The sequence below is a fragment of the Nocardiopsis sp. NPDC101807 genome (genome assembly GCF_044766605.1).
Classification (GTDB): Bacteria; Actinomycetota; Actinomycetes; order Streptosporangiales; family Streptosporangiaceae; genus Nocardiopsis; species Nocardiopsis tropica.
Map to the genome: position 1 here is coordinate 631960 of NZ_JBIWMK010000004.1, position 55776 is coordinate 687735.

General features: G+C 74.0%; 52 protein-coding genes (2 of these 52 cut by a window edge). 16 read left to right on the forward strand and 36 right to left on the reverse strand.

Annotation, left to right across the window (positions count from 1 at the left end):
• Positions 1 to 445, reverse strand: partial view of a GNAT family N-acetyltransferase gene (locus ACIRPH_RS15630; protein ID WP_402914498.1) — the beginning only. It extends 506 nt beyond the left edge of the window; the window shows 445 of its 951 coding nt (coding positions 1-445); it begins with the start codon at positions 443 to 445; its stop codon lies off the left edge, out of view.
• Between the two features lie 216 nt (positions 446 to 661).
• On the reverse strand, positions 662 to 1885 hold the full coding sequence (locus ACIRPH_RS15635; RefSeq protein WP_402914501.1) for a benzoate/H(+) symporter BenE family transporter: 1224 nt from the start codon (positions 1883 to 1885) through the stop codon (positions 662 to 664).
• Between the two features lie 126 nt (positions 1886 to 2011).
• On the opposite strand from ACIRPH_RS15635, the gene ACIRPH_RS15640 reads away from it, so the two are divergent.
• Positions 2012 to 2776 (forward strand): class I SAM-dependent methyltransferase, encoded by a 765-nt coding sequence (locus ACIRPH_RS15640; RefSeq protein ID WP_402914504.1) that lies wholly within the window; start codon positions 2012 to 2014, stop codon positions 2774 to 2776.
• Positions 2777 to 2839: 63 nt separating this feature from the next.
• Here ACIRPH_RS15640 and ACIRPH_RS15645 read toward each other — a convergent pair whose 3' ends face one another.
• Positions 2840 to 3202, reverse strand: a complete 363-nt coding sequence (locus ACIRPH_RS15645) for an antibiotic biosynthesis monooxygenase family protein (protein WP_402914507.1) — start codon at positions 3200 to 3202, stop codon at positions 2840 to 2842.
• A gap of 139 nt (positions 3203 to 3341) precedes the next feature.
• Between ACIRPH_RS15645 and ACIRPH_RS15650 the strand changes: the two genes are divergently transcribed.
• Positions 3342 to 4460: a winged helix DNA-binding domain-containing protein gene (locus ACIRPH_RS15650; protein ID WP_402914510.1), complete on the forward strand. Its 1119-nt coding sequence runs from the start codon at positions 3342 to 3344 to the stop codon at positions 4458 to 4460.
• A 25-nt stretch (positions 4461 to 4485) separates the two neighbouring features.
• Here the strand turns inward: ACIRPH_RS15650 and ACIRPH_RS15655 are convergent, their stop codons facing one another.
• The 5 genes from ACIRPH_RS15655 to ACIRPH_RS15675 all read right to left on the reverse strand — a co-directional run bounded on the left by ACIRPH_RS15655 (position 4486) and on the right by ACIRPH_RS15675 (position 10418).
• A complete protein-coding gene (locus ACIRPH_RS15655; protein WP_402914513.1) occupies positions 4486 to 4917 on the reverse strand; it encodes a VOC family protein in 432 nt (143 codons plus the stop codon).
• Positions 4918 to 5023: 106 nt separating this feature from the next.
• Entirely contained in the window at positions 5024 to 5830 is an 807-nt protein-coding gene (locus ACIRPH_RS15660; RefSeq protein ID WP_402914516.1) for an SDR family oxidoreductase, read from the reverse strand.
• A 102-nt stretch (positions 5831 to 5932) separates the two neighbouring features.
• Positions 5933 to 7105, reverse strand: a complete 1173-nt coding sequence (solA, locus tag ACIRPH_RS15665; protein ID WP_402914519.1) for an N-methyl-L-tryptophan oxidase — start codon at positions 7103 to 7105, stop codon at positions 5933 to 5935.
• Between the two features lie 147 nt (positions 7106 to 7252).
• Positions 7253 to 8638, reverse strand: a complete 1386-nt coding sequence (locus ACIRPH_RS15670) for a glycoside hydrolase family 6 protein (protein WP_402914835.1) — start codon at positions 8636 to 8638, stop codon at positions 7253 to 7255.
• A gap of 430 nt (positions 8639 to 9068) precedes the next feature.
• Positions 9069 to 10418: an MFS transporter gene (locus tag ACIRPH_RS15675; RefSeq protein ID WP_402914522.1), complete on the reverse strand. Its 1350-nt coding sequence runs from the start codon at positions 10416 to 10418 to the stop codon at positions 9069 to 9071.
• A 355-nt stretch (positions 10419 to 10773) separates the two neighbouring features.
• Between ACIRPH_RS15675 and ACIRPH_RS15680 the strand changes: the two genes are divergently transcribed.
• Positions 10774 to 11448 carry a lytic polysaccharide monooxygenase gene (locus tag ACIRPH_RS15680; protein ID WP_402914525.1) on the forward strand — a complete coding sequence of 225 codons (675 nt, stop codon included), beginning with the start codon at positions 10774 to 10776 and terminating at the stop codon, positions 11446 to 11448.
• 284 nt (positions 11449 to 11732) lie between these two features.
• On the opposite strand, the gene ACIRPH_RS15685 is transcribed toward ACIRPH_RS15680, so the two are convergent.
• Positions 11733 to 12377: a response regulator gene (locus tag ACIRPH_RS15685; protein ID WP_402914528.1), complete on the reverse strand. Its 645-nt coding sequence runs from the start codon at positions 12375 to 12377 to the stop codon at positions 11733 to 11735.
• Positions 12368 to 13540: a sensor histidine kinase gene (locus ACIRPH_RS15690; RefSeq protein WP_402914531.1), complete on the reverse strand. Its 1173-nt coding sequence runs from the start codon at positions 13538 to 13540 to the stop codon at positions 12368 to 12370. The genes ACIRPH_RS15685 and ACIRPH_RS15690 overlap by 10 nt, the downstream gene beginning before the upstream one ends.
• A 312-nt stretch (positions 13541 to 13852) precedes the next feature.
• Here ACIRPH_RS15690 and ACIRPH_RS15695 point away from each other — a divergent pair, with 312 nt between their 5' ends.
• A complete protein-coding gene (locus tag ACIRPH_RS15695; protein ID WP_402914533.1) occupies positions 13853 to 15433 on the forward strand; it encodes a nitrilase-related carbon-nitrogen hydrolase in 1581 nt (526 codons plus the stop codon).
• A gap of 192 nt (positions 15434 to 15625) precedes the next feature.
• Here ACIRPH_RS15695 and ACIRPH_RS15700 read toward each other — a convergent pair whose 3' ends face one another.
• A complete protein-coding gene (locus ACIRPH_RS15700) occupies positions 15626 to 16024 on the reverse strand; it encodes a hypothetical protein (RefSeq protein ID WP_402914536.1) in 399 nt (132 codons plus the stop codon).
• Positions 16025 to 16888: 864 nt separating this feature from the next.
• Here ACIRPH_RS15700 and ACIRPH_RS15705 point away from each other — a divergent pair.
• Positions 16889 to 17869 carry an ABC transporter ATP-binding protein gene (locus tag ACIRPH_RS15705; RefSeq protein ID WP_402914539.1) on the forward strand — a complete coding sequence of 327 codons (981 nt, stop codon included), beginning with the start codon at positions 16889 to 16891 and terminating at the stop codon, positions 17867 to 17869.
• Positions 17863 to 19518, forward strand: a complete 1656-nt coding sequence (locus ACIRPH_RS15710) for a hypothetical protein (protein WP_402914541.1) — start codon at positions 17863 to 17865, stop codon at positions 19516 to 19518. Before ACIRPH_RS15705 ends, ACIRPH_RS15710 begins: the two co-directional genes overlap by 7 nt.
• Positions 19519 to 19603: 85 nt before the next feature.
• Here the strand turns inward: ACIRPH_RS15710 and ACIRPH_RS15715 are convergent, their stop codons facing one another.
• The 5 genes from ACIRPH_RS15715 to ACIRPH_RS15735 form a co-directional block, all read right to left on the reverse strand.
• Entirely contained in the window at positions 19604 to 20152 is a 549-nt protein-coding gene (locus ACIRPH_RS15715; RefSeq protein ID WP_402914543.1) for a M23 family metallopeptidase, read from the reverse strand.
• A 180-nt stretch (positions 20153 to 20332) separates the two neighbouring features.
• Entirely contained in the window at positions 20333 to 21328 is a 996-nt protein-coding gene (locus ACIRPH_RS15720; protein WP_402914545.1) for an iron-siderophore ABC transporter substrate-binding protein, read from the reverse strand.
• Positions 21329 to 21453: 125 nt separating this feature from the next.
• Entirely contained in the window at positions 21454 to 22590 is a 1137-nt protein-coding gene (locus ACIRPH_RS15725; RefSeq protein ID WP_402914547.1) for a glycine amidinotransferase, read from the reverse strand.
• Between the two features lie 83 nt (positions 22591 to 22673).
• Entirely contained in the window at positions 22674 to 24008 is a 1335-nt protein-coding gene (locus ACIRPH_RS15730; RefSeq protein WP_402914549.1) for a peptide ligase PGM1-related protein, read from the reverse strand.
• Positions 24009 to 24082: 74 nt separating this feature from the next.
• The gene (locus ACIRPH_RS15735) at positions 24083 to 25360 is read right to left on the reverse strand and encodes an MFS transporter (protein ID WP_402914552.1); all 1278 of its coding nucleotides are present in this window, start codon (positions 25358 to 25360) and stop codon (positions 24083 to 24085) included.
• Positions 25361 to 25821: 461 nt separating this feature from the next.
• Between ACIRPH_RS15735 and ACIRPH_RS15740 the strand changes: the two genes are divergently transcribed.
• Positions 25822 to 26901, forward strand: a complete 1080-nt coding sequence (locus tag ACIRPH_RS15740; protein WP_402914555.1) for an RNA ligase (ATP) — start codon at positions 25822 to 25824, stop codon at positions 26899 to 26901.
• Between the two features lie 240 nt (positions 26902 to 27141).
• Here the strand turns inward: ACIRPH_RS15740 and ACIRPH_RS15745 are convergent, their stop codons facing one another.
• Positions 27142 to 27981 (reverse strand): DeoR/GlpR family DNA-binding transcription regulator, encoded by an 840-nt coding sequence (locus tag ACIRPH_RS15745; RefSeq protein ID WP_402914557.1) that lies wholly within the window; start codon positions 27979 to 27981, stop codon positions 27142 to 27144.
• Between the two features lie 166 nt (positions 27982 to 28147).
• Here ACIRPH_RS15745 and ACIRPH_RS15750 point away from each other — a divergent pair, with 166 nt between their 5' ends.
• The 6 genes from ACIRPH_RS15750 (at position 28148) to ACIRPH_RS15775 (ending at position 36212) form a co-directional block, all read left to right on the forward strand.
• Entirely contained in the window at positions 28148 to 29515 is a 1368-nt protein-coding gene (locus ACIRPH_RS15750) for a homoserine dehydrogenase (RefSeq protein WP_402914560.1), read from the forward strand.
• An 18-nt stretch (positions 29516 to 29533) separates the two neighbouring features.
• Positions 29534 to 30922: a GntP family permease gene (locus ACIRPH_RS15755; RefSeq protein ID WP_402914562.1), complete on the forward strand. Its 1389-nt coding sequence runs from the start codon at positions 29534 to 29536 to the stop codon at positions 30920 to 30922.
• A 100-nt stretch (positions 30923 to 31022) separates the two neighbouring features.
• A complete protein-coding gene (otnK, locus tag ACIRPH_RS15760; protein WP_402914564.1) occupies positions 31023 to 32261 on the forward strand; it encodes a 3-oxo-tetronate kinase in 1239 nt (412 codons plus the stop codon).
• Positions 32258 to 32908, forward strand: a complete 651-nt coding sequence (locus ACIRPH_RS15765) for a class II aldolase/adducin family protein (protein ID WP_402914567.1) — start codon at positions 32258 to 32260, stop codon at positions 32906 to 32908. Before otnK ends, ACIRPH_RS15765 begins: the two co-directional genes overlap by 4 nt.
• Before the next feature lie 321 nt (positions 32909 to 33229).
• On the forward strand, positions 33230 to 33637 hold the full coding sequence (locus ACIRPH_RS15770; RefSeq protein WP_402914569.1) for a VOC family protein: 408 nt from the start codon (positions 33230 to 33232) through the stop codon (positions 33635 to 33637).
• A 181-nt stretch (positions 33638 to 33818) separates the two neighbouring features.
• Positions 33819 to 36212 (forward strand): ATP-binding cassette domain-containing protein, encoded by a 2394-nt coding sequence (locus ACIRPH_RS15775; protein WP_402914571.1) that lies wholly within the window; start codon positions 33819 to 33821, stop codon positions 36210 to 36212.
• Between the two features lie 75 nt (positions 36213 to 36287).
• Here the strand turns inward: ACIRPH_RS15775 and ACIRPH_RS15780 are convergent, their stop codons facing one another.
• Positions 36288 to 37172, reverse strand: a complete 885-nt coding sequence (locus ACIRPH_RS15780) for a CPBP family intramembrane glutamic endopeptidase (protein WP_402914572.1) — start codon at positions 37170 to 37172, stop codon at positions 36288 to 36290.
• 39 nt (positions 37173 to 37211) lie between these two features.
• Here ACIRPH_RS15780 and ACIRPH_RS15785 point away from each other — a divergent pair, with 39 nt between their 5' ends.
• A complete protein-coding gene (locus ACIRPH_RS15785; RefSeq protein WP_402914574.1) occupies positions 37212 to 37895 on the forward strand; it encodes a TetR/AcrR family transcriptional regulator C-terminal domain-containing protein in 684 nt (227 codons plus the stop codon).
• A gap of 316 nt (positions 37896 to 38211) precedes the next feature.
• On the opposite strand, the gene ACIRPH_RS15790 is transcribed toward ACIRPH_RS15785, so the two are convergent.
• The 5 genes from ACIRPH_RS15790 to ACIRPH_RS15810 all read right to left on the reverse strand — a co-directional run bounded on the left by ACIRPH_RS15790 (position 38212) and on the right by ACIRPH_RS15810 (position 44006).
• Positions 38212 to 38847: a histidine phosphatase family protein gene (locus tag ACIRPH_RS15790; RefSeq protein ID WP_402914576.1), complete on the reverse strand. Its 636-nt coding sequence runs from the start codon at positions 38845 to 38847 to the stop codon at positions 38212 to 38214.
• Complete coding sequence (locus ACIRPH_RS15795; RefSeq protein ID WP_402914579.1) at positions 38844 to 39998, reverse strand: ABC transporter ATP-binding protein; 1155 nt, start codon at positions 39996 to 39998, stop codon at positions 38844 to 38846. Before ACIRPH_RS15795 ends, ACIRPH_RS15790 begins: the two co-directional genes overlap by 4 nt.
• Positions 39995 to 41773 (reverse strand): ABC transporter permease, encoded by a 1779-nt coding sequence (locus ACIRPH_RS15800; protein WP_402914581.1) that lies wholly within the window; start codon positions 41771 to 41773, stop codon positions 39995 to 39997. Before ACIRPH_RS15800 ends, ACIRPH_RS15795 begins: the two co-directional genes overlap by 4 nt.
• Before the next feature lie 151 nt (positions 41774 to 41924).
• Positions 41925 to 43091 carry an extracellular solute-binding protein gene (locus ACIRPH_RS15805; RefSeq protein WP_402914583.1) on the reverse strand — a complete coding sequence of 389 codons (1167 nt, stop codon included), beginning with the start codon at positions 43089 to 43091 and terminating at the stop codon, positions 41925 to 41927.
• 78 nt (positions 43092 to 43169) lie between these two features.
• Positions 43170 to 44006: a MurR/RpiR family transcriptional regulator gene (locus ACIRPH_RS15810; RefSeq protein ID WP_402914585.1), complete on the reverse strand. Its 837-nt coding sequence runs from the start codon at positions 44004 to 44006 to the stop codon at positions 43170 to 43172.
• Positions 44007 to 44301: 295 nt separating this feature from the next.
• Here ACIRPH_RS15810 and ACIRPH_RS15815 point away from each other — a divergent pair, with 295 nt between their 5' ends.
• Positions 44302 to 45771, forward strand: a complete 1470-nt coding sequence (locus tag ACIRPH_RS15815) for a hypothetical protein (RefSeq protein WP_402914587.1) — start codon at positions 44302 to 44304, stop codon at positions 45769 to 45771.
• A gap of 99 nt (positions 45772 to 45870) precedes the next feature.
• Here ACIRPH_RS15815 and ACIRPH_RS15820 read toward each other — a convergent pair whose 3' ends face one another.
• The 13 genes from ACIRPH_RS15820 to ACIRPH_RS15880 all read right to left on the reverse strand — a co-directional run bounded on the left by ACIRPH_RS15820 (position 45871) and on the right by ACIRPH_RS15880 (position 54324).
• Positions 45871 to 46329, reverse strand: coding sequence for a gas vesicle protein K (locus ACIRPH_RS15820; RefSeq protein WP_402914589.1), 459 nt, complete (start codon positions 46327 to 46329; stop codon positions 45871 to 45873).
• Between the two features lie 27 nt (positions 46330 to 46356).
• Positions 46357 to 46662, reverse strand: a complete 306-nt coding sequence (locus ACIRPH_RS15825) for a gas vesicle protein (RefSeq protein ID WP_402914591.1) — start codon at positions 46660 to 46662, stop codon at positions 46357 to 46359.
• Positions 46659 to 47459: a GvpL/GvpF family gas vesicle protein gene (locus ACIRPH_RS15830; RefSeq protein WP_402914592.1), complete on the reverse strand. Its 801-nt coding sequence runs from the start codon at positions 47457 to 47459 to the stop codon at positions 46659 to 46661. Before ACIRPH_RS15830 ends, ACIRPH_RS15825 begins: the two co-directional genes overlap by 4 nt.
• Complete coding sequence (locus ACIRPH_RS15835) at positions 47446 to 47898, reverse strand: gas vesicle protein (RefSeq protein WP_402914594.1); 453 nt, start codon at positions 47896 to 47898, stop codon at positions 47446 to 47448. The genes ACIRPH_RS15830 and ACIRPH_RS15835 overlap by 14 nt, the downstream gene beginning before the upstream one ends.
• 106 nt (positions 47899 to 48004) lie before the next feature.
• Positions 48005 to 49279 carry an SRPBCC family protein gene (locus ACIRPH_RS15840; protein WP_402914596.1) on the reverse strand — a complete coding sequence of 425 codons (1275 nt, stop codon included), beginning with the start codon at positions 49277 to 49279 and terminating at the stop codon, positions 48005 to 48007.
• Complete coding sequence (locus tag ACIRPH_RS15845) at positions 49266 to 49880, reverse strand: hypothetical protein (protein WP_402914598.1); 615 nt, start codon at positions 49878 to 49880, stop codon at positions 49266 to 49268. Before ACIRPH_RS15845 ends, ACIRPH_RS15840 begins: the two co-directional genes overlap by 14 nt.
• A gap of 21 nt (positions 49881 to 49901) precedes the next feature.
• Positions 49902 to 50150, reverse strand: coding sequence for a gas vesicle protein GvpG (locus ACIRPH_RS15850; RefSeq protein ID WP_402914600.1), 249 nt, complete (start codon positions 50148 to 50150; stop codon positions 49902 to 49904).
• A 41-nt stretch (positions 50151 to 50191) separates the two neighbouring features.
• Positions 50192 to 50923: a GvpL/GvpF family gas vesicle protein gene (locus ACIRPH_RS15855; RefSeq protein ID WP_402914603.1), complete on the reverse strand. Its 732-nt coding sequence runs from the start codon at positions 50921 to 50923 to the stop codon at positions 50192 to 50194.
• Entirely contained in the window at positions 50920 to 51327 is a 408-nt protein-coding gene (locus ACIRPH_RS15860; RefSeq protein WP_402914838.1) for a gas vesicle structural protein GvpA, read from the reverse strand. The genes ACIRPH_RS15855 and ACIRPH_RS15860 overlap by 4 nt, the downstream gene beginning before the upstream one ends.
• A gap of 82 nt (positions 51328 to 51409) precedes the next feature.
• On the reverse strand, positions 51410 to 51718 hold the full coding sequence (locus ACIRPH_RS15865; RefSeq protein WP_402914606.1) for a gas vesicle protein: 309 nt from the start codon (positions 51716 to 51718) through the stop codon (positions 51410 to 51412).
• Positions 51719 to 51916: 198 nt separating this feature from the next.
• Positions 51917 to 52816: an aminoglycoside phosphotransferase family protein gene (locus ACIRPH_RS15870; protein WP_402914609.1), complete on the reverse strand. Its 900-nt coding sequence runs from the start codon at positions 52814 to 52816 to the stop codon at positions 51917 to 51919.
• A gap of 214 nt (positions 52817 to 53030) precedes the next feature.
• A complete protein-coding gene (locus tag ACIRPH_RS15875) occupies positions 53031 to 53240 on the reverse strand; it encodes a hypothetical protein (RefSeq protein WP_402914611.1) in 210 nt (69 codons plus the stop codon).
• A gap of 382 nt (positions 53241 to 53622) precedes the next feature.
• Complete coding sequence (locus ACIRPH_RS15880) at positions 53623 to 54324, reverse strand: AAA family ATPase (protein ID WP_402914614.1); 702 nt, start codon at positions 54322 to 54324, stop codon at positions 53623 to 53625.
• 553 nt (positions 54325 to 54877) lie between these two features.
• Here ACIRPH_RS15880 and ACIRPH_RS15885 point away from each other — a divergent pair.
• Positions 54878 to 55776: the 5' portion of a SpoIIE family protein phosphatase gene (locus ACIRPH_RS15885; protein WP_402914616.1), read on the forward strand. 829 nt of this gene lie beyond the right edge of the window; the window shows 899 of its 1728 coding nt (coding positions 1-899); its start codon is at positions 54878 to 54880; its stop codon lies off the right edge, out of view.

Here is a 55776-nt window from a genome sequence, read left to right on the forward strand (position 1 = left end):
GTTCGACGAGCAGGGATCCGCCCTCGCCTTCGACGGCGGCCATGCGCTCCTCCACGGCACGCCGTTCCGCGGGGTCCTCGCGCCAGGCGGCGGAGACGTAGCGCAGGTACTCCGGCGGGTTCGCCCCCTCCGCCAGGGTGGCCGCGGAGGCCGTGCGCAGCAGGAGTCCGGCGACGCCCACGCGGTCGACGTCCCCGGCGCCGTCGTCCACGTCCAGGATGTCGAGGAGGAGCGGCGCGTCGTCGCCGCCGCGGCACCACCAGGACAGGCGGGCCAGCAGGCGGTCGCCGTCCAGGGCGACCCACATCCACGAGGGCCGGCGCCGTCCGTGGGCGAGGTCGTCGGCGAGTTCGGTGTTCAGCGTGTAGGGGAGCCGGGAGAAGAGGTCCAGCTCACCGGGACCGGTGATCGGTCGGATGGTCAGATCGTTCGTACTGACGGTCAAGGCGACACCTTCGGTGTGTGCGCCCGTCCGCACGGGGTCAGCCGTGGCAGGCTCCCCGGGAGGGCACGGGCGCGGTGGTTGCGGTGAACAACGGCTGTGCCTCCTTCCTGGTCGCGGCCCCGGAGCCGTTCCGGCCGGGACGGGACAGTTGTAGCGGTGGCCGGCGCCGGTGCACAAGCGGTTTTCCGGTCGCCCTCCCCGGCCCCGGCCGCGGGCTCACGCCTCCGGCCCCCGGCCGGGGGAGGCCTCCCCGCCCCGCGCCCCGCGCCGGGGGACGGTCACCACCAGCGTCAGCACGCCCGCGACCAGGCCCCAGAACGCCGATCCCACCCCGAGCAGGGTGAACCCGGACGCCGTCGCCAGGAACGTCACCACCGCCGCCTCCCGGGACCGTTCGTCCGACAGCGCGGACGCCAGGGACCCCCCGATCGTCCCGAGCAGGCCGATGCCCGCGATCCCGAGGACCAGGGTGGCGGGCAGGGCGGCCAGCAGGGACGCCACCGTCGCACCGAACACGCCGACGCACAGGTAGAAGACCCCCGCCCACACCCCCGCGAGGTAGCGGCGGTCCGGGTCGGGGTGGGCCTGGGGACCGGTGCAGATGGCCGCGGTGATCGCCGCCAGGTTCATCCCGAAGCACCCGAACGGGGCCAGCACCATGTTGGTCGCCCCGGTCCACCCGATCACGGGGGAGACCGGCACCCGGTAGCCGTCGTTGCGCAGGACCGCCACCCCGGGCAGGTTCTGGGACGCCATGGTCACCACGAACAGCGGCACGCCCACGCTCACCAGCACCTGCCACGAGAACTCGGGCACCACGAACACCGGTGCGGCGAGCGCGGGCCGCACCCCGCCCAGGTCCAGGGTCCCCCGTGCGGCGGCGGCCGCCGCGCCCGCGGCCAGGGAGAGGATCACGGCGTAGCGGGGCAGCCACCGCCGGGACAGCAGGTACGCCGCGAACATCGCGGCCACCACCGCGAAGTCGTCCTCCATGCTCGTGAAGAGGCCGACCCCGAACTGGAGCAGGACCCCGGCCAGCAGGCCCGCCGCGAGCGGGACCGGGACCCGGTCCATCACCCTCTCGAACCAGCCGGTGACCCCGCTCAGGGTGATCAGGGCGGCCGAGAACAGGAACGCCCCGACGGCCTGCGCCATCGTCACCCCGTCCAGGCCCACCGCCAGCAGAGCCGCTCCCGGCGTGGACCACGCGGTGACCACGGGGGCCCGGTAGCGCAGCGACAGCCCCACACAGGTCACCGCCATGCCCACGCCCAGGGCGAGCATCCACGAGGCGATCTCCCCGGAGGACGCCCCGGCGGCCTCGGCGGCGGTGAACACGATCGCCGCCGAGCTGGTCACCCCGACCAGGACGGCGATCAGACCGGCGGCGACCGCGGGGACCGGGGCGACGCCTCCGATGCGGCGGGCGAGGGTTCTCATGGTCGACCATCCTGCCCGGCGGCCGTCCCGGGGCCGCCGCCGGGGCGGGAGAACGGCGGGTCCGCCGCCGGGCGGGGCCGGTGAAACCGGTGGCCTCGGACGGGGGCCGCCGGGGACGATGGACCCATGGAACGATCATTCGACGAACTCGTGGCCGAGGCCGAGGCGGAGCCCACGGAGGGCTGGGACTTCTCGTGGCTGGACGGCCGGGCCACCGAGCAGCGCCCCTCCTGGGGCTATCAGCGCACGATGGGGGAGCGCATGGCCTGCGCGTCCGCCGCCCTCGACATCGAGACCGGGGGAGGCGAGGTGCTGGCAGGCGTCCCCGAGCTCCCCAGGACGGCGGTGGCGACCGAGTCCTGGCCGCCCAACGCGGCCGAGGCCACCCGGCTGCTCCACCCGCGGGGCGTCGCGGTGGTCGCGACCGAGGACGGCCGTCCGCTGCCGTTCGCGGACGGCGCGTTCGACCTGGTGGTCTCCCGGCACCCCGTCGCCACGTGGTGGGAGGAGATCGCCCGCGTGCTCGCCCCCGGCGGCACCTACCTCTCCCAGCAGGTGGGGCCGGAGAGCGTGTTCGAGGTGGTGGAGTTCTTCCTGGGGCCGCGCCCCGAGGAGGACCGCCGGTCCCGGCACCCGGACGACGCGCGCGAGGCGGCCAGGGCGGCCGGGCTCGACGTCGTCGACCTGCGCCTGGAACGGCTGCGCACGGAGTTCTTCGACGTCGGCGCGGTCGTCTACTTCCTGCGCAAGGTGATCTGGATGGTGCCGGGGTTCACCGTCGACGCCTACCGGGAGCGGCTCCTGGCCATGCACGAGCACATCCGGCGCGAGGGGTCGTTCACGGCGACCACGACCCGCTTCCTCGTCGAGGCCCGCAAGCCCCGGGGATGAGGCCGCCCGCCGGCGGACCGGCCCCCGCGACCGCGGCCCGGCGCGGAGGTCCGGTCCGAGGGCTCAGGCGCCGGCCCTGACGTGCTGGACGACCTCGAACCCCCAGATCTCGCTGTCGGTCGCGGCCGGTCCGCCCCGCCCGTGCCCGTGCCCGGTCGCCTCGCCGCTGCGATCCGCGTCGGCGGCGGCCTGGGCGTGCCCGTGCTTGAACGCCTGGCCGCCCACCCAGTTCCGGAAGTCCTCCTCGGAGCGCCAACGGGTGTAGACCAGGTACTTGTCGGTGCCCTCGACCGGGCGCAGGAGCTGGAACTCCTCGAACCCCGGCTGGTTCTCCACGAGCCCGGCCCGTTTGGCGAAGCGCTCCTCCAGTGTGGCCCCGGCACCCTCGGGGACGGTCAGGACGTTGAACTTGACGACGCTGCTCACGCGGCACCTCTCCACCGTTGACTTCGACCTTCACCGCCCAACCTAGGGCACCCACCTCCCCGGCGCCGGTCGGCCCCGCGGCAACCGCCGGGCTAGTGGAGGACAGAGGACGACCGCCACCGCCCCTAGGGTCGGAGCCGTGACCACTCTCGACCGACGCGCCCTCAACCGCGCGACACTGGCCCGCCAGTCCCTCCTGGAACGCGGCGACGACACCGCACTCACCGTGGTGCGCCAACTCGTCGGGCTCCAGGCCCAGGACCCCGAACCGCCCTGCTTCGGCCTGTGGTCCCGGATCGAGGGTTTTCGGGCCGACGACCTCGCCGGGCTGCTGCACAGCCGCGACCTCGTCCGCGCGACCCTTCTCCGGGGCACCCAGCACTTGGTCGCCGCCGACGACTACCTGTGGCTGCGCCCCGTCCTGCAGCCCATGCTGCTCCGCTGGCAGCGGGGCGCGTTCGGGAAGGCCACCGCGGGCCTGGACACGGGCGAACTCGCGGACGCGGCGCGCGGACTCCTCACCGCGGGACCCGTGCCCCGACCCGAACTCGGCCGGGCCCTTGCCGACCGCTGGCCCGGCCGCGACCCGGTCGGGCTCGCCCGCTCGGTCCAGGGCCTCCTGCCTGTGCTGCACCCGCCGCCCGACGGCACATGGGGGCGGCGCGGAACGACCCCGTTCGCCCTCGCGGAGCAGTGGCTCGGCCGGCCGCTCGCAGACGACCCCTCCCTGGACGATCTGGTGCTGCGCTACCTGGCGGCGTTCGGCCCGGCCTCGGTCCGGGACGTCCAGGCGTGGAGCGGGGCGACCCGGCTGGGCGCGGTCGTGGACCGCCTCAGGCCCCGGCTGTGCGTGTTCCGCGGTGAGGACGGGCGGGAGCTGTTCGACCTCCCCGACGCGCCCCGGCCCGATCCCGGGACCCCGGCTCCGGTCCGCTTCCTGGCGCTCCTGGACAACGTTCTCGTCGGCCACCACGACAGGTCCCGCATCGTCGAGGACGACCGCCGGCCGTACCTCGTGGTGGAGGCGCCGCTGACCGTGGACGGTTTCGTGCGGGGCCTGTGGCGGCTCGAGAGGCCCAGGGGCCGTTCCCGCGCAGAGGGAGGCGGGAGGGACCGCGCCGTGCTGGACGTGCGACTGTTCACCCCGCTGACCCCGGCGGAGGAGGAGGCGGTCGCGGAGGAGGGCGAACGCCTGCTCGGCCTCGCGGCGGCCGACGCCGACGGCCACGGGCTCAGGATACGGCCCCTGGACCCCTGACCGGTGGCGGACGCCCGGAGCGGGGTCAGCCGAGGACCACCCGCCCCGACGCGTCCACGCTCCACCCCGGGTTGTGCGCGACCTCCCACACCACCCCGTTGGGGTCCCGGACGTGCGCGTGGAAGACGCCCCCGAACTCGCCCCGCCGCGGGCTCTTGAGCACGGTCCCGCCCGCCGCGGCCATCGCGTCCACGGTCCGCCCGACCTCCTCGGGGCCGTCGACGTTGTGCGCCAGGGTCACCCCCGACAGCACCGACGTCCCGGGCGGCAGCCCCAGGTCCCGGTCGAACCCCTCCGCGTCGAACAGGCCCAGCACCTGCCCGGGGGCGACCTGGAAGAAGACGATCTCGCCGGGGACGTCCATGAGGGGCTCCCAGCCGAGCCCGTCCCGGTAGAAGCGGCGGGCCGCGTCCAGGTCGGGGGTGGCGAGCGTGACGAAGTGGACCTGCTGCCTCACGGCGTGCTCCTCGGATCGCGGTCGCGGGCTCCCCATCATCCCGGAGCCCGGCGCCGACTCCCGTGCGCCCCGCCCGGCCGCGTCCCGGTACGGGCGGGCCGACCGCCTACAGCCCGTGCTTGCGGGCGACCACGGCGAGGACGAGCGAACGGGGGAAGAGCCTGCGCAGCGCGAACACCACCGGCGCGTTGCTGCCCACCGCGTACAGGGGCCGCGGCCGGTCCGCCTCGACCGCCCGCACGACGGTCCGGGCGACCCGGGCCGCGGAGATCCCGGCCGACTCGTTGGCGTCGAGCGCGGTGAGCATGGTGCGGTACTCGCCCGCGAACGGGGAGCCGTCGCGCAGGTACTGGGTCCGCCGCTCGCTGATACCGGTGTTGATCGACCCCGGTTCCACCGTGGCCACCCCCACCCCGAACGGGGACACCTCGCGGCGCAGGGCGTCGGCGAACCCCTTGAGCGCCGCCTTCGACGCGACGTAGGACGACCGGTACGCCAGGGGGAAGCTCGCCAGCATCGACCCCACCATGACCACCCGGCCGTACCCGCGCCCGCGCATCCCCGGGAGGAGGAGCTGGGTGAGCCGCACGGCCCCGAACACGTTGATCCGGAACAGCCTCTCCACGGCGTCCGGGGGCAACTCCTCGAACGGGCCGCTCTGGCTCTCACCGGCGTTGTTGACCAGCACGTCCACGTCGCCGACGGCGGAGGCGCACGCCTGGACCGACGCCTCGTCGGCCAGGTCGAGGGGCAGGTACTCCACGCCCGGAACCGGCTCGGCCACCGACCCGGGTCTGCGGCTGGTGCCGTACACGCGGTAGCCGCGCCGGACCAGCGCGGCGGCCACGGCCGCGCCGATACCCGACGACGCGCCGGTGACGAGCGCGGTCCGCTGGACGGGGGGACGGTTCATGGCGGTCCTTCCGGGAGGGGGCGGCGCGCGGGCGCAACGCGTGTGAGCGATGATCGCACGGCGCGCAGCGACCGGCCGTCCCAGCCCTCCCCGGCGCCCGCGTCAGTCCCAGCGGTGCGGATCGAACAGGCCGATCGGCAGGTCGGTCCGGCCGTTCACGGCCAGGTCGGCCAGGGCCTGGCCGACGGCGGAGGCGAACTTGTAGCCGTGCCCGGAGAAGCCCCCGGCGAGCACCAGTCCGGGAAGCTCCCTGCGGTGGCCGATGACGAAGTGCTCGTCCGACGTCATCGTGTACATGCAGGAGGCCATGCGCTCGGGGAGGGCCTCGACGCCGTGCAGCCCCGAGGCCAGCTCGCCGAGCCTGCGTGCGTCGGCGGGGTCGGGCTCGCGCGGACCCGCGCCGGGGTCCACCGGCTCACCCCACTGCGCCCCCTCGCGCCTCGGACCGGGGGCCTCGGCGTGCACGCCGATCTTGACGGTCCGGCCCCCGTCCAGGCTCGGGAACCCGTACCAGGTGCAGTCGTCCCCGTCCCGGGCGAACACCGGGCCGGCCACGTGCGCGGCCGGGTCGCCCGTGGTGCGGAACCAGCCCAGCACCCGACGCTCGACCGTGATCCCCCCGCCCAGGCCGGCCACCTCGGGCACCAGCGAGGGGAGCCACGCGCCCGCGGTGACGACCACCCTCCGGGCGCGGATCACGGTGTCGCCCACCACCACGCGGGGCCGGTCCGGATCCGGTTCGATCCGGGTCGCGACGGCCCCGGTGAGCACCCGTGCGCCCGCCGCCCCGGCGAGCCGGACGGCCGCCAGGATCGACGCCTCGGGCAGGACCACGCCGGCGTCCTCCTCGAACACGCCGACCTCGCCCGTGTGCAGCCGGTGGCCGGGGAACCGGGAGCGGACCTCGTCGGCGGAGAGCAGCTCGAAGGGGAGTCCGTGGTGTCGTGCCGCGGCCAGCGACCCGGCGACGGCGGCACCGTCCGGCGCCCCGGCCATCAGCGCCCCGGTGCGCAGCACGAGCCGTTGCCCGGACGCCTCCTCCAACTCCGACCAGGCACGCCAGGCCGCTCGGACGAACGGCACGTACTCGGCGCCCTCCAGGTAGGCGGTGCGGATGATGCGGGACTCCCCGTGGCTGGACCCCCGGTCGTGGCCGGGGGAGAACTGCTCCACCCCGACGGCGTCGACCCCGGACCGGGCCAGGCGCCACAGGGCCTGCGCCCCCATCGCCCCCAGACCGACCACGACGGTGTCGGTCTCCAGCAGGTTCGCCACGCGGTTCCTCCCCGATCCGGTTCCTGGCCTCCAGGGGAAGGCCCCGGCCCATGATCCCAGGCCGTGGCGGACGCCCGCCCACCCCCTGGGTGGACGGGCGTCCTGTTCAGCGGTCCCCCGCGGCGCACGCCGGGGAGAGGGGCCGGATCAGTCCAGCGGCGGGTAGGCGTTGTCCAGCAGCTCCTGGAACTGGGCCGAGAACCAGTGGCCCGAGATCGGGGCGTCGGCCAGCGCGCCGCTCATGTTGTTCCCGTTGCGGGGGTTGCCCTCGTAGGTCGGGTCGCACATGCGGTCGAAGCCCTTGCCCTCGGGGTTGGGGATCAGCTCGCTGGAGCCGTCCGACTCACCCGGGGGCTTCATCCACACATAGGCGTCGATGCCCGGCTCGGGGGAGGCCTGCGGGCGCTCGCCCAGCCCCGCACCCGACTGGTTGCACCAGTTGCCCGACTGGATCCGCCGGTCGTAGCGGCCCCCGTCCACATAGGCGTCCACGCTGGTCTCGGGGCCGGGGCCCGTGGGGCGGTCCGGGCCGCCCCACCCGTTGCGGGAGGTGTCGATCAGCATCCCGATGTCGGAGGCGAACCCCTGCGAGACCAGCTCCTCGCGCAGTGCCTGGGCGTAGGACAGCTCGTCGGTGAACTGGTTCCAGTCCACCCACTGCGACTGCCGCACCGGTGTGCCGGCGACGGTCTGGTCGATGGAGAAGTTGTCCTCGACCAGCGCCGAGTAGTTGGCCGTGTTCGCGATGAACCCGTGCACGTCGTCGGGGGTGGCTCCGGCGGTGTTGGCCGCCTCGTAGAACAGCGCCGCCGAGGCCGAGAAGTTGTCCTCCCAGCCGATCCAGCCGTGGTGGCCCGCGTCCACGTAGTTGTAGACGTTGTCGATCGCGCCCAGCTGCGCCAGGGCGTAGCCCACACCCTCCACGTAGTTGCCGTTGGCCAGCATCTCGTCGCACTCGGGCGTGGCCGTCTCGCGCGGGGACACGTTCGTGACCAGGTTGGGCAGCGAGTCGATCTCCACCGTCGTCACGATCCGCAGGTCCGCGTAGGCCGGGTCGGCCAGGATCTCCGCGATCGGATCGATGTACTCCTCCTTGTACCGGTCGATCTCGTCCGGGCCCAGCTCGCCGTTGGAGGCCAGCGCCGCGCAGTCGCGGCCGGGCAGGTTGTAAATCACCACCTGGAAGACCAGGGGCTCGCCCGCGGCCTGGACCACCGCCTCGTCCAGGTGCTCGCGCAGGCCCATCGACCCGGTGGTCGGGCTGTCGTTGCCCTCGATCGCGCTGATCTGGTCCAGCCACACACCCGTGGGCTGGTCGGAGATCGCGTCCCCGCCGGGCTCGGCCGCGGCGTTGGCCGACCAGATCGGGTTCACGTACACATCCGCGCCCTCATACGGATTGTCCACGCGTTCGGCGGCGGAAGCACTGGTGGCGGCGACCGTGAGAGAGGCGGTAAGTGCCAGTCCGGCAGCGGTGGCTAGGCCGCGCCGTGCCCACGGAGTTCGTTGCTTGTCGCGGGGGGAATTTCTCATGGTGTTTTTCTTCCTCATGGGGAGCGGGTGGCCAGAAGGAGTGTGCGGCTCGCCGGGCGCGTCACGGCGCCCGGCGGACCGGCGGCTGGGGGAGGCGGTGTTCATGGTGGTGAGCGGGGCATGGGCGGGCCTGAGATCCGGGGTAAGGCTGGCGGTTGATCGTCTGTGTTTCTCCCGGCAAAAGGTGGGAGAAACGGGGGGATGGTGACCGGAAGGGGGGTGGGAGCGCTCCCAGTCGTAAGCGGGAATGGTGGTTGGCGTTGTCTGGACAAGGGGTGCGAAGGGCGTTCCGTATGCGGTTACGGGGGGTGACTATTCCGGAACGCTTTTCAGAACCGTAGCTCTCCAATGGTGATATGTAAACACCAAATGTCCACGAGGTTTCTGGGACGCTGTCCCCGTTCGGTGAATGACCAGGTGGTGATCTGGTTCACAACTGTTCAGTAATAACCAGGGGTTTCCAGGAGATCACGCAGAGCAGGCCGACCGCCGCCGCCGCGATCCAGAACGGGGCCAACAGGCCGACACCCTCCGCGACGAGCCCGCCCAGCACCGCGCCCAGGGCCGCACCGCCGAGGTCGGCCAGCCGGTACACACCTCCCACGCGGCCCAGCAGGCGGTCCGGGGTGAGCAGCTGGCGGACGGTCGTGGCGGCCGTCCCCCACACCACGGTGTGGACACCGAACACGACCATGACGGCGCCGGCCGCCAGGGGGTCCGTGGTGAGAGCCAGGGCCGGGTAGGTGAGGGCCTCCACCGCGAGGCCCCAGCGGAGCAGGGAGGTCCGGCCCACTCGGCGCTCCAGCCACCCGTACGCCCGGGAGCCCGCGATGCCGCCCACGGCTCCCGCCGCCACGAACAGCCCGAAGCCCGCTTCGGACAGCCCCAGGTGCTCCCGTGCGTAGAGCACCCAGACCGCGAAGGCGCCGACGCCCGCCAGGTTCATCACCAGGATGCAGCCGCACAGTACGCGGAGCCCCGGTGAGCCGAGGACGAACGACAGGCCCTCGCCGACCTCCTGCCGCAGCGTGGTCCGCGGAGGGGGAGGGGAGCCGGGGCGGCCCCCTCCCGGAAGCGACGGCCCGACCGGCGCCATCCGCAGGAGGACCACCACCGCCAGCAGGTGGGCGAGGGCGTCGAAGCCGAAGGGGAGCGCCCACGCCGCGGCGAACATCAGCGCGCCCAGGGGCGGGCCGAGCAGCTGGTTGTTGAGCGAGAACGTCAGGGCGAGCCGCGCGTTGGCCCTGCCCAGCGAGTCGCGGTGGACCACGGACGGCACCAGGGAGCCGTACGCGGTGTCGGCGAGGGACTCGCCGACGCCCAGAGCGAACAGGGCCGGGTAGAGCGGCCACACACTGGTGCCGCCGGAGAGGAGAGCTGCGGCGAGCAGGGCGAGCACGGTGCAGCGGGCGAGGTTCGCCGCGAGGAGCACGTCGCGGCGGGGCCACCGGTCGACCAGGGCGCCCGAGGCCGCCGAGAAGAGGAGGTGGGGGAGGAGCTGGGCGGCCGAGGCGGCGGCGACGGCGACCGGGGAGGAGGACAGGGACGCGACGAGCAGCGGTCCCGCTGCGGCGAGGGCGCCGTCCCCGAGGTTGGTCAGGGCCGAGGCCCACCACAGGCGCGTGAACGCGGGGCCGAGGCGGGGCCGGTCCGGCCGGGTGCGGCGGAGCGGGCCGGCGGGGAGCGGCGGGCCGGGGCGGGTCCGGCGGGGGAGCCGGGGCCGGGCGGGGCCCGGTCGGGAACGTCGGAGGGTGCGGCGGAGACGGCGGAACAGGGGCACGGAGGACTCCCGGGGCACGGTGAACGCGCCGGTCGGCGCGTGGCGGACGGCGGTGCGGTCCGGCCTGCCCCCGGCGGGGACGCCCTGCGGTTCCGGTCGTGCCGGGCCGTGCCCGGCCCGGACTACCGGCGGTACGTCTTCCGGGCGGGGGCGGGGACCTGGTTCGCGGCGATGGTGCGCATCGGTGTCCTCATCTCCGTTCGGGCGGCCTCGTTCCGCGCCACCGTAACCCCGGGAGGAGCCGGGATCCACAGGTTTTCCGGCGCTCCGTTTCGGGTTCGCTCCGCTGGGTAACACACCGGTTGGGAGCGCTCCCGTCGATCGGCTGGTCCAGCCGACAACGATGGAGAACGCAATGAACGGCAAGACCCACGAGACCAACGGCAACCCCCGCTGGTTCGGACGCGCACTCGTGCTGGCGTCCGTCCCCCTGCTCGGACTGACCGCGCTGGCCGCGCCCGCGTCGGCGCACGGCTCGGTCGTCGACCCCGCCTCCCGCAACTACGGCTGCTTCGAGCGCTGGGGGGACGACTTCCAGAACCCCGCCATGGAGCAGGAAGACCCCATGTGCTGGCAGGCGTGGCAGGACAACCCCAACGCCATGTGGAACTGGAACGGCCTCTACCGCGACAACGTCGGCGGGGACCACCAGGGCCAGGTCCCGGACGGAACCCTGTGCAGCGGTGGGAACACCGAAGGGGGCCGCTACGACTCGATGGACACCCCCGGGGCGTGGCGGACCACCGACGTCGCCGACGACTTCACCATCCACCTGTACGACCAGGCCTCGCACGGCGCGGACTACTTCCAGGTCTACGTCACCGAGCAGGGCTTCGACCCGGCCACGCAGTCCCTGGCCTGGGACGACCTCGAACTGGTGGAGGAGACCGGGTCCTACCCGCCCGGCAACGACTACCTGATCGACGTCAGCACGTCGGGCCGCACCGGCGACCACGTCGTCTTCACGATCTGGAAGGCCTCGCACGCCGACCAGGTGTACTACCTGTGCAGTGACGTCACCTTCGGGTGACCGCTCCCGCGCCGGGGACGGCGGCCGACCGGGGTCCGGGGGCCGCCGTCCCACGGCGCTCCGGCCCGCGGCCGCCGTCCCCGGCGGACGCCTCCCCCGTGGGCGCCGACGCCCGGGAGGGATCGAGGAGACGCGCGTCCGCGACGCCGTGGCCCGACGGGCCCGCGAGCGCGGAGCCGGACCCGCGTCGCCCGGCGGCGCGCCACCGAGCACGCACCGTGTCCCGTGTCCCGGACACCGGGCCCAGGGACACGGGTGGCCCGCGCGTGCGCCCTCCCGGGGCCTCACGCGCCTATGTAGCGGAGCACCGCCAGGACGCGGCGGCTGTACCCCGCGGTGTCACCGAGGTCCAGCTTGTCGAAGATCGCGTTCGCGTGCTTCTCGACCGCGCTCTGCGACACGAACAGCCGCGCGGCGATCGCCGGGTTGGTGTGCCCCTGCGCCATCAGGTCCATCACGTCCCGCTCACGCCCGGTCAGGCGCCCCTGGGGGTCCTGGCGGCTGCTTCCCGCCAGCAGTTGCCGCACGACCTCCGGGTCGAAGGCGGCGCCGCCCCCGCCGACCCTGACCAGAGCCTCCAGGAACTCGTCCACCTCCACCACCCGGTCCTTGAGCAGATACCCCACCCCGGTGGTGTTCTCGCTGAAGAGGCGGGTGGCGTAGCGCTTCTCCACGTACTGCGAGAGCACGAGCACGCCCACGCCGGGCCGTTCCCGCCGGATGCGCACCGCCGCGCGCAGGCCCTCGTCGGTATGGGTGGGCGGCATGCGCACGTCCACCACCGCGACGTCGGGGGGCTCCTCCGCGACAGCGGCCAGCAGGGCGTCCGCGTCGCCGACCGACGCGACGACCCTGTGCCCCTCGTCCTCCAGGAGCCGCACGAGTCCCTCACGCAGCAGGGCCGAGTCCTCGGCCACGATCACCCGCACGGGACCTCCGCGGTGACCGTCGTCGGCCCGCCGGCCGGGCTGTCCACGGACAGCCTGCCGTCGAGCGCCTCCACACGGCCCGCCAGGCCCGTCAGCCCCGTTCCCGAGGGATCGGCCCCACCCGCCCCGTCGTCGCTCACACGCACCACCACCGACCTCGTCCCCCCGTCGTCCCTCTCCCACACCCGTATGCCCACGCGCCGCGCGCCGGCGTGCTTGACCGCGTTGGTCACCGCCTCGGCGACCACGAAGTAGGCCGCCGTCTCCACCGCCGGGGGCGGGGCCTCCGACAGCCGGTACTCCAGGTCGATCGGCAGGGCCGACCGCCCCACCAGGCCGTGGAGCGCCGCACGCAGTCCCTCCTCCGCCAGGGCGGCCGGATAGACCCGCCAGGCGACCTCCTTCAGGTCGCGCAGCGCGTTCCGGGTCTCCTCGTGCGCCTGTTCGACCAGGGCCCGGCCCTTCTCCGAGCCCGGGTCGCGCCGCGCGCGGCCCAGGGCCATGCCCAGCAGGACCAGCCGCTGCTGGACGCCGTCGTGCAGATCGCGTTCGATCCGGCGGCGTTCCTCGTCCACGGCCGTGACGACCCCGGCCCGGGTCGCCACCAGCACCCCGATCCTCTCCTCCATGAGGTCCTGGCGGCTGGGGCCGAGCAGCCGGCGCGCCAGCCAGCTCTCCGTGCCCACCAGGCCCACGGTCCCCTGCACGCTCAGGTAGACGAGCGCCAGGCCGACGGGAACGATCCCCGGATCGTTCCCGTCGAGCACCTCCAGTGGGGACGCCACCAGGTAGAGGCCCGCGGGCAGGAACGCCAGCACCAGCCCGCCGAAGAGTCCCACGGGGCAGCGGGCCGCCAGATAGGCCAGGGAGCGGGCCGTCCCGGGCCGGCCGACGATCTCGACGCCGAACAGCGCCTCCAGGCGCCGCCGCTCCAGGGCGACCAGCGGCCCGACGACCGAGCCGAGGACGCGGGCCGACCGGGTCCGGGCAGCGGGCCGCACGAGGAACGGGAGGGCCGCGACGCAGGCCGCCGGGAGGAGGGCGAGGAGGACCGCGGCGGCCCCGGCCGTCACTGTGCCGGCGGCCGCGCCCGCGAGCGCCCGGGCCCAACCGTGCCGCCGGGCGCCGTGCCCTTCGGGCCGCGTCCCGTCGTCCGTGGTCACGTCCGTCCTCTCCTCTCCCCGCCGGATCCGGCCCCGGGAGCGGTGTCACCGGCCGCGGGGCCGCGCGTCCGGGAACGCGGTCCTCCACGGGCGCCCGGAGCGCCGGGAGCCCGTTCGGAGAGTAGCGACCGGCGGAACGCCCGGGTACTGCGGGACACCGCATTTCCGGGGGTGGCGGGTCGCCCAGGCGACCGGGCGGAACCACCCATGGGCCGGGCCCCCGCGGTTCCGTAGCGTTCGTGGGGCCCCGGCCGGGCGCAGACCCACCACAGAAATCCGACCCCTGTCGCTCCGTACCGAACGGTGGAACCAGTGAACCCCCGCCCTCTCCTCCTCCGCCCCGCCTGGCTGCTCGCCGGCACCGTCCTCTCCCTCTTCGCGATGCAGGCCGCGTGGGACATCGCCCTGCTCGCATGGGTCCACCCGGTGCTGCTGCTGAGGTTCGCGCGCACCGGCCGACCGCTTCCCGCCCTCCTCGGGGTGCTGGGCTCCACCACCGCCGCGACCCTCGTCTGGCTCGCCCTCGCCGACCTGCTCTCCCCTCCGCTGCTCCTGCTCGCGCTGCCGCTCGCCGTGGCCGGGGCGCTTCCGTTCGCCCTGGACCGGCTCCTGGCCCCCCGGCTGGGGGAGCGCCGCCCGTGGCGGGCCTCGCTGGTCTTCCCGCTGGCCACGGTCGCCGTGGAGTTCGCGGTCTCCGTCGGCACCCCCTTCGGGACCGTCCACGGGGTCCTCGGCGCGACACAGGCCTCGAACCTTCCTCTCATCCAGGTGGCGTCGGTGACCGGCGTCTTCGGGGTGAGCTTCCTGGTCGCCTGGGCGGCCTCGGCCGCGGTGCTGCTCTGGGAGCGGGGCCCCTCCGACCGGGCCGCCCGCTCGGTCGCCGCCGGGGCGGTCGGCGCGGTCGTGCTGGTCGCGACCGCGGGAGGGGCCCGCCTGGTGTTCGCGCCGCCCTCGTCGGACACGGTGCGGATCGCCGGGGTCACCGCCTCCGAGGACGCGTGGGAGGAGGTCGTCCCGACCTTCCGCGAGTACGACTCGCTGGAGGCGATCGTCGCGGCCGACCCCGAGGAGATGCGCGGGCGCTTCGCCCCCGTCAACGACGACCTCCTCGCCGGGACCGAGCGCGAGGCCGTGGCCGGCGCGGAAGTCGTCCTGTGGCCGGAGTCCGCCGCCTTCACCCTGGAGGCCGACAAGGAGCACCTGGTGGACCGCGTGCGCGCGGTCGCCGAGGAGCACGGTGTGTACGTCAACGCGGGGATGTCGGTCTACACCGAGGACGCACCGCACCTTCGCAACCAGATGGTCATGGTCACCCCCGGGGGCGACGTCGCGTGGACCTACGACAAGAGCCGTCCCATCCCGGTGCTCGAACCCTACGAGGCCGGCGACGGCGTCATCCCGGTCGCCGACACGCCCGCGGGCCGGCTGGCCACCGCCATCTGCTACGACGGCGACTTCCCGGCACTCGTCCGGCAGGCCGGCGCCGCCGACGCGGACGTCCTCCTCGTGGGCGCCAACACCTGGGAGGGGATCAAGGAGATGCACGCCCGCAACGCCGTGTTCCGGGCAGTGGAGAACGGGGCGTCCCTGTTCCGGCAGGCGAGCAGGGGGCGGTCGAACGCGACCGACCACCAGGGCCGGACACTGGCCACGACCGACTACTTCACCACCGGGCAGCAGACCATGGTGGCGTACGTGCCCCGGGAGGGGGTGACCACGCTCTACTCCCGGATCGGTGACGCCTTCGCGTGGTCGTGCCTGGCGGCGCTGCTCGCGCTGGCCGTCACCGGACGGAGGCGCCCCGGAGGCAGGCGGGGGCCGTCGGACGCCCTGGAGGACGGAGCACGGGACGGTCGCGGAGCCGCGCCCCGGGGCGCCAACCGGTCACGGTGAGCCGCCGGTGGAGGGCGGGGGCCCGCCGGCCGGGCGGGTGCTCCGGCCGCCACCGGCGGACGGGCCCGCGTGCGCGGAGGCGGACCTGCGGCACGCCACCGGCGCACGCACCGTGTCCCGGGGCCCGGACACCGGGCCCCGGGACACGGGTGGCCTGTGCGTGCGCCCTCCCGGGGCGGGAGGGCACGGGGTCTAGCCGTTGTTGCCGAAGAACTGGTCGCGCGCGGCGTCGGCCGCGGCGGCGCCCGGATCCTCGATGACGCCGCCGATCGCGTCGGCCTGGCCCTGGAACCCCTCGACGGTCTCGGTGACCCCGCCGAGCGCCTCCTGGCCGTAGGCCTGGGCCTCCTCCGCCACGCCGCCGTAGGCCTCCTCGCCGAAGGCCTGCGCCGATTCGACCGCGCCGCCGTAGGCCTCCTCGCCGAAGCCCTGCGCGGACTCGACCGCGCCGCCGTAGGCCTCCTCGCCGAAGCCCTGCGCGGACTCGACGGCGGTGCCCGCGCCCTCCAGGGTGTCGGTCACCCCCTGGGTCACCTCCTCGGCGGCGCCGCCGAAGAGTCCCTTGAACCAACCGATCAGGTCGTCGAACATCGCTCTCTCACTTCATAGGTTGCCCCGGCCCCGTACCCAGGACGGATAAGGCCTTGGTAAGGGGGGCGAGTGCTGGGTGGTCGTCCTGGGGCACGGTTTTCTGCTGCGACGCCTGCGCTCCGCACGGGTCCACCGCCCTCCCGGGTCACCCCTATCCTGCCGGACGCGAACGGGCCGTCGGCCGACGCATCGGGGGCGCCGCACCGCGCCGTCCCCGGCAGCCCGGCGGTGTGCGGGGGCGGCCGCGGGGGGCCGGAGTCCCTTCCGCCGAGGTCGGGGCCCGTGCGGCGCCGGAACGCGGACACGGGGGAGCCCGGGCCCGCCGGACGCGCCCCCCGGGGCGCCGCCGTCCGCGCTCCCGGGTGTGACCGCGCTCGCACAGGGCTCCCGGGCGGCGGGCGGTACGGGGGCGGTCCCACGGGTGGACGGCAACCCCGTGCGGGTCGGCGCCGACCGGGCCCGCCGCACCGCCCCGGTGGACTCCTCCGAGTGGATCGCCGCCGTGCTCGCCCCGACCGGGCCGCCGTTCACGGCCGGGCCCCCTGGAGTGCGCGCACCGCGCCGCCGCCCTCACGGACCCCCTGCACCGGTCCGCGGACCCGGCGCTCCGAGCGCCCCGCTCCGCGGGCCGCGCCCGCAGCGGGCGGACCCTCCGTACATGAGGGGGAACCCCGGCCGACCGGCGCTCCCCGGCCGACCGGTCGGCGCACCGGGACCCCCGGGGTGGGGCGGGCCCCACCCCGGGGAGGGGGCCCAGCGGGATGGGACGGCGGCTCCGGCACGGCCAGGCTGGTGCCATGACGAGACCGAAGACGGGGCCCGGCCCCGGGCCCCGGCACGCACACCGCACGGGGGAGGCGCCCCATGAGTGACGACCGCACCTCCCCCGCGACCGCGCCGCAGGACCTCCCGCCGGGCGCCGGAGGACCCGTGCTCGACCTCATCGGCGTGGGCAAGGTCTACCGGGGCGGACACACCGCCGTGGAGGACCTCACCCTGAGGCTGACCCCGGGCGTGATCGGACTCCTCGGCCCCAACGGGGCGGGGAAGTCCACCCTGATGCGCATCATGGCGACCGTGACCCGGCCGACCTCGGGCCGGATGCTCCTGGACGGCGCGGACGCCGTGGCACGCCCCGGACCGCTGCGGGCGGGCCTGGGCTACCTCCCCCAGGACTTCGGCGCCTACCCCCACCTGACGTCCCGTGAGTTCCTCGGCTACCTCGCCGCGGCCCGGGGGCTCCCCGCGCGCGTCGCGCGGGCCCGGATCGACGACCTCCTCCGACTGGTCAACCTCACGGGCGCCGTCCGGCGCCCCCTGGGCGGGTACTCCGGAGGCATGCTGCGCCGCGTCGGCATCGCCCAGGCGCTGCTCACCGACCCCCGGGTGCTCATCGCCGACGAGCCGACGGCCGGACTGGACCCGGAGGAGCGGGCGCGCTTCCGCAACCTCCTCACGGACCTGGCCCGGGACCGGATCGTGGTCCTGTCCACGCACATCGTCTCCGACGTCGGGTCCGCCGCCTCCAGCCTGGCCGTGATGGCGGGCGGCCGCCTCCTGCGGCACGGCGCCCCCGAGGACCTGCTGGGCGAGGTCGAGGGCCGGGTGTGGGAGGCCGTGGTCGCCCCCGACGCCGCCGCGGACCTGCGGGCGCGCCACCGCGTCAGCCGCATGGTGCGCACCGGGGACGGGGTGCGCGTCCGGATCCTCTCCCCGCACGCCCCGCTGGCCGACGCCGTCGGTGTGCGGCCCGACCTGGAGGACCTCTACCTCCTCGTCGTCCCACCCGCCCGGTCCGGGTCCCCCGGCGGCCTCGCCGAGGCGCTGCGGGGGCCGTCGTGGTGAGGGGGTACGCGCGCCTCGTGCTGGGCGACGTCCGCGAGCGGGTCCGCAGGCCGGTCTACCTGGTGACCCTGCTGGCCACCGTCGGCCTGGGCTACGTCGCGGTCCCGGCCGTCGACTCCCGCTGGACGGTGGTGGACGTCGCAGGGTACCGGGGCGTGTACGACAGCGCCTACGTCGGAACCGTCACCGCGCTGGCAGGTGCCCTGTGGCTGACCCTGGCGGGCTTCTACGTCGTGCGGAACACCGTCGCCAGGGACAGGGAGACCGGGGTGGGGGAGCTGCTGGCCGCCACGCGGCTGCGGACCCCCGTCTACCTGCTGGCCAAGTTCGGCGGCAACCTCGCCGTCCTGGTGTCGATGCTCGGCGTGCTCGCCGCGACGGCCGCGGTGATGCAGGTCGCCCGGGGCGAGGCCGTGTGGGTGGACCCGGTCCGGCTGCTCACCCCCTACCTCGTGCTGGCCCTGCCGCTGATGGCCCTCACCGCCGCCGCGGCGGTCGTCTTCGAGACCGCGCCCGTGCTGCGCGGCGGGGCGGGCAACGTCGTGTGGTCGGTGGCGGCGCTCACCCTGCTCCTCGGCGGGCTGTCGCCCCGGGCCCCGCTCGGAGGACTGGGGGCGGCGAGCGTGGCGGAGTCCTTCCGCGCGTCCCTCGCCGCCCGGGGCGTGGACGCGTCCGCCGGCGAGTTCAGCCTCGGCCTCACCTACGTGGACGAGCCGCTGCGCGCGATCGAGTGGCCGGGGTGGGAGCCGTCCGGCGAGCTGGTGGCGACGCGCCTGGTGATCCTGGCCGCCGCGGTCGTGCTGGCCGTGCTGCCCGCACTGTGGTTCGACCGTTTCGACCCCGCACGGGGCGCCGCGGGCGGGACGCCCCGCCCGCGGGGGACCGGGCCGCACACCCCTCCGGGGCCGGAGCACGCTCCCCGGGACGGGGCGGGCGGTCCCGCGACCGCTCCGCCGCGGCTGGGGCCCCTGCCCGGCCCGATCCGCGCCCCCGGCGCGTGGGCCGTGTTCCCGCGCCTGGTCGCGGGGGAGCTGCGGATGCTGGTCGGCGGACGGAGCCGCTGGTGGTGGGCCGGGGTGGCCGCGATCACCGCGGCCGCGCTCCTGCTGCCCGCGCGGTCGGCGCCCACGGTCCTCCTCCTCGCCTGGATCTGGCCCGTCCTGGTCTGGTCGGGCCTGGGGACCCGGGCCCGGCTGGTCGGCCTCGACGGCCTGCTCGCCTCCTACCCCCGCGCCGGCGCGCGCTTCCTGGCCGAGTGGACGGCGGGGGTGGCCGTCGCCGCGCTCGTGGGCGCCGGTCCCCTGGTCCGCATGGTCGCGTCCGGTGACGCGGCCGGGGTCTCGGCCTGGGCGGCCGGGGCGCTGTTCGTCCCCGGCCTGGCGCTGGCGCTGGGAGTGGTGAGCCGGGTCGGCCGACCGTTCCAGGCGGTCTACCCGCTGCTGTGGTACCTGGTCCTCAACGGGGTGTCGCCGGTGGACTTCCTCGGAGCGGTGCGGGCGGACGGACACCTCACCGGCCCCCCGCCGCCACTGGTCGCGGCGGTCGCGCTGGGGCTCCTCGGGACGGCGGCGGCCGTGGCGGCGGCCCGTTCCCGTCCGGGGGCGCTGCGCGCGGCGGCCGGCGCCCTCCGTGAGCGCCCGTCCCGCTGAGGGCGGGCGCGGGCAGGGAGGCGGTGCGGGCCCGAGGAGCCACGGGCCCGCACCGTGGGGGCAGGGGTCAGGAGCCCGGGAGGCGTCAGCAGCCGGTGCTGCTGGTGATGGTGGTGTTGCCGTAGTAGGCGATGCGCACACCGTTGAGCACGGCCCGGACCACGGTGCCGTTGACCCGCTGCTCGTAGTGCAGGTGCGGGCCGGTCGAGCCGCCGGTGCTGCCGACCCGGCCGATCACGGTGCCGGTACCGACGCTGTCGCCGACCGAGACCGACTGGGAGCTCAGGTGCGCGTAGAGGGTGGTGATGCCGCTGCCGTGGCTGACCACGACGTACTTGCCGTAGCTGGTGTCGCCGCGGTCGGCGACCGTGGTCACGGTGCCCGACGCGCTGGAGCGGACGTTCTGCCCCTGGGCGTTGCCGCGTTGGAAGTCCACGGCCAGCTGGGGGTTGTGGTTGCTGCGGGTGTTGGCGTTCCAGACCTGGCCGCAGTCGAAGGGGGTGCGCAGGTTGACGGCGGTGACGGCCAGGTCGTCGGCCGCGGCGCCGACCGGGGCGAGCACGGTCAGGAGCGCTCCGGCGGCCACGGCGGCGCCGAGCCTCTTGAGGGTCTTCAGGAAGCGGGGGGTCTTCAAGGGGGTCCTTTCCTCGCACAGCGGGGGGCTGCGGGATGGCAGAGGGACAGGTACCCCGTAGGGAAGTTTCGATTCACGACGCCGAGCGGAAAAAAACCGCTGCGGTCGCGTCCGGCCCCGCAGCCGTCACCGGGGCCGCCCTGTACGGGCGGCCCCGGCCCGCGGCGGGGCCGGGGGCCCTCAGGCGAGGGCGTCCGAGAGGCGGGGGACCAGGGTCTGGACCGCGTAGGGGATGGACAGGACCGAGTTGTAGGTGACCGCCCCCCTCTGGTCGAGCGACGTCGTGACGACCGCGTCGTCGCGCACCACGTCGAGCGAGTCGAAGGCGGTGGAGCCCTCGGTGATGTCGAAGGACTCGTCGTCGCCGAAGACCAGCAGCAGGTCCCCGTCGAGCATGTCCACCCGCTCCGGGGAGAGCTCGACGAAGAAGCTCTCACCCGTGTCCTGCTCCGCCACCGCCTCCGGGATCTCGAAGCCGAGGGAGGTGAGGAACTGTCCTCGCGCGTCCCCGGGCAGGTAGGCGCCGTACTTGCCGTCGAAGGGCAGTACCGCGGCGCCGACGCGCCCCTCGAACTCCGGGTGCGCGGCGCGCGTCTCGGCCAGGAGCTCGTCGGTGGCCTCGTTGAGGGCGGCGCCCTCCTCGGGTCGGCCGAGCGCGGTGGCGATGAGCTCGGTGGCCTCGTCCCGGGGCACGGTGTAGGCGGCGACGCCGGCCGGGCGGGCGACGACGGGGGCGATCTGCGACAGGTCCTCGTAGACGGCCTCGTCGAACCCCGCGGAGACGCCGACGATGAGGTCGGGGGCGAGGTTCGCGACCTGCTCGATGTTGGGCTCGGAGTCGGACGCGATGCGCGTCGGCTCGGCGTCCCCGACCAGGTCGTCGGTCCAGGGCCCCAGCCCGGTCTCGAAGAAGGAGAAGCCCGTGTTGCCCACCGGGACGACGCCGAGGGCGAGGACGGCGTCGGCGTCGGTGACGCCGAGGGCGACGATCCGCTCGGGCGCCTCCTCGACGGTCGTGGAGCCGAACTCGTGGTCGACCGTCACGGGGAAGGCCCCCGTGTCGGACGCGGGGGCGGCTGCGGGTTCGGGGGAGCCGTCCTCGGCCCCGCAGGCGGAGAGGAGGACGAGGGAGAGCAGGGCGCACGCGAGGGCGCGCGGCGCGGGACCGGGGGGCATGGGACTCCGTTCGGGGTGGGTTAGGCTCGCCTATCCTAAAGAGTCCCGGTGCGCGGGCTCCGCCCGGGGGCGGGGGGGGGGGCCCCCCCCCCCCCCGGGGGGGGCGCCCCCCCCCCCCCCGCCGCTCATCCCAGGTAGTCCTCCGGGCCGCCCTCGCGCACCGTGTCGAGGGTGACGCAGTGGAACCCGCCGCCCAGGACCCGGGAGTGGCGGAGGCGGAGCGGGACCACCGTGATGCCGTGGCCCTCCAGGAGGCGGACGAGGCCGGTCTGGGCGCCGTCCACGATCGCCGTCCCCTCGTCCACCATCAGCAGGTTCATGCCGACCCAGGGGGTGCTGAGCGTGTGCGGGACCGCGGTCGGGCCGCCCGCCATGGGAGGACACCACAGCACGTCCCACCCCTTCAGGGGCTCGGGCACGGTGTCCGGGCCGATGCGCTCGGGGTTGAGCAGCACCAGGCCGGGGCGCAGCAGGCAGACCGTGCTGTCGATGTGGGTGCCCTCGTAGACGCCGCGCAGGGGGTGCACCCGCACGTCGCCGAGCAGCCCCAGGGTCGATTCCAGCCAGCGCAGCCCGAGTTCGTTGCCGCTGCGGGAGACCTGGTAGAAGACGTCGCGGCCGAGCCTGAGGCAGTTCGCCGCCTCGAACGCGGGCTCCGCCTCGCCCAGCACGGGGAAACCGTCCCCGTCGGTCCCGAACAGGGAGTCGTCGAGCCGGGGCCGCGGGGCGCAGATCCAGTGGGCGCCCCGCAGGAGGTAGTCCTGGAACAGGGGGCGCCAGCCGAAGGCCTCGAAGTAGCGGGCCCGCATGGGGCTGGGGCTCTCGATGAGGGCGGACCCCACGACGAGGGTGAGGTCCCGCGGGCAGTAGGAGCTGCGGCCGGTCGTCCGCCAGCCCGGACCGCCGTACTCCACGCCGTGGTCGACCGCGGGCGGCTGGTGGACGGTGACACCGAGGCCGCGCAGCGTGTCGGCCAGGACGGCGAGGTCCTCGTTCGACTCCTCGATGACGTGTCGGGGGAAGAGCCCCTCGCCGATGCGGCGCAGCTCGGCGGGCGTCAGCTCCGGGTAGCAGTTGAGCCAGGCCGACGGGTCCGACAGCGGGGGGACCCGGGAGTGGGTCGCGTCGCCGACGACCACCTCCCTCAGCCTGGTGAACTCGTCCCACGAGTGGACGGCCGGCAGGGCGGGCCGCGACCCGCGGGCCGACGGGGGAGGCGGTGCCGGACGCCCCGTCGGCGCGTCCGCGGTTCCAGTGCTCATGTGTTCCTTCCGGGGGCGGGGCTCTCGTCCGCTGGGGGCCGGCCGCCGGGGCCGGTACCGCGGGGCCGTGGGTTTCGCGGGCCTCAGGCCGTCGGGTCGCTCAGCAGGTTCGCGACGCGCTCCTCCAGCGCGCGGGCGGCGTCCAGGTCCTCGGCGACGGCGCAGTAGGTCACCCGGCCCGTGACCGGCGCGTAGTCGGCGGTGACGACCACCCCCAGCCCCGAGTGCGGGTCGTAGCCGAGCCCGGACCCGCCGAGCCGGCTGAGCGCCTCCGCGAAGGAGGGGACCGCCCACCGGCCCGCGCGCTCCAGGAACACGCGCCCGTCGCGGCGGTCGCGGCCGACGACCCTGTCGATCAGGTTGACGTGCAGGTGGGAGGAGGCCGTGAGCCTGCCGTTGACCTCGGTGAAGACGAGACCGCCCTCCGGGGTCCGGATGGCGTCGGCGCACAGCGTCCCCCGGTACCCCATCAGCCGGAAGGGCTCGCACGCGCGCCGGCCGGTCTCGACCAGTTCCGCGAGCTCCCCGGGCCCGACCGACTGGGGCGGGATCACCTCTCCGGTGGCCACGGGCTCCATCAGGATCTCCCCGGCCCCGCGGAACACGCAGCCGTCGTCGTCGGCGACGAACTCCGCGTACACCGTCGTGGAGTCGGGGAAGTAGCGCTCGATGATCAGACTGTGCCCCTTGTGCCCCGTGAGCCACTCCCACCGGTCGCGGACGTAGCGCCGGACGGCGTCCCGGTCCGCCAGGACGACGACGCCGGCCGCGCCCGCCGCGCGGACCCCCTCGGCCCGGCTGAGGATCTCGTTCCCCAGGCCTCCGCCGGCGAACTGCTGCTTGACCATCACGGGTGCCCCGTCCGCCAGCAGGGACTCGATCGTGCCCTCCGCGTGGTCGGGACTGTCGGTGATCACGCCGGGCGCGACGGGGATGCCGTTCCCCGCGGCCACGGCGCGGAAGACCGCCTTGCTGTTGACGAGCGCGTCCCCGCCCTGGGCGCTGAAGGCGTGCCCCGGCAGGGCCTCCTCGACGCCGACCGCCGACGCCATGGCCGTCACGGCGAGGTCGCTGTAGGTGCAGGTGATCCGGTCGACCGGCCGGTCCGCCAGGGCCTTCTCCAGGTCCCGCAGGAAGACCGGGTCGACGAGCCGGTCGGCGGTGAGGATGTCGGGTCCGAAGCGGCCGGGAGGGGGGATGACGAACCGCAGGGTCGAGGCGCGGGTACCGGTCAGCCCGGTCACGTAGTCCATGAAGTCCGCGCTCGGCCGGGAGGGCAGGACCAGGACGTCCCCGTCCTCGGCGTACCACAGCATGCGCTGCGCGCCCAGGCCGAAGGCCCGCCTCTTCTCCACGGGAATCCTGCCGATGTCGCCGACCATTTCCTCGGGGACGTTGACAACGATCAATGCGGTCATGGAATTCTCCTCTTCCGGGGGGCGTTTTCGGGCCGGTAAAGGGGACCGGCGGAAAGCGCGGTCGGACGTCCGTATCAGGGACGCATATCCTGTCCCGCCTCTTCGGGCGGGTGCTTTCCGGAACGCCGCGGAACCACCCGGAAAAGCAGGGCGGCCGCGCCGAGGGCGGTCAGGCACGCCGCGGAGGCGAGCAGCGTGCCCTGCGCGCCGACCGCGAGGACGATCGGGGCCCCCGCCATGGCGCCGAGGGGGACGGCGACCCCGGTGACCGCTCCGCGCGCCGCCAGGACCTGCGGAAGCGCGGCCGCGGGCGCGGAGTTCTGGAAGAGGGCCGTCGTGGTCGAGGGGAACGGTCCCCAGAAGAGCCCGCACACGCCGAAGGAGATCCAGGAGACGGCCACGGGCAGTCCGAGGCCCAGCGGCGCCAGCGCGAGGCCGAAGCCCAGGACGATGCAGATCGTGGTCGGCATCAGCGGCAGGTCGCGCAGATAGCCGGTGAGCAGTGCTCCCGTGACGGCGCCGATGCCGAAGGCCGTGTAGAAGCCCGCGAGGGTGGCCGCCGAGGCCTGGAGGTCCTCCACGACGTACAGGGGGATCGCCACGCTCGACGGGCCGAAGAAGAGGAAGAAGCCGAACGAGAGCGCCAGCAGTCCGAGGAGCCCGGGGTCGCGGCCGATGGCCCTGAAGCCCTCCGAGCGCGACGCGCCCGCCCTGACCCCGTCCTGACCGGATCCCCGGGGGATCGCGAACCGGTAGGTCGCGGCGAGGACGGCGAAGGAGAGCGCGACGAGGGCCAGGACGTACTCGGGCCCTCCCCGGGCGATGACGATCGCGGCGAGGAGCGGCCCGACGACCGTGGACAGCTCCAGCATCACGTTGACGACGGAGTTCCCGGCGAGGTGGTCCTTCTTGTCCAGGAGTTCGGAGAGCATCGTGTAGCGGCCGGCCTTGCCCCACGCGCTCAGCACCGAGGACAGGCCGAGCAGGGCGACGTACAGCAGGATGTCCAGCGAGCCCAGCACGTGGACCAGCGGGATCAGCGCCAGCGCCCCGGCGCGGAGGAGTGCGTCCCAGCCGGCCAGCTGGGCGCCGCTGCGACCGTTCAGCAGGCCGCCGAGGAGGAAGGCGCCCACCGCCCCGGGCAGGGTGTAGGCCGCCACGGCGGCGGCCACCCAGGCGGCGCGGTGGTCGGCCGGGGCCAGCTCCATGGCGAGCCAGCTCACGGCCAGGGAGCTCATCCCGCCGCCGAGCGCGGACACGCCGATGCCGGGGAGGACCCGCCGCAGGAGCGGATGGGTGAGCACGGGCCAGTAGGGGGAGCCCTTGACCGCGCGTGCCACGAGGGACTTCACGGGTTTCCTCCGATTCCGCTTGGCACCGCGCGTTCCCGGGGCGCTCCACCGCGTTCTTCGCGCCGAAAGGGGCCGGGCGGCGGAGACGGAATGCCACCCGACCCGGTCAGTCGCTCATTCCGCGTATTCGCGGAGGAAGAAGGCGTGCTCTAGTAGGGCATCTTCATGGTGTCGTCCTCCCTGGGATTCCCGGAAGCCGCGCCGGCGGTGCGACGTGAAGAATATAGGTCCCCCCGCACCCCCTGACAAGAGTCCTTCTTTTCCAGGTGGCCCGGTGAGTTGCGGATGATCATTTCCCCCCGCCAATTGTGGCTCCGAAATCCCAGGTCACGGGCCGGTGCGGTGACGGATGCCGCCGGGCCGCCCCCGAAAAGGCGTTGCCGGCCCGTCGGCGGACCGGTCATGGTGAACCGGTCGAGGGGGCGCCGTCCGAGGACGCCCCACCACCACGGAGGAACAGCATGTCCACCCTGCGGGTCACCGCCGAGCGCCTCACGATCCACCCGCACCCCGACGCCGACGCGCTGGAGCTGGCCCAGGTGGGCCTGTTCCGCGCGGTCGTCGCGAAGGGGGCGTACCGGACCGGGGACTGGGCGGTGTACGTGCCCGAGAACGCCCTGCTGCCCGACGACCTCATCGGTGAACTGGGGCTCACGGGCAGACTCGCGGGTTCCGCGCGCAACAGGGTGAAGGCCGTCCGCCTGCGGGGGGAGCTGTCGCAGGGCATCGTCTGCCGGCCCGCCCGGCTGGCCGGCGTGGACCTGGCCTCGGCGCACGGCGAGGGGACGGACTTCGCAGCGGACCTGGGCATCACCAAGTGGGTGCCGGAGGTGCCCCTGCACATGAGCGGGGAGCTCGTGGCCGCGCCCGACCTGATGCGGTGGATCGAGGTGGAGAACGTCAAGCGCCACCCCGACGCCTTCGAGCCGGGGGAGCGGGTCGTGGCCACGGAGAAGATCCACGGCACCGCGTGCCTCTTCACCCTGGTCGCGCGGACGGGGGAGGGGTTCGTCTCGTCCAAGGGCCACGGGTCGCGCGACTTCGCGCTGGCGCCCGCCGACGACAACCTGTACTGGAGGGCCGTGGCCGCCCACGGGGTCCGGGAGGCGGCGCGCGAGGTGGCCGACCGGTTCGGGGCGGCCAGGGTGGGCGTGTTCGGAGAGGTCTTCGGAGCGGGGGTCCAGGACCTCGCCTACGGCGAGTCCGGCCGCAGCGCGCGCCCCGGTTACGCGGTGTTCGACATCGCGCTCGACATCGGCGGCGCCCGCACCTGGATCGACGCGGTCGACCTGCCCGGGGTCCTGGACGCCGTGGGCCTGCCCGCCGCGCCCGTCCTCTACGACGGCCCCTACGACGAGGCCGCGCTCACGGCGGTCGCGCGGGGGGCGGAGACCTGGAGCGGCTCGGGGCTGCACATGAGGGAGGGGGCCGTCGTCCGTCCGGCGCGCGAACGCGCGTCGGGGGTCCTGCGGGGGAGGGCGATCGCGAAGTTCGTGTCCGAGGCCTACCTCACGCGCAAGGGCGGCACGGAGTACGAGTAGCCGTCCGGGCCCCGCCGCGTCCGGCCGCGGGGCGGTCCGGGACCTTCGCGACCGCGCCGCGGCCCGTGGAGCATGTGCGCGCGAACGCGCGTCCGCCGGGCCGGGCGCCGTCCTGGCCCCGCCGAGTCCGGCCGGGGGTGCGGTGGACCGGTGCACGGCCGGGGGCGGCCCGGACCACGCTTTCGCGCGTGGAGCGCCGTCGCCCCTGGCGGACGGCCCGCCCCGGGCGCCCCGGGGAGGTCAGACGGTGGCGGCCGGGGACGGCGCCCCCTCCTCGCCGGGGGCGGGCTCCGTGTCCCCGGCCGCCTCCCTCCGGGGCGTCACGACCTCCAGGTCGACCCCCAGGTCGCGGATCGCGCGCACGGACGCCTCGGAGAGCCGGTCGTCGGTGATCACCGAGGCGAAGCTCGTGAGCGCGGCGACCTTGAAGGTGCCGAACGCGCCGTACTTGTCCGCGCCCGCCACGAGCACCGACGACGAGGCCGCGGCCATGGCCGCGCGCTTGACCGCCACCTTCGCCCGCGACGGTGTGGTCGACCCCCTGCCGAGGTCCCAGGAGCTCGTCGAGACGAAGGCGACGTCGATGTTGAACTCGGCGATGGTGGCCGCCGCGATGTCACCGACGGAGGAGCGGTTCTCGCGGTCGACCTGTCCGCCGATGAGGAAGAGCGTCACGTCGGGGTGGTCGGTGAGGGAGGCCGCGGTGGTGATGTCGTTCGTGATGACGGTGAGGCCGGTGACGCTCCACAGCGACGGCACGAGGTGTCCCAGGGTCGTGCCCGCGTCCAGGTAGACGGTCTGCCCCTCGCCCACGAGGGAGGCCGCGGCACGGGCCATCGCCCGCTTCTCGTCCACGTCCACGCGCGACTTGTCGCGGTAGGACGGCTCCGAGCGCACCTGGGAGGCCAGCTCGACACCGCCGGGCACGGAGCGGACCCGCCCCTCCTCCTCCAGCGTCATGATGTCGCGGCGCACCGTCATGTGCGAGACGTCGAGGATGTCGCACAGCTCCTTCACGCTCAGCACTCCCGTGCCTCGCAGCTCTCGCAGGAGCATGTCACGCCGTTGCGCCGGAATCATCGTCCTCCTTCGGGGGCCACCCAGAGGAACCATGGTACCGATAGTTACCAGATGATCCCGTACGTGAAAATTGTTGACGCATATGTTCCGCAAGTGTTAAACATGGCTGGTCGCCGCCGCGGCTTCGTCGTATACGCGCCGCTCAGAGGCGGAAGAAGGAGAAACCATGCAAGGCACCGACGCCACCGCCACACCGCCACCCGTGCGCTACGCCCTCACCGGTGCGCGGGGCGGCTTCGCCCGGACACTGCTCGCCCAGACGCTGCGGATGGACCGCCTGCGCCCCTCGGTCCTGTGCGACCTGGACGCCGAGGGGACGGTCGCGCTGTGCGCCGAGCTCGGTTACGCGTCCGAGGACCTCAAGGTGTGCACCGGCCCCGACGAGGTGGCCGCGCTGACCGGCGGGCAGATCGCCGTCGTCGCCGACGCGGCCCTCCTCGCGGGGGCCGGCTACGACGTGCTCGTCGAGGCCACCGGCAGTCCCGAGGCGGGTGCGGCGGCCGCGCGGGCCGCCATCGGGACCGGCCGCCACGTGGTCATGGTCTCCAAGGAGGTCGACTCGGTGGCCGGGATCGCCCTCGCCGACGAGGCCCGGGCGAAGGGCGTCGTGTACACGCCGGGCATCGGGGACCAGCCCGCCAACCTCATCGAGTGGTACGAGCGCGCACGCGTCCTCGGACTCGACGTCGTCGCGATCGGCAAGTCCGGCGAGTACGACCTGGTGTTCGACCCCTCGACGGGGCGCGTCCGCCAGCTCGACCAGGAGGTCGACGCCCCGGAGCTGGCCGGCCTGCTGACCCTGGGGGAGGACGTGCCCGCCACGCTCGCCGCCCGGGCCCGGGCCGTGGGGGCGCTCAAGCGCTCGGCCGCCGCCGACTACTGCGAGATGGGCGTCGTCGCCAACCACACCGGCCTCGTCCCGGACGTGGAGGCCCTGCACTACCCGGTCGCCCGCGTCGCCGAGCTCGCCGACGTCTACTCCCTCGCCGAGGACGGGGGCATCCTCTCCGGGCCCGGCGCCGTGGACGTCTTCAGTGTGCTCCGCCTCCCGGAGGAGGCCTCCTTCGCCGGAGGGGTGTTCGCGGTCGTCCGCACCGGGGACCCCGTCTCCTGGGAGCTGCTCGCCCAGAAGGGCCACGTGGTCTCCCGCTCGGGACGCTACGCCTGCCTCTACCTGCCCTACCACCTCATGGGCGTCGAGACGCCCCTCAGCCTGCTCGACGCGGTCGACCACCGCCGCGCGGTGACCTCGCGCCCTCCCGCCCCGCACGCGATCCTCGCGGGCCGGGCCGGGGAGGACCTCCCCCGGGGGACCCGCCTCGACATGGGCGGGCACCACCACGACGTCCGGGGGGTGGCCCCCGTCCTGCTGGACGCCGCGAGCGCCCCCGACGACGTGGCCCCGCTGTACCTGGCCGCCCACGCCACCCTGGCCCGGGACGTCGCCGCCGGGGAGCTGGTACGCCTCGGCGACCTGGCCGACCCCGCCGAATCCCTCCTGGACGCCTGGCGTCACACACGCACCCACCTGTGATCGTTAGGACCCAGTGACATGTCGGACATCTACACCCTGCTGGCGTTCCTCGCCGCCATCGTCGTCCTCGTGCTGTTCATCGCGCGGTTCAAGGTCCACCCCGTGGCCACGCTGTTCATCGTGGTCGTGGCGCTGGGGCTCGTCCTGGGCATGGGCGGCACCGGGACCGTCGAGCTCATCACGACCGGCTTCGGGAACACCCTCGCCAGTGTCGGCCTGCTGATCGTCTTCGGCTGCGTCCTCGGCAAGATGCTCGAACTGAGCGGCGCCGCCCTGAAGATCACCGAATCCGCGCTCGGCCTGTTCTCCAGGAACAAGGTGCCCTGGGCGATCGCGCTCGCCTCGACCGTCCTCGGCATCCCCCTCATCGCCGACACCGCCGTCGTCATGCTCATCCCCATCGTCTCCGCCCTCGCCTACCGCACGGGCATCTCGATGATGAAGCTCGGCCCGATCCTGTACATCGGCGCCTACGTCATGACCTCGGTGGTCCCTCCCGGCCCGGGCCCGCTCGCGTCCGCGGCACTGCTCGACGTCGGCATGGGCGAGGCCATTCTCTACGGACTGATGGTGGGCGTCCCCGGCGTGGTCGCCGCGACGATCTACCTGTCGCGGATCAAGACGCACGTGCCGCCGAAGCCGGAGTTCGTCGAGCACCTGGTGGGCGGCCCCGACGCACCCGCGTCCGCCGGCGCCGGCTCCGGGAACGCGGACGGAGCCGCCGAGGAGGCCGCGCCGCACCCGGTCGGCCTGTTCGGCTCCCTGGTGCCGATCCTGGCGCCCATCGTCCTCATCGTCTTCGCCTCCCTGGCCGGCCCCGCGCTCCCCGAGGGGGCGTGGTTCACCGACACCGTGCTCTTCGTCGGCGAGCCGACGATGGCGCTGTTCCTCGCCTGCCTGCTGTCCCTGCCGCTGTTCCGCGGGCGCTGGCGCGACAAATCCACCCTGAACGACCTGTTCGAGGCCGGACTGAGGATCGCCGCCATGCCCCTGGCCCTGACCGGGGTCGGCGGCGCCCTCGCCACCATCATCCGGGAGACCGGGGTCGCGGAGAACATCGCGACGGGCATCGAGAGCACCGGGATGTCCCCGGTCATCATCCCGTTCCTCATCGCCGCCGCGGTGTGCACCATCACCGGTTCCAACATCCTCGGCGTCATGACCTCGGCGGCCATCATGCAGCCCCTGCTGCCCGCGCTCGGACTCGAACCGATCGTGGTGTACCTGGCCTGCGCGACCGGGGCCCAGATCATGAAGCACGCGAACTCCTCGGGCTTCTGGGTGACCACGACCCTGTCCAACATGACGGTGGGCCAGGGGATCCGCTCGATCGGGGTGGCCTCGGTCATCTCCGGCATCACCGGGTTCGCCGTCCTCAACATCATGATCGCGACCGGCGTCGTCTAGACCGCTCGCGTCCCACGCGCGGCCGGTCCCCGCGCCCGCGGCCCGCGGGCCACGGGCCCGGGACCGGCCCCGCCCGTCCGACCCGACCACAGGAGAACCCATGGCGACCCTCGGCGCGATCGCCGACGACCTCACCGGAGCGACCGACGTCGCAATCGCCCTCACGTCCGCCGGATACCGGACCGCCGTCGTGCTGGGCGCCGACGCCCCCGACGGCGACGGGGCCGCGGACGGGGCCGACGCCGTCGTCGTCGCCCTGAAGTCGCGCACCATGCCCGCCGGCGAGGCGGTCGCCGCCTCGCTGGACGCCCTCGCACGGCTGCGCCGGGCGGGCTGCGAGCGCTTCTACTTCAAGTACTGCTCGACCTTCGACTCCACCCCGGCGGGCAACATCGGCCCGGTGGCCGAGGCCCTCCTCGAAGCCCTCGGCGAGACCGTCACCGTGGTCGCGCCGGCCTTCCCGGCCAACGGGCGCACCGTCTACCGCGGCCACCTGTTCGTGGGGGACCAGCCGCTCGACGAGTCCCCGATGCGCCACCACCCCCTCACACCGATGACCGACTCGAACCTCCTGCGCCTGCTCGCGCCCCAGGTCGGCGGGGGCGAGGACGACGTCGCGCTGGTGCCGTGGCCGACCGTCGCCCGGGGCGACGAGGCGGTGCGCGAGGCCATCGGGCGCGCGAGCCGCGCCGGGGCCCGGTTCGTGGTCGTGGACGCGCTCACCGACGCGGACCTGGCCACCCTCGCCCGGGCGACGGAGGGCCTGCGCCTGCTGACCGGCGGCAGCGCCCTCGCCCAGGGGCTCACGGGCCCCCGGGCCCTCGCGCGCACGCCGGTCACCCTGCCCGGGGGGCCGCGCGTCGTGCTCTCCGGCAGCGCCTCGCGGGCCACCCAGGGCCAGGTCCGCCACGCGCTCGCGGTCGGAGGGGGGCGGCAGCTGCGCCCCGCCGACCTGCGGGAGGACTTCGAGGCGGCCGTGTCCGCCGCGGTGTCCGCCGCCCTGGAGGCCGCGGACGCCCCCTTCGTCGTGTACGCGACCGCCTCCCCGGAGGACGTCGTGGACACCGGTGACGCCCCGCTCATCGAGGAGGCGCTGGCCGAGACCGCCGAGCGCCTGGTGGCCGCGGGAACGCGGGCGCTCCTCGTGGCGGGCGGCGAGACCAGCGGAGCCGTCGTGCAGCGCCTCGGCGTGGGCGCGCTCGCGCTGGGCCCCGAGGTCGACCCCGGCGTCGCGTGGATGCGCGGGCGCCGGGACGGCGAGGACGTCCACCTCATGCTCAAGTCCGGGAACTTCGGCCGCGAGGACCTCTTCATCCGCGCCTGGGAGGGGGGCCTGTGAACCGCACACCGCACGAGGCCGCACGGGAGCTGTGCCGGGCGGGACGCCGCGCCGTCGACCTCGGACTGAGCCCCGGCGCGTCGGGCAACGTGTCCGCGCGAGCCGGGGACCACACCCTGATGAGCCCCACGGGGGTGTCCCTCCGGGACCTGGACCCCGACGGCCTCTCCGTCCTGGGCCCCGGCGGGGAGCACGTCTCCGGCCCGCCGCCCTCCAAGGAGTACCCGCTCCACCTGGCGATGTACCGGCGGGTCGAGGGCGCCGGGTCCGTCGTCCACCTGCACTCGCCCCACGCGACCGCGGCCTCGTGCCTGCCCGCCTGGTCGGCCTCGTCCGCGCTGCCGCCCGTCACGCCCTACCTCGTGATGCGTGTCGGCCAGGCGCCCCTGGTGCCGTACGCGGCTCCGGGCAGCGAGCGGCTCGCCCGCAACCTCGCGGACCTGCCCGGGTCCTTCCGCGCCGCCCTCCTCGCCAATCACGGTTCGCTCGTGGCGGCGGCCGACCCGGCCGCCGCCCTGGACGGGGCCGTCGAGCTGGAGGAGGCCTCGCGCATCGTCGTCTCGCTGCGGGGAGGCGGGTTCTCCGTGCTCTCGGCGGAGGACGTGCGCGAGCTGACGGAGCGCTACGGGACCGTGTGGGACCTGTGACCCGCCCCCCGCGGGGGTGAGGGCACGGCCCGGGCCGGGGGCCGACCGCACGGCCGGCCCCCGGCCCGGAGGCGGTCCGCCCCGCCGGCGGCGGGCCGGGGCGGGCACACCCGTGCCCCCGGCGCCCGCAAGCCCGGGCGCCGGGCCCCCGGCCCTCGCCGGGAAGCCGGGGCGGGGCCACGCCCCCCGGCCCGCCCCCGGCCCTCGCCGGGAAGCCGTGGCGAGGCGACGCCCCCCGGCCCTCGGCCCCGGGGAACAGGTGACCCGACCGGTCAGGAATCGAGAAGCGCCCTTCACCGGCCCGGAACTAGCGTGGTGGCCATGGACATCACCATTCACACCAGCGTCCTGCCGCACGAGGACCCCGAGGCCTCCCTGGCCTTCTACCGCGACGTCCTGGGCTTCGAGGTCCGCAAGGACGTCGGACAGGGGAACATGCGCTGGATCACCGTGGGCCCCGCCGGGCAGCCCGACACCGGCATCCTGCTCGCACCGCCCGCCACCGATCCCGGCATCACCGACGCCGAGCGCACCACCATCGCCGAGATGATGGCCAAGGGCACCTACGGGTGGATCCTCCTGGCCGCGTCCGACCTCGACCAGACCTTCGACAAGGTCCAGGCCACCGACGCCGAGGTCGTCCAGGAGCCCACCCTCCAGCCCTACGGCATCCGCGACTGCGCCTTCCGCGACCCCGCCGGCAACCTGATCCGCATCCAGCAGCGCTGAACCGGCGGCCGCCCGCACCGCACCGGGGGGCCGGACGCGCGCCACGGGGCGGTGCGCCCGCGCAGGACCGACGCCCCCGCACCGCACCGGGGGGCCGGACGCGCCGCGACGAACCGGTCCGACCGTGCCGGAAGACGCAGAGGAGGACCGCGCAGGCGGTCCGGACGACCATGGAGAGACGATGAACACCGCACCGAGGGCGCGCACGGAGCCGCCCGCGCCGCACGCCGCCGACAGCCACGACCTGATCCGTGTGCAGGGCGCGCGCGTGAACAACCTCCGCGACGTCAGCCTCGAGATCCCGAAGCGCCGGCTGACCGTGTTCACCGGGGTCTCCGGCTCGGGCAAGAGCTCGCTGGTGTTCGGCACGATCGCCGCCGAGTCGCAGCGGATGATCAACGAGACCTACAGCGCCTTCGTGCAGGGGTTCATGCCCGCCCTGGCGCGGCCCGACGTCGACGTCCTCGAAGGACTGACCACCGCGATCATCGTCGACCAGCAGAGGCTCGGGGCCGACCCGCGCTCCACGGTCGGCACCGCGACCGACGCCAACGCGATGCTGCGCATCCTCTTCAGCAGACTCGGGCGCCCCCACATCGGCTCCCCCCAGGCGTTCTCCTTCAACGTCGCCTCGATCAGCGGGGCGGGGGCGGTCACGATGGAACGCGCCGGCCGGACCGTGAAGGAGCGCCGCGAGTTCAGCGTCACCGGCGGCATGTGCCCCCGCTGCGAGGGCAGGGGCACGGTCTCCGACATCGACCTCACCCAGCTCTACGACGACTCCAAGTCGATCGCGGAGGGCGCGTTCACCATCCCCGGCTGGAAGTCGGACAGCTGGTGGACGGTGCGGACCTACGCCGAGTCCGGCTTCCTCGACCCCGACAAGCCGATCCGCGACTTCACCGAGCGGGAGATGCGGGACTTCCTCCACAGGGAGCCGGTCAAGGTCAAGGTCGAGGGCGTGAACCTCACCTACGAGGGGCTGATCCCCAAGGTCCGGAAGTCGTTCCTGTCCAAGGACGTCGACTCGCTCCAACCGCACGTCCGCGCCTTCGTGGAACGCGCGGTGACGTTCGCCGCCTGCCCCGACTGCGGGGGCACGCGCCTCAACGAGGCCGCGCGCTCCTCGAAGATCGGCGGGATCGGCATCGCCGACGCGTGCGCCATGCAGATCAGCGACCTCGCCGTGTGGGTGCGCGGTCTGGACGAGCCGTCGGCGGCCCCCCTGCTCACCTCCCTGGGCAGGACCCTCGACTCGTTCGTGGAGATCGGGCTCGGCTACCTCGCGCTCGACCGGCCCTCGGGCACTCTGTCGGGCGGTGAGGCGCAGCGGGTCAAGATGATCCGCCACCTCGGCTCCTCGCTCACCGACACCACCTACGTCTTCGACGAGCCCACCATCGGCCTGCACCCCCACGACGTCCGGCGGATGAACGACCTCCTGCTGCGGCTGCGCGACAAGGGCAACACGGTCCTCGTCGTCGAGCACAAGCCGGAGACGATCGCGATCGCCGACCACGTCGTGGACCTCGGCCCGGGGGCCGGGAGGGACGGCGGGACCGTCTGCTTCGAGGGCTCCGTCGGGGACCTGCGGGCCGGCGGCACCCTCACCGGCCGCCACCTCGACGACCGGGCCTCCCTCAAGGAGGCGGTGCGCGAGCCCTCCGGTGTGCTGGAGGTCCGCGGGGCCGACGCCAACAACCTGCGCGACGTCGACGCCGACATCCCGCTCGGGGTGCTCACCGTCGTCACCGGCGTCGCGGGATCGGGCAAGAGCTCCCTCGTGCACGGCTCGCTCGGCGGCCGTGAGGGAGTGGTGTCCGTCGACCAGAGCCCGATCCGCGGCTCGCGGCGGAGCAACCCGGCGACGTACACCGGGCTGCTCGACCCGGTCCGCAAGGCGTTCGCCAAGGCCAACGGCGTGAAGCCGGCGCTGTTCAGCGCCAACTCCGAGGGCGCCTGCCCCGCCTGCAAGGGGGCGGGCGTGGTCTACACCGACCTGGCGATGATGGCCGGAGTCGCCACCGTCTGCGAGGAGTGCGAGGGCAGGAGGTTCCAGGCCTCCGTGCTGGAGTACCGCCTCGGCGGACGCGACATCAGCCAGGTGCTGGCGATGCCGGTGGCCGAGGCCGAGGAGTTCTTCGGCGCCGGGGAGGCGCGCACCCCCGCCGCGCACGCCGTCCTGCGACGCCTCTCCGACGTCGGCCTCGGCTACCTCACGCTCGGCCAGCCGCTCACCACCCTGTCGGGGGGCGAGCGGCAGCGGATCCGGCTGGCCGCGCGCATGGCGGAGAAGGGCGGCGTGTACATCCTCGACGAGCCGACCGCGGGTCTGCACCTCGCCGACGTCGAGCACCTCCTCGGCCTGCTCGACCGGCTCGTCGACTCCGGGAAGACGGTCGTCGTCATCGAGCACCACCAGGCGGTCATGGCGCACGCCGACTGGATCATCGACCTCGGCCCGGGGGCCGGGCACGACGGCGGCCGGATCGTCTTCGAGGGCACGCCCGCCGACCTCGTCGCCGCCCGGTCCACCCTCACCGGCGAGCACCTCGCGGACTACGTCGGCGGCTGACCCCGGGCGGACACGGGCGCCCCCGGCCGTCGGGATCGACGGCCGGGGGCGCCGGCGGGTGCGGGCGGGAGGGCTCTAGCCCCGGGGGGCGCCGGTCCCGCGCAGCCCCAGGCGGCCGCGGGTGACGACCACGAGGAACACCGCGACGAGCGCGACCAGCGCGACCTCCGGGGCTCCGGCGGGGTCTCCCACCGCGGCCCCCTTGAGGCCCGAGACGACGTTGATCGCGGTGTGGGCGATGACCGGGGCGAGCACGCCGCCGCGGGAGGCGTTGAAGACGTGGCCGAGGACGACCGTCAGTCCGACGCACAGCAGCGCGTAGGCGGGGAAGTACATCTGCGACTGGAGCGTGCCGGCCATGGAGAACAGGGGGGCGTGCCACACCGCCCAGACCGCGCCGAGGACCGCGTTCGCCGCGAGCGGGGGCAGCGAGCCCTGGAGCCTCGGCAGCGCGAATCCGCGCCAGCCCAGCTCCTCGTTGCCGCCGCCGACCAGGGCGATGAGCACGAACTGCACGGGGACCGCCATCAGCGCGGCGTCGAGCGCGGCCTCGTCCACCGCCGCCCCCTGGAGGCGGACGGCGATCACGCCCGAGGCCGCGATGGCCAGGACCGCGAGCACCGCGATCGCGTAGGGCGTGATGCCGCCCCTGCGCAGCGGCGAGTAGCGCCGGAAGAGGGCGCCCACCCCGGACCTGCCCTCGGTCGCGGCGGTGACGAGGACCGCCGCCACCATCGGGCCGAAGCTGCCGACGAGCACGGCCGGCATCGGGTTGGCGCCGTCGAGCAGGAGCGTGCCTCCCCACCAGGCGATCCAGGAGAAGGCGAAGGCGATCACCAGGAAGGCGGTGAGGCCGCGCGGTGCGAGGACGGTCGTCCGCGCCGGGTCCGCCGCGATGGCGGGGGAGGCGGTGGGGCGGGGGTGCGTGGAGAGGTGCTCGTTCGTCATGCCGAGAAACATACACTGTTTGAGAAAGACATACAACGTAGGATCCGTTGTATGCTGTCGGACATGGCAGAACCACGATCCGACCAGCAGTTCGACAGCGTCTTCAGCCGCCCCGAGCGCCGCCGCCGCACCCAGCCGGCGCTCACCCGGGAGCGCATCGTCACCGCGACGATCGGGCTGCTGGACCGGGAGGGCTCACCGGCGCTGACGATGCGCAAGGTCGCCGCCGAGCTCGGCGTGCACGCGACGAGCCTCTACTGGTACGTGGAGCGGAGGGAGGACCTCGTCGACCTGGCGGTGGACGGCATCCTGGCCGACGCCGCGGCCGTCCTGCCGGGCCCCGACGCCCCCTGGGACGCCGCGGTGAAGGAGACCGCGCACCGGTTCTACGCGGCTCTGACCGCGCACGCCTGGGCCGCGGAGTTCGCCGGGGCCCGGCCCCTGGTCGGACCCAACGCGGTCGCGCTCTCGAGGAGGATCATCGCCGCGCTCCAGCAGAGCGGGGGGAGCGAGGAGGAGCAGGCGGTCGCCATCCGGGCGGTGTCCAACCAGATGCTCGGCGCGGCCACGTCCGCGGTCGCGGTGCGCGCGATGCGCTCCGGGGGCTCGGGCGAGCACGCCGAGGCGGTCGCCGCCGCGGTGGCGGAGTCGGACGCCCTCGCCGTGGAGAACGACTACTTCGACCAGGTGCTGGACCTGGTGCTGGACGGGGTCAGGGCCCGCCGGCCGGGATAGGCGGTTCCCCCCGCCGGGGCCGCGGGCCGCTCCGGCGCGCGCCCGGCGGGACGGGCCCCGTGCCCGACGGGAGGACCCGCCGCGTGGATCCCGGCTCGCACCCCCGGAGGCCGGCCCCCGTACACGGCGGGAGGGCCCCTCCCCGGCCGTCGCGGAGCCTGTCGGGGGGTGCGCCGGGCACGGCGGCGGTGCCGGCCCGGCGGGGACCGGCCCCGGCGGGCCGACCGTCCCGGGCGGCGGCCGCGACGGCGATGCGCGCCCGCGGGGCGCGGACCGGGGGCCGGTCGGGCCCCCGACCGGCCCCGTCCCGCGGCCGTCAGTCCGGCGGGTCCAGCGGCGACATCGCCGGCGAGTAGTTGAACAGCCGGAGCCTGGCCGCCCCCGGTTCGAGGAGGGACGCGGCCCCGGGGTCGACGTCGACGATGCTGAGGCTGGCCGGGTGGCTCGGGACCGTGCGGGCGGGGTCGAGCCCGACGGCGGCCGTCAGGAAGGCCCGCGCCGGCCCGCCGTGCGTGACCGCCATGAGCAGCTCGTGCCCGCCGTCCGCGGCCCGCCGCACGGCGGCGTCGAGCCCGGCGACCACGCGGTCGGTCAGCTCGCCGAAGCTCTCGGCCCCCGGCGGGTGGAACCGCCCCGCGCGCCACGCGGCGTACACGCCGCCGTCCTCCGCCCTGACCTCCGCCGAGTAGCGCCCCTCCCATCCGGCCAGGTACGCCTCGTTCAACCGGGGGTCGCGCGCGTCGGGACGGACGCCGAGCACCTCCGCGGTCTCCCGCGTGCGGCGCAGGCCCGAGGTGACGACGTACCCGGGGGCCAGGTACCCGACCGTCTCCGCCAGGGCGGAGACCTGCCGCCGCCCTGCCTCGGACAGTCCGACGTCCCGCTGTCCCTGGAGGCGGCGCTCCTCGTTCCACGCGGTCTCGCCGTGGCGGACCAGGAGAAGCCGCATCATCCGGACACCCCGGCGTCCAGGAGCTCACCGGAGGCGTCGAAGTACGCGTCCGGCGCCGAGGGCAGGCGCACGCCGATCCCGTCGCCGGGCAGCAGTCCGACCGGCGTGTCGCGGGAGACGTGCATCCGCGTCCCGTCGGGGAGGTCGACGCCGAGGACCCACCTGTCGGCCATCGGCACCTGGTCGGCGAACGTCGCCCCCACACACCCCGGTTCCGACGCGTCGGCGGCGATCCCGACCGACCCGGCCCGGTACATCGCCCTGACGGTCCCGCCCCCGGACGCGGGCGGGGCGGCGCCGCAGTCGACGCCGAACGCCCGCAGCCTCCCCTCGTGGACCCGGCACTCGACGATGTTGGCCGGGGGAGTGCCGATGAACGTGGCGGCGAACGCCGTGCGCGGCGACTCCAGCAGTTCCCGCGGCGTGCCGAACTGCTCGATCCGGCCGTCCTTCATGAGCGCGATGTGCGTGGCCATGGTCATCGCCTCGACCTGGTCGTGGGTGACGTAGACGCTCGTGGCGCCGCTGGAGCGGTGGACGCGCATGAGCTCCCCGCGGGTCTCGACCCGCAGCCTCGCGTCGAGGTTGGACAGCGGTTCGTCGAAGAGCAGCACCTTGGGCTGCGGCGCGATCATGCGGGCGATCGCCACGCGCTGCTGCTGTCCGCCGCTGATCTCCCCCGGGTACCGGTCGGCGAGGTCGGAGATCGCCAGCATCGACAGCACCCGGTCGCCCCGGGAGCGGCGCTCCTCCTTCGGCCACCTCGCGACGGTCAGCGGCCATTCGATGTTCTGCCGCACCGTCTTGTGCGGCCACAGCGCGTAGGACTGGAAGACCAGCCCGGCCTCCCGCTCGGCGGGGGCCACGACCGCGGTGCCGTCCCCCCGGGCGATGACGCGGTCCCCGAACCGGATCTCGCCGCCGGTGGGGTTCTCCAGCCCCGCGAGCATCCGCAGGGTCGTCGTCTTACCGCAGCCGGACGGGCCGAGGAGGACGAGGAAGGAGCCCGCCGGGACGTCGACCGAGATGCCGTCGACGGCCGCGGTGCCGCCGAAGTCCTTCCGGAGGTCGGTGATGGTCAGGGAGGCCGAAGACGCTCCGGAGCGCATGCCGGTCCTTTCCGCCCGATCGGTGTCGATCGTGGAGGTCATGAGTTCGAGTTCCAGGGTTGGGCGGCGCCCTCGAAGCGCCGCGCGATGATGGTCGCCGCAACCGAGATCACCGCGATGACGACGGTGACCGCGTTGGCCGACTGCGTGAAGTTCTCCGACGAGTACTGGTAGGTGAGGACGGCCAGGACGGGCATCGCCGGGGTCGCCAGCAGCACGACGAGGGAGAGGTCGCGCACCATCTGGACGAACACGAGCACCCCTCCCGTGAACAGGCCGCGCGCCGTCAGCGGCGCGATGACGGAGCCGATCCTGCGGAACAGCCCCGCCCCCGCCATCACCGCCGACTCCTCGACGTCCTTGGACACCTGGCCCAGCGCCGAGGTGCCCGACCGGACCGAGAACGGGATCGTCGCCGCGATCCCGGCCAGCACGAGGATCGCGAACGTCCCGTACAGGCTCGGGACCGGGCCGATGGGCGCCCCGAACTGCGCGATGAACGCGGCGCCCAGCGCGATGCCGGGGATGAGGAACGGCACGAACGAGAGGACGCCCAGGGTCCCCGACAGCCACCTCGGCCCGCCGGAGCGGGTGATGACGTAGGAGATGAGCAGGCCGAGGACACCCGCGCAGACCGCGACGCACACCCCGAGGAGCACGGTGTTCCAGGTGGCCTGGAGGATCTGCGGGTTGTTCAGGATGCCCCGCTGCCCCTGGGCGAGGGCGGGGTCGGAGTCGCCGATCCAGTAGTGGAGGGTCAGCCCCGACGAGAAGTCGTTGGTGCGCAGGGTCAGCGAGCTGAACACGAGCACCAGGCCGGGGACGACGGTGGTGCAGGTGACCAGCAGCCACGCGACCGCGGCCACCGGCCGCGCCCACGGCCCCAGGTCGACGCCCCGGCGGCGGCCGCCCTTGCCGGTGATCGTCGCGAAACTGCGCCTGCCGCCCGTGATCCTCGTCGAGGCGTACATGATCATCGCGGCCACGAGGATGAGCACGATGGACAGCACGTATCCGCGTGAGACGTCGCCCGTGGAGATCGCCCCGTACAGGCGGGTCGAGAGCGTGTGGAACCGGACGGGCAGGCCGAGGAGCGCGGGTGTGACGAAGTTGGAGACGCCCTCGGCGAAGGCGAGCAGGGCGCCCGAGACCATCGCCGGGGCCACGACGGGCAGCGCGATGTCGCGGGCCACGCGCATCGTCGGGGCGCCCGTCAGCTCGGCGGCCTCCATGAGGTCGCCGTTGACGCTCGCCAGGGCGGCGGCGACGAGCATGAACGACAGCGAGAAGTAGTGGGCCGTCAGGGTCGCGGCGATCGGCACCGGCCCCCAGGCCAGCCAGTCGGGGACGGGGATCCCCAGGTTCATGAGGATGCCGGTGGAGCCACCGATCAGGTCGTTGCGGAAGACCGACTCCCACGCCAGCGCCAGGGCGAAGCTCGGCAGGGCGAACGGGATCGTCGCCAGCAGGCCGAGGATCCCGCGCCCCGGGAGCCGGGTCATCACGACCACCCAGGCGAGGAAGCCGCCGATCACCGTGGAGCCGGCGGCGGTGGCGACCCCCATGAGGACCGAGTTGCCCATCGGCCTCCACAGGAGGTTCTCCGACATCGGGCTGGCGAAGACGTCCGTCCACGCCTGGCGGTCGCCGGCCGCCAGGGTCGTGTTGACCAGCCCGAGGAGCGGCGCGACCACGAGGACGGCGAGGACGAGCAGGGTGCCGGCTCCCAGCAGGGCGGTCGGCTGCCCGAGGGCGGTCCGCGCACGGGCCACCGTGCTGCCGACCGTCGTGCGGCGGGGGGCGGGTGCCCTCTTCATGGAATCCTCTCTCAGGGGCGGGGGGACCGCCCCGGGACGTGTCCCGCGGCGCGGCGGTGCGCCCGCTCGGGGGCGCGTCCCGGGACGGGTGCCGCGGACGCCCGCGGCCGGACCGGCGCCCGCGGGCCCGGAGCGGACCGCGGAACGCGGCCTACAGGGTCAGCAGGAAGTCGGCCACGTCGTCGCGGATCCGCGCCGTCTCCTCGGGGGAGATGTCCCAGGCGCCGAGCTCGTCGAGGGAGACCGCGCCCCCGGGGGCCGCCACGTCGGTGCGCACCGGGTAGTCGCCGGGGACGTAGAAGGGGTCGAAGGCGGGGCCGCCCGTCTCGGAGTCGTCGCCCATGAGGAAGTCCGCGACCAGCCGGGCGGCGGCCGGGCTGTCGGAGTCGCGCACCATGCCGATGTAGGCCGGGAAGGTGATCCCCGGTGAGGGAGCGGTCCCCAGGGAGGCCTGGAGCGCCCACCCCTCCTCCTCGTTGTCCCGGCGGTCGGAGTACGAGGTGAAGCCGACCGGCGGGTCGTCCTGGCCCGCCGCGCCCACCGCCTGGTTGACGTTGTCGGTGTCGTCGACCAGGACCAGCCCGTTGCCGTACAGGTCCTTGACGAACTGCTGCCCGGCGTTCTCGACGCCGTCGTCGAGGACGACCTCGGTCCCGAAGTGGTCCAGGTGGGCCTGCGCCATCGCCTCGGACTGCCGCACGATCTCGGCCACGAGGTCGAGGTAGTCCCCGCGGACCGCGGGGTCGACCATGACGACCCTGCCGTTCCACTCCTCCTCGGTCAGCTGCCACAGGTTCCCGACCGGCGAGCCGTCCGGGTGGGCCTCCTCGTTGTACATGAGGACCTTGGTCGAGAGGCGGTTGGCCAGCAGCGGCTGTCGGTACTCCTCGGGAACGGTCTCCCCGACCCGCGGCGGGACGTAGTTCTGGAGGACGCCGCCCGCGACGAGCTCCGTGATGACGACCGGGGCGTCGGAGATGTAGGCGACGTCGGCCGAGGGGGTCCCGGCCTGGGACTCGGACCGCAGCCGGGTGATCTGCTCGGAGGAGGAGATGTCGTGGCCGATCAGGTCGACGCCGGGGTACTCGGCCTCGAACGCCTCCTCGACCGAGGCGATGCGCGAGGTGAAGGAGTAGACGGTGACCTCGCCCTCCTCGGCGGCCAGTTCGACGAGTTCCTCGTGGGTGGCGTCGTCGAGTTCGTGGGGGCCCGCGCCCTGGTCGGCGGCGGGGGCCTGGGGGGCGCCGCCGCCGCAGGCGGCGAGGGAGACGGCGAGGGGGAGGGCGACGGAGGCGGAGAGCATTCTCGAAAAGCGCATGACAGGTCCTTTGTGTCAGTTCTCGCGCAGGTGGGGGAGGGGGCGGACACGGACGCCGGGGGACTCCGGCCGGTGGCGTCAGTCGAAGTCCGTGAGCAGGCCGTCCAGTCGGTCGAGGGCGGGGAGGATGACGTCGGGGTGCCGCTGGGCGACGGTGAGCACGATGGCGTTCGCGATCATCATCGGGACGCTCAGGGAGGAGAAGCCCTCCTGGTGGCCGCGCGGGGCGGACAGGACGGTGGTCGGGGCGGGGTCGAGGGTGTGGAGGGTGTCCGTGATCAGGACGGAGCGGGCGCCCACGGCGGACGCCCGGGCGTAGAGGTCCGTGAGGTTGCGCGGGGCGCGGCGGAAGGCGAAGGACACGACGACGTCGGACTCCGACATCGCCAGCACCCGTTCGGCGACCTCGCGACCGGGGCCGACGAGGTTGACCGAGTGCATCCCGAACCGCCGCAGCCGTCCGTCGAGGAGCTCGGCCAGGACCCCCGCGTTGCCCCGTGCGAAGAGGTGGACCACGCGCGCGCCGACCAGGAGGTCGGCGACCTCGTCGATCTGTGTCTGGTCCACGTGCCTTCCGACGGCAGCCAGCGATTCGAGCTCGGTGGCCAGGAGCGTGTCCAGGACGCGCCCCTCCCCCCGGAGCTCCGCGCGGAACCGGTCGCCGGCGCCGTTGAGGTGTGCCTCGCGGTCCTCCCGCAGGTCGTCCCGCAGCTCCAGGTACCCCTGGTACCCCAGGCGCTGCGCCAGGCGGGTGGCGGCGGCGGGGTGCACCCCCGCGCGCTGGGCGACGTCACCGCCCCGCCACAGCGGGGCCTCCGCCGGGTGGGCCAGGAGTTCGTCGAGGAGGACCCGGTCCGACTTGGTCAGCCGGTCGCGGTACTCGTTCACACGCTCGTGGAAGTTCACGACAGTCACGCTACAGCAATTTTAATTGCGTGAGTATGACCTTCTGCAATTTAAGTTGCGGTTCATGGGGCCTTCACCCCCAGGTCGGACGGGCGCCCGGTTCCGCGGGGGAGGGGCCTCTGCCTGCCCCGACGCGCCCGCGACCCCGGACGGGAGGGGCCGCCCCCGGACGGCGGGGGCACGGGGCTCCCGTGCGGACGGCGCCCCGCCCGGTCGGCGGAACCGGCTCGGCCGGAGCACGCGGGCACCGCTCCACCGGGGCCCCGCGGGGGCGGCCGTCGCGGCCCCGTGCCAGGGTTCGGGTATGGACCCCGGAACCCCCGGGCGCGCCGGGACGGCCCTCGCCGCGCTGGGCGCGCTGCTGGACCGCTCGATCGCCCAGATCGCCGACGCCGCCCACGACGCGCGCACGTTCGACCGCGAAACCGTCAGGGCCGTCTCCGACGTGTGGGACAACAACACCCTCCCCCTCTTCCGCGCCGCGACGGGCCGTTCCGCACGGGAGCGGGAACGGCGCGCCCGGGAGGCACTGGAGTGGATGGCGCGCCTGGGCCCGGAGCGCCGCGCCTGGATGGCGGAGCAGACCGCGGCCGCCGGGTACCGGATCGACGTGCTCGCCCGGCCCGTCCCCGCGCGCCCGGACACGCCCTACCGCGACTACCGGGGCGAGGTCTGCCCGGTGCCCTCCCGGTTGACGCCGCAGACGGCGGCCGAACTGTCGGAGGACTACGCACTGGACGCGGCCACCGTCCGCCACCTGCGGATCGAACGGGCCGGCGCCCGCCTCGGCGCCTTCCTCACCCTGGAACTCGTGCGCTCCTACGACGCCGGTGAGAGCGCCTCCCCGGCCCGCCCCACGCTCGACGTGGAGCTGGAGGACCTCGCCGGGGTGGACCTCGACACCTGTGAGGGGGCCGGAGCGCGCCTGGAACCCGCCTCCTCCGGGGTCGAGATCGGCCTGGGAGCACGCGGGGTGCTGCGTGCGCGGTCGGCCTCTTCGATGATCGACGACCACTCATGGCACCTGTCGGCCGCCGGGCGGCGGGCCGACGGGACGATCCCGCGCCGGGGGGAGCGGTCCCGGTCCGGGGGACCTCCGGGCAGGGGGAGGCTGGGAAGCTCCGCACACGGTGCGGCGGTCTTCCTGATCGGGGCCATGATGATGATCCGCTCCGTCCGCTACCCCCGGGAGGCCGCACGGGTCCCGCTGGAGGCTTACTGCCGTGCCCTCGCCGGAGCCGGAGGGGACGTCCTGCGTGTGGGCGCGCTCCCCGCACGGCGGCGGGAGTCCGCCTTCCGCTCCCTCGTGGCCCAGTGGCTCCGGCGCGGAGGGACCGAACTGGCTCCGGACTGGCGGCGGCTGCTCGGGGGCATGCCGGACGCGCGGGATCTGGCTCGCGGGGTGCGTGAGGAGCTGGTCGCCGGGGGAGGCGTGCCGCACGCCCGCGTCCCGGCCGGGGAGGCCGTGGACCTCCCGGAGCCCGTCGGGCTGCGCATGGTCTCCTTCACCGCCGGACACACCGCCTGGCGCACCCGCCACGACGCCTCCGCCCTCGTGCACGTGGCCGTGCCCTCCGGGGAGGGGGCGCCATGGCGGCTGCGGGCCCTCGAGGCCGCCGATCCCGTCCGGCTCAGGGTGCGGAACGGGGCGTTCGACGGGACCGGCCCCCTCCGCGTGGAGGACGGGGGCGGTGGGCTGAGGACCCTCGTGACGGGCGAGGGAGCGCTGACACTGGCCGCCCGCGCCTGGACCCGGGTGCCCTCGGCGTACTGAACCGGGACGGGCGGCGGGGCGCCGAGCGCTCGGCGGGCCCGGGGGCGCTCCCGGGGCGTGTGCGCGGATGCCTTCGGCGGGCCCCGGGACGGCCGGCGGCTAGCCGTCGCCGCCGGGGAGCAGGGAGCCCAGCGGCCCCAGGTCGAGGTTGAGGTCGGCGGCGGACAGGCCGTAGCGCTCGCGCAGTTCGGTCATCCGCTCGTCGAGCAGCATCAGGGTCATGCCGATGCGCTCCTCCTGCTCCTCGGTGAGGTCGCCCTGGTCCACCCGGCGCAGGGCCTGCCGCTCCATGAGCTGGCGCACCAGCTCCACCACGGTGAGCACCAGTTTGATCAGGTCGCGTTCCACCGTGTCGGGTTCGGTCTCGATCCTGTGGCGCAGCCCCTGCTGCTCCGTCCGCGCCCCGGAGGCGTCCTCCCCGCCCCGCGCCGTGCCGTCCAGCGCGTTCTGGAGCTCGCCCAGGACGTCGCGCCCCCCGCCGGCGCCGGAGGCCCCGTCCAGGTCGCGGACGACCGCCCCCGCCGTGTGCTGCCGGGAGTCCCCGGCTCCTGCTGCCATGCTGTCCCCCTTCGGTGAGGTCGGGTGTCAGTCCTGACGGATCCATCCGGCCAGGGGATGGCCGTGCTCCCAGGGCGAGGGCACGTCCTCGTTGATCGAGGACACCAGCGCGCGCAGGGACACCCGGACCAGGTCGACGTCGGCGATGGAGACGGTCAGGTCCCCCGTGATCACCACCCCCTTGGCCAGGACGCGGTCGAGCAGGTCGACCAGGGAGATCTCGCGGTTGGCCAGGGGGTGGTCCTCGTCCAGCATGCGCGTGAGCGAGTAGGGGCCCGGGGCGGAGCCGGACGCGGACCCGTCACGGGCGCCGGGGCCCTCCGCCGGGCTCATACGCCCACCCCCGTCGTTCCCGGGGAGGCGAAGGAGTAGGGCGCCCACGGCCCGGAGACCTCGACCCGCGTACCCGCCGACGCCCGGGAGTCCAGCTCGCGCACCGTGTCGAGGAAGGCCTCCACACGGCCGTCCTCCACCAGGTAGGCGGTGTTCATCACGTTCTCGCCGGGGGCCTCCGAGAGCGCCGAGTCCTGGGGCCTGTGGTGCTCGCGGGCCCGGGACAGCGCCCCCAGCGCCTCGTCGGCCTCCTCGCACAGCCGGGCGGCCCGCTGCCAGGCGTCGTCGCGGCTCTCGCGCTGCTGCCTGCGCCTGCGGAGGTACGCCTTGCCCTGGCTCTCGTCCGGGGGCGCGGTCTCGGCCTGCGACGCGTCCTCGGGGCGGCGCGCGCCGGTCTCCGCGTAGACCTTGACCCCCAGCTCGACGCAGCCCTCCAGCCGCCGCAGGACGGCGTCGAAGGACGCGCGCTCGTCCCGGAGCACCTGGCGCACGCGTCCGTCCCCGCGGTAGACCGTCGCCAGCCTCAGCGGCACGGCCACGGTCCGGCGGGCGGTCCTGTCGACGACGCCGTGGTGCGCCCGGGCCACCGCCTCCAACCAGCGCAGGTCCTCGAGGTTGGCCTGGAGGGCGGCCTCGTCGAACTCGTTCAGGGGGACGGCGCTGACCACGGCCGCGAGGTCGCCCTCGGCCACGAGGTGCACCGGGCGCCCCCCGACCCCGGTCGCCCCGTCGAGCGCACCGGCCCCGAGGGGACGGCACACGGCGTAGACGTAGCTCGCGTACTCAGTCCTGTCCATGCCCCTCCTCGCCGTCGGCCCCGGACGCCCCGCCTTCCCGCGCGGCGGCTCCGGCCGCACCCTCCGGGGAGGCGTCCGCCCGCCCGTCCGCGGCGGGCAGGGGCGCCTTCCCCTCCTCCAGGGCGGCGATGCGCTCGCGCAGGAGCCGGTTCTCCTCCTCCAGCTCCTCGTCGCCCCGCTTCATCGCGCGGGAGGACAGCGCGGGGTCGTGCTCCCACCAGTCGATGCCCATCTCCTTGGCCTTGTCCACCGAGGCGACGAGGAGCCTGAGCTTGACGGTGAGGAGCTCGATGTCGAGGAGGTTGATCTTGATGTCTCCGGCGATGACCACGCCCTTGTCGAGCACGCGCTCCAGGACGTCGGCGAGGTTGGCGGACGAGGAACCGCCGGAGGAGCGGATCTGCCGGGGCTCGCCGCGCCACGGTGTCGGTTCACTCATGGGTTCCCCCGTCCTCCGCACCGGGCCGGGGCGCACGGGTACGGATCACGGGCACGCCCCCGTCGGCTTCGGCGCCCCGGCCCCCGGCCCTGCGGGGCCGCCCGGCTCAGGAGCGCCCGTCGGCGCGGGACCCGTCCTCGTCGACGTACTCCTCGTCGTCGTCCAGGTCCTGTTCGTCCGCCTCATCAGAATCCTCGTCCGCAGGCTCTTCATCAACGGGCTCCTCGTCCTCGAGCTCCTCGTCCTCGGGCTCTTCGTCCTCGAGCTCCTCGTCGAGGAGTTCCTCGTCGGTCTCCTCCGGGTCCTCCTCCAGCTCCTCCGACTCCTCGTCCTCGGGATCGTCCCCCTCGTCGGACGACTCGTCGTCGGGGAGATCCCCGTCCTCGGACTCCTCCGCCTCGGGCCCGTCGTCGTGCGGGGGTCCCGAGCCCAGGGCCGCGAGCCGCTCCCGCTCCTCCGGGTCCAGCTCCGCGAGCTCGGCGGCCTCGTCCTCGTCCAGCCGCGCCAGCTCGTCCCACTGCTCCTCGGAGAGGCCGGCCTCCTCGAGCTCCAGGGCGTCCTCGTGGGAGAGGACGACCTCCCCCTCGCGCACCTCCCCGCGCCAGCCCTGCATCTCCTCCGCCTCGGACAGGGCCATCATCATGACCTGGCGCCGATAGTGCTTGAGGTCCAGCCGGAGGCGTCGGCCCTGGGCCCGCCAGAGGTTGCCGGTGCGCTCGAAGAGGCCCTTGGGGTAGTACTCCACCACCAGCAGGACCCGTGTGAGGTTCTCCCCCAGGGGGTGGAAGGTCACCGCCCCCTTCATGGTGCCCTTGGCGGCCTCCGTCGACCAGGCGATCCGGTGGTCCTGCACCTGCTCGGTGACGGCGGCCTTCCAGCTCCGGCTCGACCAGAAGACCTTGCCCTTCCAGTGCGAGGTGGTGTCGCCGGTCTTCTCCACGCTCTGCACGCCCTTGGCGAAGGAGCCGAAGTCGGGGAAGCGGGTCCACTGGTTGTAGGCCACACGCACGGGGACGCCGACGTCGATGTCCTCGACGATGTTGACGCTCTTCGAGGGCCTGCCGCCCCCGCCCCCCTTGCCGAAGGCCTTCTTGGCCTTGTTCTTGAGGCCCTTGGCCCCGCCGGCGACCACGGCGTTGGCCGGGCCCTTGCCCTGGACGAGCTTGCGGCCGACCTCGCCCACCACGGGGGCGCCGGCGACACCCTCGCCGGACAACCGCTCGACCGTGCCGCCGAGCTTGCGGGCGGCGCCGGTCACCACACTGCTCGCCTTGGCGCTGACGTAGTCCTGGACCGCGTCGGCGAGCTTGGAGGTGCCCTCGTTCCTGTCGGCTGCGGAGCGCAGGCGGGCCAGGGGGCCGTCGGACTCAGCCACGCCCATCACCGTCCCCCTCGCCGTCCTCGCGGGCCGGGCGCTTGCGCTGAGCGGCCTTGCGCGTACCGCTGCCCACCTTCGCGGCGGTGCTCGACGCGGCGCGCCGCGGTGCCGTCTTCTTCGCCTTGGCCTTGCGCCCGCCCTTGTCGGGGGAGGACCCCTCGGAGGCCTTCCCGGAGGAGGGCGCCCCGGTGTCCCCGTCGTCCTCGCGAACCTCGCCCCCGTCCTCGGACCGCTCCGACCCGCCGGTGACGGTGTCCGCCGCGCTCTTCCCCGCGCCGGAGACGGTGTCGACGGCGCCGGACCTGAGGCTCTCGGTCCGGTCGTTGAGGGAGTCGGCCAGGGAGCCCGCCCACTTGCCGGCCAGGTTGCCCGCGGCGGCCTTGCCCACGTTGAGCAGCTGCTCCCGCGACTGGTTCCTCAGCTCGCCCACCACCGGGAGGGAGGAGACCTCCTTCAGCAGGCCCTGGGCGAGCAGCTGGGGCTTGATGTCGAGTTTCTTCGCGCCGAGGTAGAGGCCGAGCCCTAGGGCGAGCTTCAGCTTCTTCTTCCGGCCGAGGATGTAACCGCCTACGGCGGCGGCCACGATTTTCGCCGTGTCACTCACGGTTTCACACCTCAATGTCGTCTATCGGAGACCCTGGTACCTCTCGGCTTCCTCCAGCTCGTCCAGCAGCTCGTCCTCGAGCTCGTCGAACTCGTCCGCGGACAGCTCTCCCCTGTCGAACCGCTCCGACAGTTCGGCCAGGCGCTGCCGGATCCGCGAGGGGTCGTACACCTCCCGCTCGGCGGCCTCCAGGACCTGGCGCGCCGTCCAGTCCGCGAACCGGACCGGAGCGACGGCGGGAGCGGTGAGGATCGCGCGGAGAAGGCCCATGTGCCCTCCTCTCGTTCGGGCCGGGGCGCTCGCGCCCCGGCTCAGCGCGGCGGAGCCGTCACGAAGCTGTAGGGGGGAAGCGGGCCGTTGACCCGGATCTCCAGGAGGGTCCCCCACTGCTGTTGGAGCTCACCCGCGACGCGGACGAAGTCCTCGGTCCGGTCCTTGCGCACCAGGACCGAGACGTTGGCCAGGCAGCCGCCCACGAGGGGGCCCATGGCCACGCGCTCGGCGTGCTCGGCCAGGGGCCGGGTGACGGCCTCGGCGTCGCGCTGCCTCAGGGCCTCCAGGGCCTGGGAGACCTGCTCGCCGAACTCCATCTGCTCGGCGGGCGTGCCGCCGCCCGAGGCGCGCAGGGCCTCGTTCCTGGCCCGGAGGGACTCGTCGTCGAGGAGCACCAGCCGCAGCGCCGCCTCCTCGATGTGCGTGGCCTTGACGTTGAACTCCACCCGCTCGGCCAGCTGTGCGAGAAGCCCGGAGTAGTGGTCGGCCCCGCGGTCGAGCTCGGCCGCGACCGCCTCGTCGTCCGCGCTCACCGCTCCGAAGCGCAGCGGCAGGACCCCGTGCCCCTGGGCCAGGGTCTGGAGCACGTCCTGGTGGGCCGCCAGGTCACGCCGTTTGGCGCGGAGCCCCTCGGGGGCGTCGCTCGCAGCCGCGGCCAGGCCGCCGGCGCGGACGAAGCGCAGGGGGGCGGGGTTCTCACCGACCCCGGTGAGCTTCAGGTGGTCGAGCGACTCGTCGTCGCGGACGATCCCGTAGACGTACGTGCTCATTCGTCCTCCTTCTTGCCGGAGGCGCGGCGACGGGAGCGGGCCGGGGCCTTCTCCTCGCCCCTCTCGTCGTCCTGACCCTTGGAGAAGGACTCGGAGATGGCCTCGGCGGCGCCGGAGAGCGCGCCCTTGGACTTGCTGCGCGCGCCCTTCTCCATGCCGCCGTTCACCAGGTCGGGGAGCCCGGCTCCGCCGCTGCTGGTCAGGTCCAGGCGGTTGCACGCCTCGGCGAAGCGCAGGTAGGTGTCGACGCTCGCGATCACGATACGGACGTCGACGGTGAGGAGTTCGATGCCCACGAGCGAAACCCTCGCGAACACGTCGACCACCAGCCCCTTGTCGAGGATGAGTTCCAGGACCTCGTAGAGGTTTCCGGAACTCCGGCCCCCGCCGGAGGACTGCTGCATCACGGTCATCGTAATCATGCTCCTTTTCGTCGGTGAAGATCCGAAGGGCAGATACTCCTGATCCAGTGCGCAGAAAATGAGGTCATGATCCGTCGGAACGGCCTCGCGTGTAGCGTTTCACGCGCCGGTACCCCTGGATTTCACCGTCCGAGTCGAGTTCCACGGAATAGGTGGCCAGCATGCTCACCGTGTCCGGGACGCGTCGTAACTCGAGTGTCTCCAGGTTCAGGCTCCATCCTTCGCCGTCCCGCTCGAAACTGGAAACGCTTTCGACTTCGATTCCGGTAAGCTCCTCGAACTGCTCCCGAGCCTCCCGCAAGCGTTCCATCATTGATTTTCTGCCTGAGGAGCGAGGCGGGGGACGGCCTTCGCTTCCGTTGTCTTGGCTCATGGATCTCCTGTCCAATGGCCATTGTCCAGATTCTTTCTTCCTGCCCTCTGGACTAACCACTACCACGAAAAATCCGGGCAAAACGTCCCGCTGGTCAGAGGCGGGGGAGAAGGGCGTGTTCCACCAGGTAGGGCGCCCGGAGCCGGTTTCGGGGAGCCCGGCCGGGAGCGGGGGCCGGGACGGTCCGTCCCGGCGAGCTCACCGGGACGCGCCGGTGATCCGCCCCAGGGTCCGCCGCCCCGTGCGGCTCATGGCCGGATTGCTGTACCGGTAGTACCAGACCAGCCCCATCGCCTGCTGGAAGGCCCAGGCCCGGCCGCGCTCCCACTCCCGGTCGCCGCTGCCCAGGGCCTCCCTGAACGCGTGCCTCGGCCCTTCCTCGAGCAGGTGCCAGGCGCAGACCAGGTCCAGCGCCGGGTCCGCGGGCCCCAGGCCGCCGACGTCGAGGACGCCGGCCAGGCGCCCGCCCCGTACCAGCAGGTTGCCGGGGATCAGGTCGCCGTGGCACATGAGGTCGGGATCCCCGCCCCGGGGCAGCTCCCGCATCCCCTCCCAGAGCCCGCGCAGGCGCGGTACGTCCAGCAGCCCCTCACTGCGCTCCAGGCACGTGCGCATCCACGCGTCGTGGTCGGCGATCCGGCCGCCGCGACCCGTTCCCCGGAACGCCCGGCCGCGCGTGTCCACGGCCCTCACCCCTCGGACGAACTCGGCCAGGTCCAGGGCGAACCCCGTGCTCCCGCCCGGGTCGCGCCGGTCGGCCGGGGTCCCCGGCAGCCACGTCTGCACCGCCCACGGCAGCGGATACCCCTCCCGCGGCCCCCCGATCGCCACGGGCTCGGGGGTGGCGAACCGTGTGCGCCCCAACAGCTCGCGTGCGGCCGCGGCCTCCTCCCGCAGGCGTCGGCCGACCTCCCCGGGGTCCCCCGGCCGCAGGGGGAAACGCAGCGAGAACCCCTCGCCCAGGCGAAACACGGCGTTGTCCGTGCCCCCGGGGAGCACGGGCACGACCGGCAGCCCGGCCCACCCCGGGAACTCGGCGGCGACGATGCGTGCCGCCGACTCCGCGGACACCGGGACCTGGCCCTCGTGCATGTCCATCGACCCAGTCTGGCCACCCCCGCCCGGTGGTGCACCCCCTTTTCCGGCCCGGCCCCTCCCCCGGACGCCCGCCGGGGCCGCTCCGCGGTCCGCCGAACGCCTGAGTCCCCGGTGGGTCCGACGAGCCGACCGGGGACACAGGACGCGTCCCGGACCCGGGGAGGGCCGCGCCCCGGCCCTGCCTGCGCACCGGGGCTCGGCGCCGGCGGACACCTCAGGCGCGGTCGCGCTGCTCGGACCGCTGGTGCGCCTTCCACGCCCGGTGGAGTCCGCGCCGGCGCTCGTACTCCTTCTTCGCCCGGTGCTGCGGATCGGTTTCGAGGGTCTGGGACGCCGGGCCCATGACGTGCAGGAGCGCGTAGTTGATACGGAACCCCGTCCTGTACAGCAACGAGAACGAGTCCTTCCCACGCGGCTTGTCCATGGCCGTCCACCTCACTGTTCACCGGGATCGCGGACGCACGCCGCGAGAGGGCAATCGAGCAGGGAATCCTTCGCCGTGAAATCCGCGGCCTTCCCCGCTCAGCAGCGTATCCGCCCGGTTCTCGCGGTCCCGGTCGGCCCGCCCCGCACGATGCCCCGCCCCGGGCCCGGCGTCCGACACGGGGACGACATCTCCCGGGCCGCGCCGCGGCGGCTTCCCGCTCCGGGCGCGGGGCCGGACGTGGAGGCGGTCCCGGCCGGGCCGGGCGACGACGCACGTCACCCCGGACACCTCCCGGACGGTGTTCCCGGACGTGGCCGGGTCCGCTGCCGCGCTGCTGCGCGGAACCCCGGTCCGGGGCGGGTTCGGCAGGCCGGTGCCGCTAGGTGTCGGACATCGCGAGTTCGAGCTCGCCGGGGGGCGACTCCCCCGCGGTGTACAGGGGACCGTGGACATCCGCGCAGGGACCGAAACGGATCCAGGCCAGCTCCTGCGCCCGGTGCCGGTCGAGCGCGAGCAGACTGCGCACACCCGGCGCGAACGCCGCCGGCCTGCGCCGGGTGGCCGCGCGGAGCCGTCGCCAGCGCCGCGAATGCGCCCGGTGGCTGCGCTCGGACACCCGCCGCCCCCGGGCGTCCTGCCCGTTGCGGGCCTCCTGAGGGGTGGCGTCGATCATCACCACGTGCATCTCGTACCGGCGGAGCCGGCAGAGCAGGGCGAGCAGCACGCGGACCGGGCCGCGGGTCCCGCACTCGTGCAGCACCACCGGGCCGCCGCGCAGCGCCGCGGCCACCCGGACCAGGTGCAGGACGTGCACCACCCAGCGCCACAGCGGGTAGGGGATCCGGTCGAGCAGCGGTCCCAGCCGGTACCGCGACTGCAGCGAGTCGATCACCCGCACCCCCTCCGCGGTGAGCACGGTGCGCTCCTCGTTCTCGCGGAGTCCGAACAGCCGCCGCAGCAGGGTGCTCTTCCCGGCCCCGGGCACCCCGGAGACCAGGACGAGCGACCGCCGGGGATAGACCATGCCGCGCACCGTCGGGTCATTCACCGCGGGCACGTACCGCGCCAGCCCTTGGAACATCTTCGGCAGCTCCTCCGACCTTCGCGCCGGTGAGGCGCGGCTCCGCAGCGGCCGCGTCACCTATGTCATGACGCTACCGGGCATCGACGAATCCGAACAACGCAGAACTCCCCACTGCGGCGTGTGCCGGCCTCGCCCTGCGTCACTCACGGCAGCGGACCGCCGCTGAGCCTGGAGCGGCAGGCAGTCGGTCGGCGCGGTGTCTCGTTGCCGCCCGCGCAGGAGACGACCGGCTTGTGCTTGGTGCCCGACGCCGCACGCCCTTCCGCGTCTGCCGAAGCGAGCCGAGATCGTTGCGCATGGCGTCGTGTTATAAGTTGTTCGAGGTGTTCACGGTGGGCTGTAGGCCGGTGTCGGAGAAGAGCCGCGAACTCCAGGGCCTCACCATTACTGTCCGTCATCAGCCTTGCCTCGTACACGAGACAGACATGAGTGTCTCTGGTTCCCTCCCTGCGCAGGGCGGCCCTTCGCAGGCGTATCGGGTAGGCGCCGGTTACGCTCGCTCCTCGACCAGGGTAGGTAGGCGGGCAGGCCCATGAGATGAGGAGCCGCTGTGAGCGATAATCCTGATACATGCAGCGATTCGGCCGATGTGTCAGATCGACACCGGTTCCTTGGAGAGGCGCTGGACTGCGTGAGCTCGGGCGTGTACGCCGTCGACGAGAAGGAGCGTCTCGTCGCGGTCAACACCACTGCTCTGCAACTGCTGGACCGTTCCGCCAGTGAGATGCTCGGGCACGACGCCCAAGAATTGCTGCACCGTAACGCCCAAGGGAACATGGTCGCCAAGAAAAAACTCGACGTTTCCCACGGGGAGCTGTCAAGCCCTTTCTCCCGCGCCGGAAAGTCCTGGTTCAAGCGAGGTGACGGCACGCTTCTTCCTGTGGCGTGGTCCGCTGTCCCCTGTGTCTCCGACACTTCTCAGATCGCCGAGCTGATCATCTTCCAGGCCGTCGAGCAGGACGAGGCGGACCTTGCGCACTCCGCCTCCTCCCGCCGGACACTGTCGGAGATAGAACGACTGGCCCTGCTGGCCGACACCACCGCGCATCTGATCAGCAACGTCGATGTGGAAAAGTCTTTGCTGCGGGTGGTGGAATTGATACTCCCACGCCTCGCGGACTGGGTGGTCATCGACTTGATCACCCAGGGCGACGAGGTTTCCCGTTCTTTGGTGGCCCACGCGGATAACGGGAAAATCACCGTACGTGAAGACCTGCAGGGGCCGATGCCTCCGGTACCCGAAACCTCGAGTATGCCCCTGTCCAAAGCCTTGCGGGGCGCCGCTTCCACCCTCGTCAACCGTGAAATCTACTCTGGGCCGCCCGATACGGGTATCGCGGTGGAGCAGCGCAAGCTGTTCGAGGTGACAGGCATCAACACCGCGGCTATCGCTCCCATCCGCGGTCCCCGAGAAGTGCTGGGCGCCATGACCCTGGGGCGCATGGGCTC

Excerpts from the sequence above, each read along its gene's own strand:
- otnK (WP_402914564.1), top strand. The coding sequence starts at position 31,023 with ATGGCGACCCTCGGCGCGATCGCCGACGACCTCACCGGAGCGACCGAC.
- ACIRPH_RS15840 (WP_402914596.1), bottom strand. The coding sequence starts at position 49,279 with ATGGGCGTGGCTGAGTCCGACGGCCCCCTGGCCCGCCTGCGCTCCGCA.
- ACIRPH_RS15815 (WP_402914587.1), top strand. The coding sequence starts at position 44,302 with ATGGACCCCGGAACCCCCGGGCGCGCCGGGACGGCCCTCGCCGCGCTG.
- ACIRPH_RS15875 (WP_402914611.1), bottom strand. The coding sequence starts at position 53,240 with ATGGACAAGCCGCGTGGGAAGGACTCGTTCTCGTTGCTGTACAGGACG.
- ACIRPH_RS15660 (WP_402914516.1), bottom strand. The coding sequence starts at position 5,830 with ATGAACCGTCCCCCCGTCCAGCGGACCGCGCTCGTCACCGGCGCGTCG.
- ACIRPH_RS15800 (WP_402914581.1), bottom strand. The coding sequence starts at position 41,773 with ATGAAGAGGGCACCCGCCCCCCGCCGCACGACGGTCGGCAGCACGGTG.
- ACIRPH_RS15640 (WP_402914504.1), top strand. The coding sequence starts at position 2,012 with ATGGAACGATCATTCGACGAACTCGTGGCCGAGGCCGAGGCGGAGCCC.
- ACIRPH_RS15795 (WP_402914579.1), bottom strand. The coding sequence starts at position 39,998 with ATGACCTCCACGATCGACACCGATCGGGCGGAAAGGACCGGCATGCGC.
- ACIRPH_RS15705 (WP_402914539.1), top strand. The coding sequence starts at position 16,889 with ATGAGTGACGACCGCACCTCCCCCGCGACCGCGCCGCAGGACCTCCCG.
- ACIRPH_RS15860 (WP_402914838.1), bottom strand. The coding sequence starts at position 51,327 with ATGCAGCAGTCCTCCGGCGGGGGCCGGAGTTCCGGAAACCTCTACGAG.
- ACIRPH_RS15755 (WP_402914562.1), top strand. The coding sequence starts at position 29,534 with ATGTCGGACATCTACACCCTGCTGGCGTTCCTCGCCGCCATCGTCGTC.
- ACIRPH_RS15805 (WP_402914583.1), bottom strand. The coding sequence starts at position 43,091 with ATGCGCTTTTCGAGAATGCTCTCCGCCTCCGTCGCCCTCCCCCTCGCC.
- ACIRPH_RS15785 (WP_402914574.1), top strand. The coding sequence starts at position 37,212 with ATGCTGTCGGACATGGCAGAACCACGATCCGACCAGCAGTTCGACAGC.
- ACIRPH_RS15825 (WP_402914591.1), bottom strand. The coding sequence starts at position 46,662 with ATGAGCCCGGCGGAGGGCCCCGGCGCCCGTGACGGGTCCGCGTCCGGC.
- ACIRPH_RS15700 (WP_402914536.1), bottom strand. The coding sequence starts at position 16,024 with ATGTTCGACGACCTGATCGGTTGGTTCAAGGGACTCTTCGGCGGCGCC.
- ACIRPH_RS15750 (WP_402914560.1), top strand. The coding sequence starts at position 28,148 with ATGCAAGGCACCGACGCCACCGCCACACCGCCACCCGTGCGCTACGCC.
- ACIRPH_RS15880 (WP_402914614.1), bottom strand. The coding sequence starts at position 54,324 with ATGTTCCAAGGGCTGGCGCGGTACGTGCCCGCGGTGAATGACCCGACG.
- ACIRPH_RS15635 (WP_402914501.1), bottom strand. The coding sequence starts at position 1,885 with ATGAGAACCCTCGCCCGCCGCATCGGAGGCGTCGCCCCGGTCCCCGCG.
- ACIRPH_RS15775 (WP_402914571.1), top strand. The coding sequence starts at position 33,819 with ATGAACACCGCACCGAGGGCGCGCACGGAGCCGCCCGCGCCGCACGCC.
- ACIRPH_RS15830 (WP_402914592.1), bottom strand. The coding sequence starts at position 47,459 with ATGGACAGGACTGAGTACGCGAGCTACGTCTACGCCGTGTGCCGTCCC.
- ACIRPH_RS15835 (WP_402914594.1), bottom strand. The coding sequence starts at position 47,898 with ATGAGTGAACCGACACCGTGGCGCGGCGAGCCCCGGCAGATCCGCTCC.
- ACIRPH_RS15745 (WP_402914557.1), bottom strand. The coding sequence starts at position 27,981 with ATGATTCCGGCGCAACGGCGTGACATGCTCCTGCGAGAGCTGCGAGGC.
- ACIRPH_RS15865 (WP_402914606.1), bottom strand. The coding sequence starts at position 51,718 with ATGAGCCAAGACAACGGAAGCGAAGGCCGTCCCCCGCCTCGCTCCTCA.
- ACIRPH_RS15850 (WP_402914600.1), bottom strand. The coding sequence starts at position 50,150 with ATGGGCCTTCTCCGCGCGATCCTCACCGCTCCCGCCGTCGCTCCGGTC.
- ACIRPH_RS15730 (WP_402914549.1), bottom strand. The coding sequence starts at position 24,008 with ATGACCGCATTGATCGTTGTCAACGTCCCCGAGGAAATGGTCGGCGAC.
- ACIRPH_RS15780 (WP_402914572.1), bottom strand. The coding sequence starts at position 37,172 with ATGTTTCTCGGCATGACGAACGAGCACCTCTCCACGCACCCCCGCCCC.
- ACIRPH_RS15870 (WP_402914609.1), bottom strand. The coding sequence starts at position 52,816 with ATGGACATGCACGAGGGCCAGGTCCCGGTGTCCGCGGAGTCGGCGGCA.
- ACIRPH_RS15680 (WP_402914525.1), top strand. The coding sequence starts at position 10,774 with ATGAACGGCAAGACCCACGAGACCAACGGCAACCCCCGCTGGTTCGGA.
- ACIRPH_RS15725 (WP_402914547.1), bottom strand. The coding sequence starts at position 22,590 with ATGAGCACTGGAACCGCGGACGCGCCGACGGGGCGTCCGGCACCGCCT.
- ACIRPH_RS15770 (WP_402914569.1), top strand. The coding sequence starts at position 33,230 with ATGGACATCACCATTCACACCAGCGTCCTGCCGCACGAGGACCCCGAG.
- ACIRPH_RS15820 (WP_402914589.1), bottom strand. The coding sequence starts at position 46,329 with ATGGCAGCAGGAGCCGGGGACTCCCGGCAGCACACGGCGGGGGCGGTC.
- ACIRPH_RS15720 (WP_402914545.1), bottom strand. The coding sequence starts at position 21,328 with ATGCCCCCCGGTCCCGCGCCGCGCGCCCTCGCGTGCGCCCTGCTCTCC.
- ACIRPH_RS15855 (WP_402914603.1), bottom strand. The coding sequence starts at position 50,923 with ATGAGCACGTACGTCTACGGGATCGTCCGCGACGACGAGTCGCTCGAC.
- ACIRPH_RS15670 (WP_402914835.1), bottom strand. The coding sequence starts at position 8,638 with ATGAGAAATTCCCCCCGCGACAAGCAACGAACTCCGTGGGCACGGCGC.
- ACIRPH_RS15740 (WP_402914555.1), top strand. The coding sequence starts at position 25,822 with ATGTCCACCCTGCGGGTCACCGCCGAGCGCCTCACGATCCACCCGCAC.
- ACIRPH_RS15790 (WP_402914576.1), bottom strand. The coding sequence starts at position 38,847 with ATGATGCGGCTTCTCCTGGTCCGCCACGGCGAGACCGCGTGGAACGAG.